The sequence below is a fragment of the Kribbella catacumbae DSM 19601 genome, assembly GCF_000372465.1.
GTDB classification, from domain to species: Bacteria; Actinomycetota; Actinomycetes; order Propionibacteriales; family Kribbellaceae; genus Kribbella; species Kribbella catacumbae.
Map to the genome: position 1 here is coordinate 1 of NZ_AQUZ01000061.1, position 50,214 is coordinate 50,214.

44 protein-coding genes, 1 pseudogene and 1 riboswitch are annotated in these 50,214 nt (G+C 68.6%); of the genes and pseudogenes, 34 read left to right on the top strand and 11 right to left on the bottom strand.

Annotated features, from left to right (window positions below; translation table 11 throughout):
- The 3 genes and pseudogenes from A3ES_RS49930 to A3ES_RS0138305 form a co-directional block, all read right to left on the bottom strand.
- Nucleotides 1-225, bottom strand: a pseudogene (locus A3ES_RS49930) (IS5/IS1182 family transposase); the annotation flags it as partial.
- Between the two features lie 228 nt (nucleotides 226-453).
- Nucleotides 454-1,260, bottom strand: coding sequence for an MBL fold metallo-hydrolase (locus tag A3ES_RS0138300; protein WP_020392137.1), 807 nt, complete (start codon nucleotides 1,258-1,260; stop codon nucleotides 454-456).
- Between the two features lie 10 nt (nucleotides 1,261-1,270).
- On the bottom strand, nucleotides 1,271-1,873 hold the full coding sequence (locus A3ES_RS0138305; RefSeq protein ID WP_020392138.1) for a LysE/ArgO family amino acid transporter: 603 nt from the start codon (nucleotides 1,871-1,873) through the stop codon (nucleotides 1,271-1,273).
- Between the two features lie 82 nt (nucleotides 1,874-1,955).
- Here A3ES_RS0138305 and A3ES_RS0138310 point away from each other — a divergent pair, with 82 nt between their 5' ends.
- From A3ES_RS0138310 to A3ES_RS0138320, 3 genes are all read left to right on the top strand, one after another.
- On the top strand, nucleotides 1,956-2,858 hold the full coding sequence (locus A3ES_RS0138310; RefSeq protein WP_020392139.1) for a LysR family transcriptional regulator ArgP: 903 nt from the start codon (nucleotides 1,956-1,958) through the stop codon (nucleotides 2,856-2,858).
- A 57-nt stretch (nucleotides 2,859-2,915) separates the two neighbouring features.
- The gene (locus A3ES_RS0138315; protein ID WP_026163591.1) at nucleotides 2,916-3,500 is read left to right on the top strand and encodes a TetR/AcrR family transcriptional regulator; all 585 of its coding nucleotides are present in this window, start codon (nucleotides 2,916-2,918) and stop codon (nucleotides 3,498-3,500) included.
- Between the two features lie 63 nt (nucleotides 3,501-3,563).
- Nucleotides 3,564-3,761: a hypothetical protein gene (locus A3ES_RS0138320; protein WP_020392141.1), complete on the top strand. Its 198-nt coding sequence runs from the start codon at nucleotides 3,564-3,566 to the stop codon at nucleotides 3,759-3,761.
- Here A3ES_RS0138320 and A3ES_RS0138325 read toward each other — a convergent pair.
- The 4 genes from A3ES_RS0138325 to A3ES_RS0138345 all read right to left on the bottom strand — a co-directional run bounded on the left by A3ES_RS0138325 (nucleotide 3,758) and on the right by A3ES_RS0138345 (nucleotide 9,090).
- Nucleotides 3,758-6,865, bottom strand: a complete 3,108-nt coding sequence (locus A3ES_RS0138325; RefSeq protein ID WP_020392142.1) for a family 78 glycoside hydrolase catalytic domain — start codon at nucleotides 6,863-6,865, stop codon at nucleotides 3,758-3,760. The two genes, A3ES_RS0138320 and A3ES_RS0138325, sit on opposite strands and share 4 nt — an antisense overlap.
- 150 nt (nucleotides 6,866-7,015) lie before the next feature.
- Nucleotides 7,016-7,270, bottom strand: a complete 255-nt coding sequence (locus A3ES_RS49935; RefSeq protein ID WP_020392143.1) for a hypothetical protein — start codon at nucleotides 7,268-7,270, stop codon at nucleotides 7,016-7,018.
- Nucleotides 7,271-7,611: 341 nt separating this feature from the next.
- The gene (locus tag A3ES_RS0138340; RefSeq protein WP_020392145.1) at nucleotides 7,612-8,553 is read right to left on the bottom strand and encodes an SCO6745 family protein; all 942 of its coding nucleotides are present in this window, start codon (nucleotides 8,551-8,553) and stop codon (nucleotides 7,612-7,614) included.
- Nucleotides 8,554-8,592: 39 nt separating this feature from the next.
- Nucleotides 8,593-9,090 carry a GNAT family N-acetyltransferase gene (locus tag A3ES_RS0138345; RefSeq protein WP_020392146.1) on the bottom strand — a complete coding sequence of 166 codons (498 nt, stop codon included), beginning with the start codon at nucleotides 9,088-9,090 and terminating at the stop codon, nucleotides 8,593-8,595.
- 95 nt (nucleotides 9,091-9,185) lie between these two features.
- On the opposite strand from A3ES_RS0138345, the gene A3ES_RS0138350 reads away from it, so the two are divergent.
- Nucleotides 9,186-10,346 carry a calcium:cation antiporter gene (locus tag A3ES_RS0138350; RefSeq protein ID WP_026163592.1) on the top strand — a complete coding sequence of 387 codons (1,161 nt, stop codon included), beginning with the start codon at nucleotides 9,186-9,188 and terminating at the stop codon, nucleotides 10,344-10,346.
- On the opposite strand, the gene A3ES_RS0138355 is transcribed toward A3ES_RS0138350, so the two are convergent.
- The gene (locus tag A3ES_RS0138355; RefSeq protein WP_020392148.1) at nucleotides 10,336-11,769 is read right to left on the bottom strand and encodes an ankyrin repeat domain-containing protein; all 1,434 of its coding nucleotides are present in this window, start codon (nucleotides 11,767-11,769) and stop codon (nucleotides 10,336-10,338) included. The genes A3ES_RS0138350 and A3ES_RS0138355 overlap by 11 nt on opposite strands.
- Nucleotides 11,770-11,914: 145 nt before the next feature.
- On the bottom strand, nucleotides 11,915-12,280 hold the full coding sequence (locus tag A3ES_RS0138360; protein WP_020392149.1) for a nuclear transport factor 2 family protein: 366 nt from the start codon (nucleotides 12,278-12,280) through the stop codon (nucleotides 11,915-11,917).
- A 50-nt stretch (nucleotides 12,281-12,330) separates the two neighbouring features.
- On the opposite strand from A3ES_RS0138360, the gene A3ES_RS0138365 reads away from it, so the two are divergent.
- The 4 genes from A3ES_RS0138365 to A3ES_RS0138380 all read left to right on the top strand — a co-directional run bounded on the left by A3ES_RS0138365 (nucleotide 12,331) and on the right by A3ES_RS0138380 (nucleotide 14,975).
- Nucleotides 12,331-13,371: an amidohydrolase family protein gene (locus tag A3ES_RS0138365; RefSeq protein WP_020392150.1), complete on the top strand. Its 1,041-nt coding sequence runs from the start codon at nucleotides 12,331-12,333 to the stop codon at nucleotides 13,369-13,371.
- Between the two features lie 103 nt (nucleotides 13,372-13,474).
- Complete coding sequence (locus tag A3ES_RS49940; RefSeq protein WP_020392151.1) at nucleotides 13,475-13,903, top strand: hypothetical protein; 429 nt, start codon at nucleotides 13,475-13,477, stop codon at nucleotides 13,901-13,903.
- Nucleotides 13,904-13,909: 6 nt separating this feature from the next.
- Nucleotides 13,910-14,332: a thiol-disulfide oxidoreductase DCC family protein gene (locus A3ES_RS49945; protein WP_020392152.1), complete on the top strand. Its 423-nt coding sequence runs from the start codon at nucleotides 13,910-13,912 to the stop codon at nucleotides 14,330-14,332.
- Nucleotides 14,304-14,975, top strand: a complete 672-nt coding sequence (locus tag A3ES_RS0138380) for a TetR family transcriptional regulator (protein ID WP_020392153.1) — start codon at nucleotides 14,304-14,306, stop codon at nucleotides 14,973-14,975. Before A3ES_RS49945 ends, A3ES_RS0138380 begins: the two co-directional genes overlap by 29 nt.
- Nucleotides 14,976-15,460: 485 nt before the next feature.
- Here the strand turns inward: A3ES_RS0138380 and A3ES_RS0138385 are convergent, their stop codons facing one another.
- Complete coding sequence (locus A3ES_RS0138385) at nucleotides 15,461-15,979, bottom strand: DinB family protein (protein ID WP_020392154.1); 519 nt, start codon at nucleotides 15,977-15,979, stop codon at nucleotides 15,461-15,463.
- Between the two features lie 190 nt (nucleotides 15,980-16,169).
- On the opposite strand from A3ES_RS0138385, the gene A3ES_RS0138390 reads away from it, so the two are divergent.
- The 3 genes from A3ES_RS0138390 to A3ES_RS0138400 all read left to right on the top strand — a co-directional run bounded on the left by A3ES_RS0138390 (nucleotide 16,170) and on the right by A3ES_RS0138400 (nucleotide 19,865).
- Nucleotides 16,170-17,945 carry a DEAD/DEAH box helicase gene (locus A3ES_RS0138390; RefSeq protein WP_237745173.1) on the top strand — a complete coding sequence of 592 codons (1,776 nt, stop codon included), beginning with the start codon at nucleotides 16,170-16,172 and terminating at the stop codon, nucleotides 17,943-17,945.
- Nucleotides 17,946-18,022: 77 nt separating this feature from the next.
- Complete coding sequence (locus tag A3ES_RS0138395; protein ID WP_020392156.1) at nucleotides 18,023-18,391, top strand: DUF1304 domain-containing protein; 369 nt, start codon at nucleotides 18,023-18,025, stop codon at nucleotides 18,389-18,391.
- Between the two features lie 85 nt (nucleotides 18,392-18,476).
- The gene (locus A3ES_RS0138400; RefSeq protein ID WP_020392157.1) at nucleotides 18,477-19,865 is read left to right on the top strand and encodes an MFS transporter; all 1,389 of its coding nucleotides are present in this window, start codon (nucleotides 18,477-18,479) and stop codon (nucleotides 19,863-19,865) included.
- A gap of 81 nt (nucleotides 19,866-19,946) precedes the next feature.
- Here the strand turns inward: A3ES_RS0138400 and A3ES_RS0138405 are convergent, their stop codons facing one another.
- Entirely contained in the window at nucleotides 19,947-20,585 is a 639-nt protein-coding gene (locus A3ES_RS0138405) for a LysE family translocator (protein ID WP_026163593.1), read from the bottom strand.
- Nucleotides 20,586-20,866: 281 nt separating this feature from the next.
- On the opposite strand from A3ES_RS0138405, the gene A3ES_RS0138410 reads away from it, so the two are divergent.
- From A3ES_RS0138410 to A3ES_RS0138520, 23 genes are all read left to right on the top strand, one after another.
- On the top strand, nucleotides 20,867-21,778 hold the full coding sequence (locus tag A3ES_RS0138410; protein WP_020392159.1) for an AfsR/SARP family transcriptional regulator: 912 nt from the start codon (nucleotides 20,867-20,869) through the stop codon (nucleotides 21,776-21,778).
- 240 nt (nucleotides 21,779-22,018) lie between these two features.
- The gene (locus tag A3ES_RS0138415; protein ID WP_020392160.1) at nucleotides 22,019-23,263 is read left to right on the top strand and encodes a hypothetical protein; all 1,245 of its coding nucleotides are present in this window, start codon (nucleotides 22,019-22,021) and stop codon (nucleotides 23,261-23,263) included.
- Nucleotides 23,260-24,930 (top strand): phage tail sheath subtilisin-like domain-containing protein, encoded by a 1,671-nt coding sequence (locus A3ES_RS0138420; RefSeq protein ID WP_020392161.1) that lies wholly within the window; start codon nucleotides 23,260-23,262, stop codon nucleotides 24,928-24,930. Before A3ES_RS0138415 ends, A3ES_RS0138420 begins: the two co-directional genes overlap by 4 nt.
- A 15-nt stretch (nucleotides 24,931-24,945) precedes the next feature.
- A complete protein-coding gene (locus tag A3ES_RS0138425) occupies nucleotides 24,946-25,500 on the top strand; it encodes a hypothetical protein (RefSeq protein WP_020392162.1) in 555 nt (184 codons plus the stop codon).
- A gap of 16 nt (nucleotides 25,501-25,516) precedes the next feature.
- On the top strand, nucleotides 25,517-25,960 hold the full coding sequence (locus A3ES_RS0138430) for a hypothetical protein (RefSeq protein WP_020392163.1): 444 nt from the start codon (nucleotides 25,517-25,519) through the stop codon (nucleotides 25,958-25,960).
- A 934-nt stretch (nucleotides 25,961-26,894) separates the two neighbouring features.
- A complete protein-coding gene (locus tag A3ES_RS54620; RefSeq protein ID WP_157630975.1) occupies nucleotides 26,895-27,245 on the top strand; it encodes a hypothetical protein in 351 nt (116 codons plus the stop codon).
- A 3-nt stretch (nucleotides 27,246-27,248) separates the two neighbouring features.
- Complete coding sequence (locus A3ES_RS0138440; protein ID WP_020392165.1) at nucleotides 27,249-27,788, top strand: hypothetical protein; 540 nt, start codon at nucleotides 27,249-27,251, stop codon at nucleotides 27,786-27,788.
- Between the two features lie 30 nt (nucleotides 27,789-27,818).
- On the top strand, nucleotides 27,819-28,235 hold the full coding sequence (locus tag A3ES_RS0138445; protein ID WP_020392166.1) for a hypothetical protein: 417 nt from the start codon (nucleotides 27,819-27,821) through the stop codon (nucleotides 28,233-28,235).
- 16 nt (nucleotides 28,236-28,251) lie between these two features.
- Nucleotides 28,252-32,325 carry a peptidoglycan-binding protein gene (locus A3ES_RS0138450; protein ID WP_169501841.1) on the top strand — a complete coding sequence of 1,358 codons (4,074 nt, stop codon included), beginning with the start codon at nucleotides 28,252-28,254 and terminating at the stop codon, nucleotides 32,323-32,325.
- Nucleotides 32,322-33,212 carry a hypothetical protein gene (locus A3ES_RS0138455; RefSeq protein WP_020392168.1) on the top strand — a complete coding sequence of 297 codons (891 nt, stop codon included), beginning with the start codon at nucleotides 32,322-32,324 and terminating at the stop codon, nucleotides 33,210-33,212. Before A3ES_RS0138450 ends, A3ES_RS0138455 begins: the two co-directional genes overlap by 4 nt.
- Nucleotides 33,213-33,214: 2 nt before the next feature.
- Nucleotides 33,215-34,234 carry a hypothetical protein gene (locus A3ES_RS0138460; RefSeq protein WP_020392169.1) on the top strand — a complete coding sequence of 340 codons (1,020 nt, stop codon included), beginning with the start codon at nucleotides 33,215-33,217 and terminating at the stop codon, nucleotides 34,232-34,234.
- Nucleotides 34,231-35,037, top strand: coding sequence for a phage baseplate assembly protein V (locus A3ES_RS0138465; RefSeq protein ID WP_020392170.1), 807 nt, complete (start codon nucleotides 34,231-34,233; stop codon nucleotides 35,035-35,037). Before A3ES_RS0138460 ends, A3ES_RS0138465 begins: the two co-directional genes overlap by 4 nt.
- Nucleotides 35,038-35,113: 76 nt before the next feature.
- Nucleotides 35,114-35,446: a hypothetical protein gene (locus A3ES_RS0138470; protein ID WP_020392171.1), complete on the top strand. Its 333-nt coding sequence runs from the start codon at nucleotides 35,114-35,116 to the stop codon at nucleotides 35,444-35,446.
- A 13-nt stretch (nucleotides 35,447-35,459) separates the two neighbouring features.
- The gene (locus tag A3ES_RS0138475; protein WP_020392172.1) at nucleotides 35,460-35,954 is read left to right on the top strand and encodes a GPW/gp25 family protein; all 495 of its coding nucleotides are present in this window, start codon (nucleotides 35,460-35,462) and stop codon (nucleotides 35,952-35,954) included.
- A complete protein-coding gene (locus A3ES_RS0138480) occupies nucleotides 35,951-37,531 on the top strand; it encodes a baseplate J/gp47 family protein (protein ID WP_020392173.1) in 1,581 nt (526 codons plus the stop codon). Before A3ES_RS0138475 ends, A3ES_RS0138480 begins: the two co-directional genes overlap by 4 nt.
- Nucleotides 37,524-41,876 carry a hypothetical protein gene (locus tag A3ES_RS0138485; RefSeq protein WP_020392174.1) on the top strand — a complete coding sequence of 1,451 codons (4,353 nt, stop codon included), beginning with the start codon at nucleotides 37,524-37,526 and terminating at the stop codon, nucleotides 41,874-41,876. The genes A3ES_RS0138480 and A3ES_RS0138485 overlap by 8 nt, the downstream gene beginning before the upstream one ends.
- Nucleotides 41,873-42,814 (top strand): hypothetical protein, encoded by a 942-nt coding sequence (locus A3ES_RS0138490; RefSeq protein WP_020392175.1) that lies wholly within the window; start codon nucleotides 41,873-41,875, stop codon nucleotides 42,812-42,814. The genes A3ES_RS0138485 and A3ES_RS0138490 overlap by 4 nt, the downstream gene beginning before the upstream one ends.
- Nucleotides 42,815-42,818: 4 nt before the next feature.
- The gene (locus tag A3ES_RS0138495) at nucleotides 42,819-46,757 is read left to right on the top strand and encodes a helix-hairpin-helix domain-containing protein (protein WP_020392176.1); all 3,939 of its coding nucleotides are present in this window, start codon (nucleotides 42,819-42,821) and stop codon (nucleotides 46,755-46,757) included.
- A 71-nt stretch (nucleotides 46,758-46,828) separates the two neighbouring features.
- A riboswitch (cobalamin riboswitch) is annotated at nucleotides 46,829-46,893 on the top strand.
- A 53-nt stretch (nucleotides 46,894-46,946) separates the two neighbouring features.
- The gene (locus A3ES_RS0138500; protein WP_020392177.1) at nucleotides 46,947-47,150 is read left to right on the top strand and encodes a CbtB domain-containing protein; all 204 of its coding nucleotides are present in this window, start codon (nucleotides 46,947-46,949) and stop codon (nucleotides 47,148-47,150) included.
- Between the two features lie 40 nt (nucleotides 47,151-47,190).
- The gene (locus A3ES_RS0138505) at nucleotides 47,191-47,958 is read left to right on the top strand and encodes a CbtA family protein (protein ID WP_020392178.1); all 768 of its coding nucleotides are present in this window, start codon (nucleotides 47,191-47,193) and stop codon (nucleotides 47,956-47,958) included.
- Complete coding sequence (locus A3ES_RS0138510; protein ID WP_020392179.1) at nucleotides 47,955-48,500, top strand: histidine phosphatase family protein; 546 nt, start codon at nucleotides 47,955-47,957, stop codon at nucleotides 48,498-48,500. Before A3ES_RS0138505 ends, A3ES_RS0138510 begins: the two co-directional genes overlap by 4 nt.
- Nucleotides 48,501-48,578: 78 nt before the next feature.
- The gene (locus A3ES_RS0138515) at nucleotides 48,579-49,688 is read left to right on the top strand and encodes an alpha/beta hydrolase (protein ID WP_020392180.1); all 1,110 of its coding nucleotides are present in this window, start codon (nucleotides 48,579-48,581) and stop codon (nucleotides 49,686-49,688) included.
- Entirely contained in the window at nucleotides 49,685-50,056 is a 372-nt protein-coding gene (locus tag A3ES_RS0138520; RefSeq protein ID WP_020392181.1) for a hypothetical protein, read from the top strand. Before A3ES_RS0138515 ends, A3ES_RS0138520 begins: the two co-directional genes overlap by 4 nt.
- Nucleotides 50,057-50,214: the final 158 nt, after the last annotated feature.

The following is a 50,214-nucleotide window of genomic DNA, read 5'->3' on the forward strand; positions in this document are numbered from 1 at the left end:
GGACAGATCGTGCAATGTCTGCAACACCAGCACCGACGCCGCGACCTCACCCGGCAGACTCGGCCGCCCGGTCGAGCTCGGGAACAGATCCTCGAACAACCCGGCCGGGAACACCTCACCACGATGCTCAGCCAAGAACCCGAACACGCTCCCGGCCGGCACCAGATGCCCGACCAACGCCCGAGCGTCCATCAACTCCTGATCAACCCCAGCTGAACCCTGCACCCCACAATCGTCCCAGCACGGTCACCACACGACCGGGCCAACACGCAGGTTATTCAGCAGGCTCCTAGTGCGCCGTGTCGGGAGTTCCGTTGCGCTACCGGCGCCCAGGCACGCACCTCGCGGCAGCGGAGAAACGACCACGATGGAAAACATCGAGGCCGCTCCTCCGCCACCACGAGGCACGCACCTGAACACCGCTATCGCTAACGCAACTCCCGGCACGGCGCACTAGAGCTTGTGAGGCGGGCAGACCCCACTGCCAGGACTCACAGCGGGCAGCGGCATTGCAGCACCAGTTAGAGCGGTGTGGGGATGCGCGGCAGCAATCGGTACGCCGGTAGCTGCCGCCAACGCCAGTACGTCGTGCCGCGAGGTCACCGCAACCGCGGGGTCCTGCTCGTAGACGTAGGTCAGCTCAGGCCACCGTGCCTGCGCCGGATGAACCAGTACGTCGCCGCCAAGCACCGCGCGCTCAGTCACCACGCACTGATGCCCGGGTGTATGCCCCGGCGTCGGCAGTAGCCGCAGCCCGCCGTCCAGCGTGGTCTCGCCATCCACAGCCCGCAGTTGCCCCGCATCAGCCAGAGGCTTGATCAACCGCTCGTACTTCGCCACGTCCCGCACGTGCTCCAACTCAGCCTGCTGCACCACATAGGTCGCATTGCAGAACCGCGGCAACTCCTCCGCCAGGTTCCAGCCGGTGTGATCAGTATGGATATGAGTCAGTACCACGGTGTCGATCTCATCAGCCCGTACGCCGGCCGTCTCCAGCAACCCAGGAAGCCGCCCCGCCGTCCCGAGCCACTCAGCCGCTTCACCGCCAGCCGGCCCGATCCCCGTATCAACCAGTACTGCGCCCGCCGCCGACGTCACCAGGTAGCTATGGAAATGCAGCCACCACCCACCGTCCGCGGCGACGTTGCCTGGCATCGCCAGCGACGTCCACCGCTGATGCTCGTCACCCCAGCCCGGGAGTGCGTCCTCAACAGCTTCCGGAAACACCGCCACCGCATCACACAGCACCGTGACATCCACGGACAGGACGTTAGTGCGCAGGCAGGATCATCCAGACGGCCAGGGTCGTCATGATCAGCGCGATGCCGCCGTCGAGGAACTGCCAGGCCCGGGGGCGGGCGAAGATCGGGCCCAGTTTGCGGGCGAAGAAGCCGAGGGTGAAGAACCAGCCGAAGCTTGCCGCGACCGAGCCGAGGCCGTAGATCCAGCGGCCGTCCGGGCCGCGCTGGTTCGCCAGGGAGCCGAGCAGCACGACCGTGTCCAGGTACACGTGGGGGTTGAGATACGTGAAGCCGAGGCAGGTCAGAACGACGCTGCGCAACGCGGTCGGCGCGTGATCGGCTGGGCTCAGGGCCGAGGGCTTCAGGGCTCGCCGGGCCGCGATCGCGGCGTACGTGAGGAGGAAGAGCGCGCCGCCGTAGCGCGCCAGGTTCAGCGCGAGTTCGCTGCTTGTCAGCAGGGCGCCGAGGCCGGCGATGCCGCTCGTGATGAGCAGCGCGTCGGACAGTGAGCAGATCAGGACCACCGGCAGCACGTGCTCGCGTCGCAGTCCCTGGCGCAGCACGAAGGCGTTCTGCGCGCCGATCGCGATGATCAGGGAGAGCGTGGTGGCGAAGCCGGCAAGGAGGGGCATGCTTCGACCGTAGGAGTTGACCAGGCAACAAACCAGCTAAAGTTCTTTCAGTACCATTAGCAACGCTTAAGCAAGGAATTGCATGCAACTCGACTCAGCTCAGCTGGACACCTTCGCGGCCGTGATCGACGAAGGCAGCTTCGACGCGGCGGCTCGCAGGTTGCAGATCACTCCGTCGGCCGTCAGTCAGCGGATCAAGGCGATGGAGAGCCGCCTCGGCCACGTACTGGTGCAGCGGACCAAACCAGCCCTGGCGACCGAAGCAGGCGAGGCCGTACTGCGCCTCGCGCGGCAGGTCTCGTTGCTGGAGGTCGAGGCGATCGCCGCGGTCAAGGGAAAGCTGGAAGGCCTGCGACTCCCGATCGCGGTGAACGCGGACTCGCTGAACAACTGGTTCCTGCCGGTGCTCTTCGCCGTACCGCCGGAGCTGGTCACCGCGTTCGACCTGCGCCAGGAGGATCAGGACCACTCGGCTGAGCTACTGCGCAACGGTACGGTGCTGGCCGCGGTCACCGGCGATCCACGACCGGTGCAGGGCTGCCGGGTGCAGCCGCTCGGCAAGATGCGGTACCTGTCGGTTGCGACGCCGGAGTTCGCCGATCGCTGGCTGACCGGGCGGCCGTTGCCGGAGGCGCTCGCGGCAGCGCCGATGATCGTCTTCAACACCAAGGACATGCTGCAGCACCGGTTGCTCCGCAAGGTCACCCGGCGCCGGCTCGATCCGCCCACCCACTCGATTCCCGCGCCGGGGCCGTTCGTCCGGGCGATCCGGCTCGGCCTCGGCTGGGGGATGATCGAGGAGGAGATGGTGGAGGACGAGCTGGCCGACGGCCGGCTGGTGGAAGTTGCCAAGGGCAAGTACGTCGACGTACCGCTGTACTGGCAGCACTGGAAGCTCGACTCCGCCGTCCTGGACGCCCTCACGGCCGCCGTACTCCAGGCTGCCGCAACCGGCCTCCGGACCAGTCGAGCCCACCCGCGCTGACGCCGGGCGCGGCAAACTGCACGATGTCTAAGACGGATGTGCAAGTACCATCGGTGGATGGGAAACCGTGAAGCGCTGATCGAGGGTGCCAAGAGTTGCCTGATGCAGAAGGGCTACAGCCGGACCACTGCGCGCGATATCGCGACGACGGCCGGGGTGAGCCTGGCCGCGATCGGCTATCACTTCGGTTCCAAGGAAGCGCTGATGAACGAGGCGATGCGCCAGGCGCTCGACGAGTGGGGCGCGGACGTCGGCAAGACGATGGCCAGCGGGCTGAGTCCGGACGTCGACGGCCGGGAGCGGTTCGTGGCGACGTGGGGTCAGGCGGTGAAGACCCTGTCGTCACCGGCCAGCCGCGCGCTGTGGGTCACGCAGTACGAGGTGCTGAGTCTGGGGGCGCATCTACCGGAGCTGCTCGAGGAGTTGTCCAAGCTGCAGGGCGAGGCGCGGGCAGGTCTGGCGACAATGTTCGGCGCCGCGGACGAGGACACCGACCCGGAGACCGTCCAGCAGGTCGGCACCTTCTACCAGGCGCTGCTGCTCGGCGTCATCGCGCTCTGGCTGTTCGACCCGTCCAAGGCCCCCAAAGGCGAAGACCTGGCCAAGGCAATCCAGCTAGTAGCGAAACAGTTAGCGCCCTGAGTCGGACGTTCGTGCGCCGGAGCTGAAGCACGAACGTCCGACTCAGGGCGCTAGGCTCCTGAGATGAAGAAAGCCATTCCGCTTGCCCTGGGTCTGCTGCTGACTGTGCTCGGTGTGGTGTGGGCGCTGCAGGGCCTTGGCTACATCAGCGGGAGCTCGATGTCGGGCAAGAGCATCTGGGCGATCCTCGGGCCGGTCGTGGCGGCGTTCGGGGTTTCCTTGCTCTACGTCACTCTCCGGGGTCCGCAGAAGAAGCGCTAGCTGGGGCTGTCGAAGCGGTACTGCCCGGAGCCGACAGTGTGGCGCATGCCGTTGGGGAGGACGATGTCGGCGACGGTGTTGACCGGCACGGTGACGTTGAGCGTGACCCGGCTGGCGTGACGGCGCCAGCTTGCGTGGACTCGGCCTCGGACGGTGTCGAGGTCGAGCGAGGCACCAGGCAGGTGCGCAGTGACGCGCGGCTCGACCTTGAAGCGGGCCCAGCCTGGCTCAAGTGGCTCCAGGCCGACTGCTCGTTCGATCAGCCATTGGACGGGCGCGCTGAGGGTCGGGTCGTTGTGGGCCCGCGAGTGGTCCTCCCAGGATTCCCAGAAGGTGGTCGCGCCGAGCCGACGGAGGTGCCCGTACGACGGATACGTGGTCTGGGCGAGCACTGCTACGGCCAGGTCGGGTCGGCCATGGTCGGAGAGTGCATAGGCGAGTGCACTGGTGCCCATGGATCCTGTGTTCAGGTGCTGGCGGCGGGCCTCCACGTCGGCCGCCAGCCGGTTGACGACGCGGCGTACGTTGCCGGACGGTACGAGGTCGAACGCCAGCGGCAGGGCATTACTGGTCTGCCTGTACTCCGTGGTCTCGGCGGTTCGGTAGATCGAGCCGTCGAAGAACGCCTCGTTGAACCGCTCGACCAGGCGCTTCAGTTCTGCGTTCCACGCTTCCCGGGGGCGGCCGAGCAGATCGGCGATCGCGATTCCTTCCCGCAGGCTGGCGATCACGAACGCGGTGCCGACCAGTTGGCCACCTTCGGGTCCTCGGGGATGCTGGCCGAGCTCGATGCCAGGCGGGTACCAGTCGCCGAAGACGTCGTCGGCGAGACCGGCCTTCAGTTGGCTGACGGTCCAGTCGATTGCCCGGCGCACGGAGTCGAAATGCCGGGCGGGAACGGTGCGGTCGCGGTACATGATCCAGTGTCGGTGGACGAGGTAGGAGTAAAGGCCGCTGTAGACCGGCGATAACAGGAAGCCGGCCGGCAGTGGGCCGAGCGGTGCGATCAGAGGGATCTCACCACTGCTGCCCTGGGCCGCCTGGATGTCGCTCAGCCAGTGCTCCAGCAGCCGGGCCGCGCCGAACTGGTACGCCATCGGCCCGACCGCGTTGCGGGCAGGGCCGAGCCAGCCGACCTTGCTGAAGGGAGAGGCATCCGGATAACCGTGCAGCCCGTTGAGCGCCGTCCGGCGGAAGGCAGTCACGATCCACTGCAGCTCACGCTGCTCCAGCTTGATCTGCAGGGTGTTCGTGAGATCGCTGCTCACCGGAACCGCGACGAGGTCGATGGGCCGCGTCGTACCGGTCACCTCGATGTAGCGGAAACCCTTGTAGCTGTACGCCGCCTCCCAAGTCACCCGGCCGCGCCCAGAGTCGGATGCCGCCGTGTACTCATCGATCTGGAAGCGTCCGTCCAGTGCGGGGTTCTCCACACCACCAGGGGTTCCGGGCCGGATACGCCCGCCGGCCGCGAGCTTCTCGTGGTACAGCAGCCGCACGGTGGTTCCCGGAGCCAGGTCGGCGGTGAGGCGTGCCCAGCCGGCCACCACCACGCCGAAGTCGTACTGCCAGACGCCGGGCGCGGGTGAGGTGACAGCAACGGGCCGGATCGGCTTCTCGGTGCGGATGTGTTCACCGGGGTAGGCCTCCAGCACTCCTCCCGGGGCCGAGACGATCCTCGCCGCCCGCCAGGACGAGTCGTCGTACTGCGGACGATCCCAGCCGTCGAGGGCGGCGGCCCGGCGGGCGTCGTACGACTCACCGGCGAATACGCCCTCGGAGGTGGTCGGTCCCTCGGTGAGATGCCAGGTCTGGTCTGAAGCGAGCTTGAGCTTTCGACCGTCGACGAGCTTGATCTCCAGCTGCGCGATGAGCTGTGGTTCGGCGATCCAGCGGGCGAGGTTCGTGCCGTCGCTGTCCGGTGCTCTGGTCGAGTAGTGGCCACGACCAAGCGCCACCCCGAGGACGTTGCGGCCCTTGGTGAGCAGGTTCGTGACGTCATGGATCGTGTAGAGGAGTCGCCGGTCGTAGTCCGTGGCGATCGGTGAGAGGACAAAATCGCCGATGCGCTTGCCGTTGACTGAGGCAACCGCCCGGCCGAGCCCGCAGAGGTACAGCCTCGCTTCGGCGATCGGTCCGGGGACCGTGAACTCCTTGCGCACCAACGGATTCGCCGGCGGCGCGGGTGGCAGACAGCACAGCCAGCGGTCATCCAGCGTGAGGGACCTCCCGTCGGCGAAGGCGGTTCCGCCGGGGTACGGGCTGTCGTCGGTGGAGCTGTCGTCGTCCGGGCGACCTGTGGCCGACAACCAGCTGAGCTTCCCCTCTGCCTCGGAGATCTCCAGGTAGTACTTGCCGGCTGGGGCGTCGAGGTCGAGGCGTGCCAGGGCGCTGCCGAACTGGTCGCCGGTCAGCTTGAGGTGCTCTTGCGCAACGACCTCGCCACCGATCCCTCCGCGGTACAGCGCCACCTTGCAGTTCGCGGTACCGGCTGGTGTGAGGTCGAGCAGCACCGCGACCGCGGTGAACGAGTCGTCGGACGTGAAGCTCTGCCCCAACGTGTGTCCGGGCAGCAGCTCAGCGGGTTGGAACTGCCCGGGCGGGAGCGTGCGGACCGGCGGGGGAATGCGGATCCCACTGCCGATCCACTCGGCGGTCCACTCAGCTCGATCGAGGTAGGCGGTCTCAAACGTCGCCTCAGCCGGCCGCCCGACCTGGCCCGCCTCGTCGCGTACCTGGACCGTCCACTGATACCGCGTCCGCGACCTCAGCGGCGGCCCGCCGTACTCGCGGCCGGTCTGTTCCAGCGACACCACCCAGCCCGAGTCCCACACCTCCGTCCCGGCCGGCCCAGCGACGGTGATCCTGTACGCCGACTGCGCCCGCCCGCGGCCGTCTGCCTCAAGTTTCCAGGCGAATCGCGGTCGGGCGGCTCCGATCCCCAACACGTCACGAAGGTGATCGGTCGTCAGACCAACCGGCCGGAGCGGATTGCCTCCGAGTTGGGCGTACGGCGGGTCGGCGCTGGCGGGGATCGCAACGGCGCCGGCGGCAGTTCCACCCGCCAAGGCACCGAGGATGGTTCGACGACGCGGCACAGGCATCGAAGTCTCCTTCCCAGGGTTGACTGATACCCATACTGTCCGCCAACCCCGCCCGCCCGCGTCGGCCAGCGGGAGACACCACCAGTACTGCGCCCGTCGTACCCGCCGCAGTAGCCGATCGGATGATTTGTGACTGCTATGAATGGCTCCTCAGGCGGCCAGCTGGAACACCGGCAGGTCTTCCAGGCCGTCGTGACGACCGCTCACGCGGGTCAGGTACTGGGTGGCTTGCAGACTGACAGACAGTTCGGCCAACTGGTGGCAGCCTGCGGTGATCGCTTCTTGCAGCGTCGGCCACTGGTCGACGCACCAGTATGGGTCGTCGGGCTGGCGGTCGTGGTCGTCGTCGATGTCGGCGCACCAGCCGCCGGCGTACGCGTGGTGGATGTGCAGTCTGAGGTTCATGGTCGTTGCTTCGTCGAGGGGCTCAGTGTCGAGGGGATCAGTGTCGAGGTGGGATCAGTACGGGAGCGGCCGGCCGGACGGGGTCCGGAGGTCGAGGGGCGGTGGGGTCCTGCTGGTCAGTGTCCGCAGCGGCCTGCGACGGATCTGGATCTGGGTCTTGCGCATCGTCTTCCTCCTGCCTGAGTTGCGGTGAGGCCGTCGTACTGTCGTCGACTACCTGGTATGAACAACTTCCCAGGTCGAAAGTTCGGGCGCATGCGGGGAATTGCCCATTTCGGTACCTACCTGGCCCTTAGATGGTTCCGGGGGATCCCTACGGAACCATCGGGGGCGGGTAAGGGTCACTGGTCGCGCTCAGCGGACGGTGAGCCGGACGACGGCGTATTCGCCCCGAGGTCCGCAGAAGAAGCAGAAGTAGAGGTAGGCAGGTCGGCGGCGTCCCAGCGCATGGCCATCGGGTTGTCGTCGGGGACCAGGCCGGCGGCCATGATGCCGCCGGTGATCGGGCGGATCAGGCGGTCGAGTTCCGCCGCGTTCTCGTCGCCGAAGGCGGCCCAGCCCTGCTCGGCCAGCCGGTCGGTGGTGTCCTCGACCTCCTGACGCAGCGTGTGCCCAGCATCAGTCAGTACGCCGTCCGCCGTCAGCAACCCGCGTACCCGAAGGTCCTCCGACCCGGCGGCCCACTCCTCGTCGCTCCAACGCCTGTTGAGCTGGAAGACCTGCTTGGACGGGCCACCGGCGGCGGAGATGGTGATGCAGGCTTGGCATGGCGACAGACCTGCACCGACCAGTGCGGCGACATGCCCGTCACCGCGAGACTCTCTGAGGATCGTGGTGGCCTGCCACAGCACCAGGTGCGGCTCATCCGGCCAGTCGAGTGCCGCGTTGGCCGCAGCGATCGGCCTGCCCGCTGTGGGCGCCAACTCCGCTGCTTGACGGGCTAGCTCGGCCGCGCGGCGTATCGGCGTACTGGAGTCAGGGAACCGGCGTACTGCGCTGTCGACCGCCTGCAGGCGTGCGGCGAGGAGCTGTGCTGGTGTGGCGAAGTCCCACGCGTCCGGGATGGCTCTGGCGACCATGGACGGGTGGAAGTTGTAGAACACGGCTGTGACGAGCTCCGGGCCCACTGCGCCCAGTGGGGCGGCTCGGCAGGCGAAGTAGCTCATCCAGCCGCCACGCAGACCTAGTGCGTCCGTGGCCTTCCTGGTGTCGGGCGCGAAGTAGGTGATCGCGTGGAACGGCTCCAGCACTTTCCACAGCCGGCGGGCGCGGGACTCGGTCATATCGCCGATCCAACCAGATTCTCTGGCAATGAGAAGCGGTCAGAGTGGGCGATGCATCACGTGTAGGCCGACGTACCCGTGGGACGGGCTGAGGAAGGCCTCGGGCACGGTGCCGATGATGTCGAAGCCGAGTGACTGCCAGAGTTTGACCGCGGTGGTGTTGGACTCGACCACCGCGTTGAACTGGATCGAGCGGAAGCCGGTTCGGGCGGCCCAGTCGATCATGTCCTGGCAGAGCGCCCGGCCGGCGCCCTGGCCGCGAGCTGCCGCGTCGACCATGAAGCTCGCGCTGGCTACATGGGCGCCAGGGCCGGGACGGTTCGGGTACATGTTGGCGCTGCCCAGGACCTTGCCCTCGGCAGCGATCGCGACGGTGGTCCGGGCCAGCGGCGACGAGGACGGTGACATCCACATCGCTTCCGCCTGCTCGAAGGTCAGCGACGGATCGTAGGCATAGGTCTCGCGCGCGGTGATGATCTCCTGGAAGAACGGCCAGATCGCGGCCCAGTCGTCCGCGACGGCTTCTCTGATCTCCACAACTGCCCTTCCGCTGGATCTGCAGTGCGAAAAGCATCACTCACCCAGCGGACGATGCCAACTGCATTCCGCCGCACCGGATAAACTCATAGAGGATGACAAACACTGTTTTCCATGGGTTGCCGCGCTGGAGTCTGGCCGTGCCCCCGCTCGCGCTCGTCGTCCTGGTGGTGTCCTGGGGCCGGAACCCCGGCGCGGTGCTGCTCATCCTCGTCTGTGCCGCTCTGGGCGCCGCGGTGATCGCCGCCGTCCACCACGCCGAAGTCGTCGCGCATCGCGTCGGCGAACCGTTCGGCACCCTGATCCTCGCCCTCGCGGTGACCGTGATCGAGGTCGCGCTGATCGTCACGCTGATGGCGTCCGGCGGTGACAAGGCCGCCTCGCTGGCGCGCGACACCGTCTTCGCCGCGGTGATGATCACCTGCAACGGCATCCTCGGTCTCGCGCTGGTGGTCGGTTCGCTGCGGCACAACACGCAGGAGTTCCGGGTGCACGCGTCCGGCAGCTTGCTCGCTGTGATGACTGCGCTGGTCACTCTCAGCCTGGTCCTGCCGACCTTCACGACCAGTACTCCGGGCGCCACCTTCAGCACGGCACAGCTCGCCTTCGCGGGCGTCGCGTCGCTGGTGATGTACGGCGTCTTCGTTTTCGTGCAGACCATCCGGCACCGCGACTACTTCCTCCCCGTGGCCGACCCGGCAGCCGAGGCAGCGCCCGCAGTCGAGGCCGACCCGGTAGTCGAGGCCGAGGCCGGGGCCGACGATGAGGACCAGGAGGAGGCCCACGCGGCAGCGCCCAGCGGCAAGGTCGCGTTGCTGAGCCTGGGACTCCTGTTCGGCTGCCTGATCGCCGTCGTCGGTCTGGCGAAGACGGTCTCGCCGAAGCTGGAGTCCGCGGTCGAGTCGGCCGGCGCGCCGCTCGCGGTCGTCGGCGTGGTGATCGCGTTGCTGGTGCTGCTGCCGGAGACGGTTGCCGCAGTACGGGCCGCACTGCGGAACCGTCTTCAGACCAGCCTGAACCTCGCGCTCGGCTCGGCCCTGGCCAGTATCGGACTGACGATACCGGCGATCGCCGTCGCGTCGATCTGGCTCAGTGGGCCGCTAGTTCTCGGCTTGGGCGGCAAGGAGATGGTGCTGTTCGCGCTGACGGTGGTGGTCAGCATGCTCACCCTGGCGACCGGCCGGGCCACCCTGCTGCAGGGTGCGGTCCACCTGATGATCTTCAGCTCCTTCCTCTTCCTCGCCGTCAGCCCTTGAGGCTGTCGAGGTAGTCGACGACCTCCTGCTGGTGACTGTGCTCAGCCCAGCCACGCGGCGTGCTGTGATAGCTGGGGTCCTCGACCGTCGGGTCGGCGCCGAGTTCGATCAGCTTCTTGACGGTGTCGAGGTGACCCAGGAGCGCCGCCTGGTGCAGCGGTGTCCTCATCGCCAGGATGTTCAGGTCGAACCCCAGTTCCTTCAACTGTTGCATCGCCTCCGTCCGCCCAAGCTCCGCGGCACGGATCGGCACGAACGGGTTTCGCCGTACTGCGCGCGCAGCCAACTCAGGATCGGCATCCACCGACTCCCCCCGTACCGCGGCCGCATACAACTCATGAACGTCGTCCAGCGGTGCCGCGCCCGCAGCCAGGAGCAACGCGGCGATCTCGGTGTGACCCGAAACCGAGGCCAGCTCGTACGCGCGATGGCCGCAGAAGACCGGATGCTCGGTACCGCGACCATCGGGATCAATGCCTTGGGCAAGCATCAGCTCGACCCGATGCGGCAGCCCTGCTGAGGAAGCGAAAACGAGCTCATCCTCAAGCAACTGCCGAGGCGTTTGATGCGAGGTCGTCATCCGCTCGTGCCAAGGACCACCGTCGCCCTTCCCCAGACCGAACTCGAGCAGCAGCTCCAAATGGTCATCGTCGTACAGCGGTGGGCAGCCCGGTCCGCAGTTGTACATCGTCTGACTGTCGTTGGCATCGGCACCGGCTTCGAGCAGTATCCGGGCCAGTTCCAGCCGGTTCTGGTGCGGGGGTTGATCGCCCTCACCTCGACCGAAAGCGCCTGTCAGTGCGGTGAAAGGCGATGGCATGCCCTGCCACAAGTAGCCGGCATTCGGATCGGCGCCGTTGGCAAGCAACAGTCGAGCGATCTCCAGTGGCGCCTGATCGGAGACTGCAAGGCGCGAATAGCTCAAGTACAGCAGGGGTTCCCAGCGGAACGGTCCGCCCTCACGGCGGGCGAGCGAGGGATCCGCGGCCAGCGTCGCACGGACGGCCTCCACTTCGCCGGCCACCACCTGGGTATAGATGTTGCTCAGAGCAACTTCATCGAGCAGTGTGCGGGCCGCGGTCTGCCGGGCGGGATCATCCTGTCCGTAGTGCAGTACTGCGAGTCGCAGGAACTCGTCGATGCGCTGACCACGAGTGTGGAGTGGCCCGCCGATCTCCTGGCGGTGCGGGTAGCGGCTGTAGCGCTCGACGATCTCCAAGTGATGCACGAGTCGCGGCCAGCTGGCGAAGCCGTAGCTCCGGGCGATCACCACCTGCGCGTCGGCCAGGGTAGCCACCGGATGGAACTCGGCGGCCAGCGCGACGGCTTCGGGGTCCTCGGCGCGGACCTGCTTGAGCAGGCTCTTGGCCTGCTTCTTCAGGTGGTCAAGGCTCGGCGGATTGGGAAGATTCCGGGTCGGCATAGCGACCTCCTCTCTGCGTGCCTGCTGTCCGCGTCGTCAGGCGAGAAAGGAGGTGGGCCGTACGAACTCAACCTCGAGATCAGGTGGGCTAAGCCCTTCCCGCGGACCGGTGGCACCCTGAGTGCCTAGACCCGATCGTACGGCGTCACGGCTTTTCCATCCACCATTCGGTGAATTCGTGCGCGCGCCCGTCGCGGTCCAGGCGGATCACCCACAGGTTGCTGAACTCGCCGGGTGGATCGGTCCGGTACGTCGTCCAGCCGCGGACGAAGCCGACGCCGTCGCCGAACCCGAGCACCTGGTACTCGAACAGCGTCTCGCCCGGCGCGTCGGCGACCTCGAGCCAGGCGTTCACGATCGCGTCCCGGCCGAGTACGGGCTCCTCGTCGGGACGACGGTAGAACGCGGCGTCCTCGGTCCACAACGCCGCGATGTGCTCGGGATCGTTCGACTCCCACGCCTTCCGGTACGCCGTCACCCAGCGATCCAGGTGCTTCTCCTTCAGCGCCATAGCCGGCATTCTGCCGCGCGATGAACTGATCGGCGGGGAGGATGCGAGGTATGGCGACTTGGGTGTTCGACGGAATCGGCCTGCCGGCCGGGGAACAGGTTCATCTCGAGGCCGGATCGGGTGACCCGCAGCCGTTGCCGGGCCGGTTCGCGCTGCCGGGGCTGGTGGACTCGCACTGCCATCTGACCATCGGCGTCGGCGTCGGCGAGCGCAGTCTGGTCCTGCAGGGCGAGGACGCCGCCAGCGCGATGCTCGACGACCTCGCGCAGGCCGGAGTCGGCGCGCTGCGGGACGTCGGTGGGGATCGCTCCATCACGCTGAAGCTCGCGTCCAGCCCCGAGGACGGCCGGCCCGTGGTCCTCGCCGCCGGGCGGTTCGTCGCACCGAAGGGCGGCTACTTCCCCGGGCTGCACGAACCGGTACCGGCTGAGGAGTTGGTCGCCGCGATCGAGGCCGAGCTGGACGCCGGCGCCACCTGGATCAAGCTGGTCGGAGACTTCCCCGAGGTCGGACCGGACGGCCCGATCCCCGGCAGCACGATGACGCCGAACTACGAGCTCGACGCCGTTGCCGAGATGGTCGCCGCGGTCCATGCCCGGGGCGCGCGGGTCGCGGTGCACACCACCACCGACGTGGTCAGCGACCTGATCCGGGTAGGCATCGACTCGGTCGAGCACGGCACGACCATCACGGCCGAAGACCTCGAAACGCTAGGGGCCCGCGGTGGCGCCTGGACCCCCACGCTGTCCGCCATCATGCATGGCTCCCCGGACGACAGCCCGGAGCTGATCGAGCGGCGCCGGATCCGTTCGGAGTACATGGCCTCGATGCTGCCGCTCGCCCGCCAGTACGGCGTACGGGTGCTGGCTGGGTCTGATGTCTTCGGGACCGTCGCCAGCGAGGTGGACCAGCTGGTCAAGCACGGGCTGTCCGTCACCGAGGCGTTGGAGGCGGCAAGCACGTCGGCGCAGGACTTCCTCGGGCTGACCGGTCAGGGTGACCTCGTCACCTACGACGCCGACCCGCGGGACCATCCCGAAGTACTGGCCACGCCGGCGGCCGTCGTACTGCGAGGCCGGCGCATCCGCTGAGACCCAGCTCACCATGGCTGGTTCTTGAACATGTTCAAAAGATCGGCCTACTCTCGTCATGTCAACGAATTGAACGTGTTCAAAAAGTGAGGACGTGGTGAGAATGACGGTGGTCACCTACCTGATCTACCTGCTGATCGCGGTACCGCTGACGATCTGGGTGGCGCGGACGCTGAGCCGGAACGGGCGGATCTTCCTGGTCGACGTGTTCCACGGCAACGAGGACTTCGCCGACGCGGTGAACAGGCTGCTGGTGGTCGGCTTCTATCTGGTCAACCTCGGCTTCGTGACGCTGTTCCTGCGGACCGGCAGTACCGTGATCGACGCCCGCGGGGTGATCGAGCAGCTCAGCGTGAAGGTCGGCATCGTGATGGTCGTGCTCGGCGTCCTGCACCTGCTGAACGTGTGGGTCTTCAACGCCTTCCGCCGCCGTAGCCGGCTGGAGCAGATGACCACGCCCCCGGTGCCGCCGAACGGCTTCCTCGGCGGCCACCTGACCGGGACCGAGCAGCCGATGCCCGCGGGCTACTGACAGACCATGCAGCGGTTGGTGGTGCTGTACGACGCGCACTGTGGGCTCTGCCGGCGCTTCAAGGAGTGGCTGGCGGCGCAGAAGCCGGCGGGGGACGGCATGGGTGGAGTTGTCCGGCTCGGATTCGTCGCGGCGGGGTCGACGGAAGCGAGACGGCTCTACCCGGCGCTGGATCACGCGGCCACACTGCGCGACGTGACAGTGGTCGCCGACGACGGATCGGTGTACGTCGGCGACCGGGCCTGGATCGTGTGCCTCTGGGCGACCGGGGAGCACCGGGCTACCGCAGTACGGCTGTCGGCTCCTGCGATGCGGCCGGTGGCGCGGGCGATCGTCCAGGCGGCGGCAGGGCTGCGGAGCTGGAATCGGGAGTGGACTGGGGGTGACTACGCTGACGGATGTGACGGACAGTGCGACCGCCAAGGGTGAGCAGACTCGGGAGCTGATCCTTTCGACGGCTCTGCGGTTGTTCCGCGAGCAGGGCTACGGCAAGACGACCATGCGAGCCATCGCGGCCGAAGCCGGCGTCTCGGTCGGCAACGCGTACTACTACTACAGCTCCAAAGAGCACCTGATGCAGGCGTACTACGACCACCTGCAGGAGCAGCATCGCGAAGCGACCGTGGCGATCCTGGCCGGCGAGAAGTCGTTCCCCAAACGGCTCACCGGCGTACTGCGGAGCTGGCTGGAGGTGTCGGAGCCGTACCACGAGTTCGCCGGGACGTTCTTCAAGTCGGCCGCGGAGCCGAAGAGCCCGCTGTCGCCGTTCAGCGAGCAGTCCAGGCCGGCCCGGGAAGCGAGTGTCGAGACCTTCCGCCAGGTGGTGGAGGGCTCGGACCTCAAGCTCCCGGCCGACCTGCGAGCGGAACTGCCGGAACTGCTCTGGCTGATGCAGATGGGGATCGTGCTCTTCTGGGTCCACGACGACAGCAAAGGCCTACGCCGCACACACCTGCTGATCACAAGCACGGTGCCACTGGTCGACCGCCTGCTCCGGCTGACCCGCATCCCCGGCGTCCGGGGCGTGGTGACGGACTTGGTCGGCGTGATCCGCTCAATCAAGACTGCTTGAGCCCTCTGAGCTGACGCAAGCAAGCGTCTCTGGTGTGTCGGCATGCGGCCAGAGCTCACGGCGTACCAGCTCGATGTCTTCTAGGTAGGCGATCGCCTTGGAGATCGAGGCGGGGCGGATCTTGCGCCGGTTCGGGGGCAACTTCCTCCCCGCTCGGCGAGGGGTGATCGACTTTGGTTACGGGCTGGGCGTCGTTCGGCGGGTTGGGTGCCTGGCCGGTGCACAAGGTGGCTGGGGTGGGCAAAGGGGGCGAATGATCAGGTGCTGTTGGGCTGGGCTGGGCTGGCGGGGGCGGGATGGCAGGGGCGAGACCTCGTGCACCACTTTGCTGGACGCCACGGCATGCGGCCAGTCGGCCAGCCAGTCGATTGGCGTCGCCTGTTCGTCACCTCGCCTTTGTGGCAGCGGACGAGCGACGGAGGAGCGAGGTAGCTGGGGGTAGGGAGCGGCGACGCAGGAGCCGCGTGGGCGTCCGCCGTACGGAGCTACTCGCCGGTGAGGCCGTCGAGGCGTTGGCGGAACAGGTCGGCGTGGCCGTTGTGGCGGGCGTACTCCTGGATCATGTGGAAATAGAGGTAGCGCACGGAGTGGTCGGGTTCCATCTTCGGCCGGCGGAAGATGTCGTCGAGCGAGTGGCCGGCGACGATCTGGTCGGAGAGCTTGATCGTCTCGCGGTAGTCGGCCAGGTCCGCCTCGGCGTGCGCCGGGTCGACCAGGTCGAAGTCGCCGTCGGGGTATTCCTGGCTCCACGTCTTCAGGATGTCGAGCGGGCGGCCGTCCAGGCAGCACTGGAACCAGTACCGCTCGACCTCGCACGCGTGCCGGATCAGCCCGAGCAGCGTCATCGTGGACGGCTCGAGCCTGGTTTCGACGAGTTGCTCGCCGGTCAGGCCGGCGGTCTTCCACAGCAACGTGCCGCGATGGAAGTCGAGGAACCCCTGCAGGAGTTCACGCTCGCTGGCTACTTTCGGCGGATCTACCCGGAACTGCTCGGCGGCGGTCACCGCCAGAAGATACCCAGATCAGGTAACTCTCTGCCAGTGGTCCCGGCGTGCCGTACACTGATTGTGACGGCCCGCCCAGTTCTGCCTCGGGCCGATTGAGTGCACACGCTGCGCTAGCAGTCGACCACCACGCGCCGCGGCCCAAAGGCTGCGCCGGGCAGGACGACCCCCCGATCTTTTGGAGTACTTCATGGCGGCACGCCGCCCCAGCACCACCACGCCCAATTCCGTTTCTACCGCGGGACCCGCGCGCGCCCAGGGTGAGGCCCCGGCGCGCCCCCGTCGCCGCCGCCGTACCGGTGCCCCTGGCAACAATCCCGGTACTGACGGTGCGCGACTGCTTGCTGACAGCAAGCAAGCCGAAAGCTCCGTCGAGGTCGCCCCCGCGGTGATCGACGACAACATCACCTTCGACCAGCTCGGCGTTCCGGCCGGCCTGGTCAAGGCGCTGGCCACGGCCGGCATCCTCAAGCCGTTCCCGATCCAGGCGGCGACGCTGCCGGACTCGCTGGCCGGCAAGGACGTGCTCGGTCGCGGCCGGACCGGTTCCGGCAAGACCTACGCGTTCGTCCTGCCCGTGCTCGCGCGGCTCACCACCAGCACCTCCAAGCGCCGGCCGAACCAGCCGCGCGCGCTGATCCTGGCGCCGACGCGTGAGCTCGCGACCCAGATCCAGGCATCGATCACGCCGCTGACCGACGCGCTCGACCTGCGCACGATGACGGTCTTCGGTGGCGTCGGGCACGGCCCGCAGATCACCGCGCTGCGTCGCGGCGTCGACATCGTGATCGCCTGCCCGGGCCGGCTCGAGGACCACGTCAAGGCCGGCCACGCCCGGCTCGACGCGGTCGAGATCACCGTGCTGGACGAGGCCGACCACATGGCCGACCTCGGCTTCCTGCCCGCCGTACGGCGGATCCTCGAGGCGACTCCGTCGACCACGCAGCGGCTGCTCTTCTCGGCCACGCTGGACGCCGGCGTCGACGTCCTGGTCAAGCGGTTCATGAAGTCGCCGGTGACCCACAGCGTCGACTCGGCCCAGTCGCCGGTCGCGAAGATGACCCACCACGTGCTGCACGTTCAGGCCGACTCCCGGCTGCCGGTGCTCGTCGACCTGACGGCGGCACCGGGCCGCACACTCGTCTTCACCAGGACGAAGTACGGCGCCAAGTCGCTCACGAAGAAGCTCATCGCGCAGGGTGTCCCTGCCGTCGAGCTGCACGGCAACCTGTCTCAGGGTGCCCGCACGCGAAACCTGGAGGCCTTCTCCGACGGCTCCGCGAAGACGCTGGTCGCGACCGACATCGCGGCCCGGGGTATCCACGTCGACGACGTCACGCTGGTGATCCACGCGGATCCGCCGATCGAGCACAAGGCCTACCTGCACAGGTCCGGCCGTACTGCGCGCGCCGGGGCCGAGGGCACCGTCGTCACGCTGATGACCGACGACCAGGTCCGCGACGTCCGGGACCTGACCCGCAAGGCCGGTATCGCCGCGACGGTGACCAAGCTCCGCGTCGGCGACCCGCTGCTCGCCAAGCTGGCTCCGGGCGAGCGCACCTTCGTTGAGCCGACCCTGAAGCCCGTCACCGAGGAAGACTCGGTACGCCGCGGTGCCGGCAGTGGCGGCGGTCGTGGTCGCGGCGCCCGTCGTGGCGCCGGCGCTGGATCCGCACAGGGCTCTGGTCGTGGTGCTCGCTCTGCGGGCGGCCGTGGCTCTGCCGCTGGTGGCGGCTCCGGTAGCGGCCGTGGTGCGAGCGGCGGCGGCCGGGGCGCTGGCTCCGGTGGACAGGGCGGACGGGCGTCTGGCGGAGGCCAGACGACCAAGACCCGGTCTCAGGGGCGCGGTGGCTCGGCAGCGCCGAAGACCTACAGCACCACCACACCCGGCGCGAGCACTCGCCCCGCAGGCGCAGCGGCCTTCTCGGCCGGCACCCGCGCCGGCGGCACCCGACGCGGTCGCTGACAAGCGCTAATAGTTGGCTAATCGAGGACCCGGTCAGACATCGTCTGACCGGGTCCTTCTCGCGGTACGGTTCGCGAGTGAACACGATCGCTCAGATCTTCGTCGTCCTGGCCGGTGTCTTCCACCTTGCCGTCTTCGCCATGGAGAGCCTGGTCTTCATGAAGCCGAGCACCTACAAGCGCTTCGGGATCCCGACCGAGGCCGAGGCGACGATCTCCAAGCCGTGGGCCTTCAACCAGGGCTTCTACAACCTGTTCCTCGCGCTCGGTGCGCTCGGCGGACTCGTTGCCGGGGGCGACAAAGGGCACGCGATCTCGTTGTTCGCGTGTGCCTGCATGGCCGGCGCCGGGGTCGTGCTGGTCGCGTCGAACCGCCGGATGGCGCAGTCGGCCGCCCTGCAAGCAGGTCCGCCGATCATCGCGCTGGTGCTCGCCGCCGTCCTCTGAAAGATGCTGCGTCCCCTGAAAGATCAAGGGCACTTGAGATCAATAGATTGACTTCAAGTGCACTTGAAGCCAGAGGCTGCTCCGCATGACGACTACCGCCGACCTCCCGGCCGACACCGCGAAAGCACCGAAACCATCCGGCGTGCTCGCGCCGCAGTACCGGGCGCTGACGATCGGGATGGTCGCGCTGATCACCCTGATCGCGTTCGAGTCCCTGGCCGTCACCACGGCGATGCCGACCGTCGCGCAGGCGCTCAACGGGCTGCCGCTGTACGCGCTGGCCTTCGGTGGACCGCTCGCGTCGAGCGTGGTCGCGATGGTCGTCTCGGGGACCTGGAGTGACCTGAAAGGACCGGCCCGGCCGCTTTGGTACGGCACCGCCTGGTTCCTGTTCGGCCTGATCCTGGCCGGCTCCGCGCCGACGATGGAGCTGCTCGTCGCCGGCCGCATCATCCAGGGGTTCGGCGGCGGCCTCGTCACCGTCGCCCTGTACGTCGTCGTCGGTCACCTCTACCCGCCGGAGCTCCGGCCACGGATCTTCGCCGCGTTCGCGACCGGCTGGGTCGTCCCGTCGATGGTCGGCCCCGCGATCGCCGGGCTGATCGTCGAGCACACGAGCTGGCGGATCGTGTTTCTCGCAGTACCGGCGCTGGCCATTCCGGCGGCACTGGTGATGCGGCCCGGGCTGGCTCGGGCGAACTCCGAGACTGTTGAGCGGTCGGGGTCGCTGTGGGATCGGCGGGCGTTGTGGGCAGTCGCGGCGGCTGTTGGCGTTGGCCTGCTCAGCTTCGGCGGGCAGCAGCGCGGGCTACTTCAACTGACCTTGCTGGCGTTCGGCCTGGCCGGGATCGCTGTCTTCGCGCCGAAGCTGCTGCCCAGAGGGACATTCCGGATCGGCTCGGGACTGCCCGCGGTCATCGCGTTGCGCGGTCTGGTCGCGGCGGCGGGATTCGGCGCCGAGGTGTTCCTCCCGCTGATGCTGACCCGCGAGCGTGGGCTGTCGCCGTCGTTCGCCGGGCTGGTGCTGACGGTCAGCGCGCTCTCCTGGACGACGGCCTCGTGGTACCGGGGCCGGCCGAAGCAGCCGTTCTCGCACTCGGTGTTCCTGCAGGCCGGGATGATCTTGATCGTGCTCGGCATCGTGACCGCGACGCTGACGCTCAACCCGCACGTCCCCGTCATCGTCGGCATCCTCGGCTGGGGACTCACCGGGCTCGGGATGGGGACCGTGTTCCCGACGGTCTCGGTGCTGGTGCTCGAGTACTCCAGCCGCGAGGAGCAGGGCACGAACAGCTCAGCCCTGCAGCTCAGCGACGCGCTGGCCACGGCAACTGTGCTGGCGGTGGGCGGCTCGCTGTTCGCCGCGATCGAGCCGCACTCGGCGACCACGGCGTACCTGACCGCATTCGGGCTGCCGGCGCTGCTCGCTCTGATCGGCGTTGTGGCGGGTCGCCGGACCGCCCCCACTCAGTAAGCTCCCAAATCACCTGCTGCTCCGGCCATGCTGAGCGTGGCCGGAGCCTGCGCAGCCGGCTTTGTGAGTGCTGGCGGTCCGCTACTCCTTGGCGCCGGTGACGGCGATGCTGGCGCCGAGGCCGATGATCATCAGGCCGCCGGTGCCGCCGACCAGTTCGAGCCGGCGCGGTGAGCGGGCGAACCACTCGCGAGCCGTGCCGGCCACCAGCGCCCAGAGGCTGTCCGAGCACAGCGCGATCAGGATGAAGACCAGGCCGAGCAACAGGATCTGCAGCGAGGCCGGACCCGCGTTCTTGTCCACGAACTGCGGAAGCACGGCCGCGAAGAACACTGCCGTCTTGGCGTTCGTCAGACCGACCAGGAAGCCCTGCCGGAGCGCCCGGCGGGTGCCGCCCGGCTTCACGCCGCTCGCCATCGCCTCGGCCAGCGACTTGCGGGTGCGGAAGGCGTGCACCCCGAGATAGACCAGGTACGCCGCGCCCACGAGCTTCACGATCGTGAGAGCGATCGCGCTGGCGGCGATCAGCGCACCGAGCCCGAGCGCGACGGCGATCAGCATCACCGCCGCACCGGCGGTGTTGCCGAGCATCGTCAGTACCGCCTCGCGACGGCCGACGGCCAGGGCGCGGCCGACGATGAACAGCACGCTGGGCCCGGGCACGATGATGATGACCAGGGCGGTGATCGCGAACGCGACCAGATGATGGGTGGACGGCATCTGTTCAGAGTAGGTGAGCCCGGTGCCGCGCGCCGGTGAATTCCGCGGTTCGAACGGTCGCTTCAAGCGGGTAGAGGCCGACAGCCCTGCGAATCGAGGGGAATCGCGCCACCGCTGCGACCTTGCCGAGAGCGACCGAGTGAGCGCATCCTGAGAGAACACCACTCACACGTACCGCTCGGGGGGCCGGGACGCTGCGTGCCGGCGGTGTTCGGCCGGCGGGGGGACCGGGGTCGCAGAGGCGCCTGGGTCGCTGGTCGCGTTGGGGGGAGGTTTCTGCTGTGCTCGAGCTTCGTGTCCACCTGTTCGGGCCGTTCCAGATCGTGTCGGCCGACCGCGAAGTCGCCGGTTCGATCCTGCGGAAGGCCCAGGAACTCCTGGCACTGGTGCTGCTCGCACCACAACGCAACGTACGACGGGAGCTGGCCGCCGAGGTCGTCTGGCCGGATGCCGGACCGGAGGCGTCCCGGAAGGCGATCCGGCAGGCGCTCTGGCAGATTCACCAGGTGACCGACACTGGCGGACCGGCCTGCCAGCGGCTCGTCCTGACCGACGGCGATCTGCTGCGGGTCAATCCGGACCGGCCGCTCTGGACGGACGTCGACGTCTTCGCCGAGCGGGCCCGGGTCGCTCAGCTGACTCAGGTCGAGGACCTCACCGACGCGGACCTGGCCGCGATGGACCAGGCCAGCGCTCTGTACCGCGGGCCGCTGCTGACCAGTTGCTACGAAGAGTGGTGTCTGGCTGAGCGTGCCCAGCTGGAGGATCTGCACATCACCTTGCTGGACAAGCTCAGCCGCGGCTGCGAACGGCACGGCCGGCTGGAAGCGGCGATCCAGTGGGCGCAGAAGCTGCTGGAGATCGAGCCGGCGCACGAGCGGAGCCATCGCCGGCTGATGCGGCTCTATTACCTGACCGACGATCGGACCCGCGCGCTCCGCCAGTTCCGGCGGTGCCAGAAGGTGCTCGCCGACGAACTCGGCGTACGGCCGCAGACCAGAACCGCAGCGCTGGCGGCGGAGATCGGCGCGGACACCGGGGAACGAGCCGTCCTCGCATCACCTGCGCCGGCGCCACCACTTGCCGCGGCGATCGGCCCGCCCAGCACGCTCGACAGCTTCCGAGCTGAGCTGGCCGCGCTTCGCGCGAGTGTGGACGCCATCAGCCACCAGCTCCGCAACACCCCAGCCTGAAGCTCAACCCCGGACGGGCCCGTCAGCCGCATCCGAGGACTGAGCCAGATTCCGGTTGGGAGACGACCGGCCCGACCCCTTCGCGGGGCGCGGGCCGGTTTGTCGTGTGGGGGCTGAGGCGTTCGGGAGACGGTGGCGAGACGGGGCGGAGACCGAGGGCCGGTGGAGTGGGGAGGCGGAAGGGCTCGCGGGTGGGCTCGCGAAGGGGGATCGCGGTCCGATGAAGCGGCAGCAGGCAGTGTGAACGCCGACGGCAGTGGGGGAAGCGGTGGACCGGTCAGCTCGATCGACGACGGCGAGATGTCGGCGCGCTCGTTCGTGGTCAAGGCCTGGTTCGAGGTGCCCACGGGCGAATCCCCGCAGAGCCGATTGGCCGGCTGGTACGGCTACGTCCACGACACCCGCACCGGAGGGCAGGTGCTCTGGCGAAGGCCTGCCCACATCACAGAGTTCATCGAGAGGCAGTTGTCCAGTGCCCCGGCGGTCGTGGGTGCCGAAGGTCGTACGAGTGGGCGGCGGTTGCTGATGGCTGGTCCTACTCTGACCGAAGTGGTGGCCGACATGCTGGCCGTGCTCGGAGCCCGGTTGCCCGCGGCGCTGCCCGCGTTGCCGGAGCCCAACGTGACCCTGGAGAGGGTCACCGAGAAGCTGGCCGGCCTGGGAAATCAGACCGGCACGGAATCCGCGGCTCTCGGCGTCCGGACCTTGCGGGCCGGCCGGCTGGATGCCCGGGTCCGATTTCAGCTGTGGGCAGGGTCGGCGCCCTCGGTCGACTCCGCGGTACTGACGCTGCACTCGGACCTGCTGGACGACCGGGAGGAGTTGCGGTCCGCGGGCTTCCTGCGGTTCAACGTCGCCGACACCCCGCCCGCCGAGGAGTTCGACTCCTTCAGCGCCTGGCGCAAGACCACCAGCTTCGACCTGCTCTACGAGTACCGGTACGACGACGGCGACGACGCGGACAGCCTGATCGCCCGGATCGAGATGACGACCGATCAGGAGCAGGCGCCGAGTCCCGCGCGCGAGCAGGAGACCATCACCGACGACCTGGTTCGCTGGGATGACGAGGAGACGCCTGACTTCGTCCTGACCGGTCCCGCGACGATCCGCCGGATCAGCGCCCTCGTGTTCCAGCCCGGCCCGCCCCTCGGCGGCGCGGTGACGGTACGGCGTACTGACGCCGCCGGGACGCCGCCGGTCGTCCAGCCGGACCTCGCGAACTTCCTGGTCGCCACCGGACCGGCGGAAGTGACGCTGTCGCCCGGAGTGCTGTTCGCGAGCATCGGCCCCGCCGGTACGTCGCTGACGCTCGGCGACTGGAACGTCGACACGGTGCCGGACGAGTACGCCCGGTTCGACCGGGTGCTGGACCCGCCGATCGAGCTGCTGGCGAGGACCGACCGGCTCAGCATCACCTACTCGGGGCCTGGCCTCGACCAGACCGCCGTGGTCTACCTACGGCTCACGGAGAAGAGGGAGACATGACCGAAGCAGTTCTGCCCGGCGTACTGATCGAGGTGCGACCAGAGGCGCTCATCGTCCCCGGTGCCATCACCGTGGGAAACCTGGGAGTCATCGGCACGGCAGCCAAGGGCCCGGTCGGCGTACCGCAGGTGCTTGGCAGCTATTCCGATGCGCTCGCCAGGTACGGCAACTATGACCGCTGGGTGGACGGCGCCGCCGGTGAACTCACGCTGACCCGGGCGCTCGAACAGGCCTACAAGTACGGCGCCACCACGGTCTGGGCAGTCCGGATCGCTGACAACAACGCCGCGCCCGCGGTCGTGGACCTGGCATCAGCTAGTGGCCCCTGCGTCCAGCTGACGGCGAAGTCGCCCGGTAGCTGGGGCAACGATCTCACCGTCACCGTGTCGACCGCGGATGCCAACGCTCAGGTCCGCAGCGAGGAGGTCGCCGGTACTCCGCCAACACTCGGCCATGTACCCGTGATCCAGAGCGCGACCACCAGGATCGTCGTACGGCCCGCCGGTGGCGGTGCTGACCAGGTGCCGGGCATCGTCTACAACGTCGCGCCCAACCCGACCCAGGTAGGCGTCGACACCACGACCGGCCAGCTCACCTTCGGTACTGCGCCCGGTGCGGGAGACGTCGTTCTCGCCACCTACACAGTGGCCAAGTCGGCTGCCCGCAAGGTGACAGTGAAGCTCGGCATCCAGGCGGAAGAGACCTACAACGTCGTCTCGGGCCACGACCTCATCTCGGACCTGGCGAGCTCCGCGCTCGTGACGGGATCGGTGCCGGCCTCACCGCCCGCTCCAGCGGCGTACCACCCGGATGAGGTCCCAGATGACGTCGCTGCGACTCCGCTGGTGGGCGGGGCGAACGGTGCCACCGGTGCCGATCCCCAGACAGGCCTGGATGCTCTGCTCGGAGTAGACGCGCACATCATCGTGGCAGCCGGGCAGGACCAGAGCTTCGGCGATGACCTCGCTGCACACTGCGCAGCGGCGTCCGGCGACGAGATCAAGCGAGAGCGGATCGCAGTGGTCGGTACTGCGGCTGCTGCCGACCGGCCGACCTTCCTGTCGGACACGTCGGCGCACAGCCTCAACAGTGACCGCCTGCTGTTCGTCGGGCCGGGCATTGGCACGACAGACCGATCGCAGAGCCCGCCGGTGCCCGTAGTACTGCCTGGGACGTACGCCGCTGCCGCGGTGGCCGGCCTGCTGTCATCGCAGCCCGCGCACATCAGCCTGACCAACAAGGTGCTCGCGGTCGACAAGCTGGAGCACGACTTCAGCAGTGCCGAACTCAAGCAGCTCGTGCTGAGCCGGGTGCTCACGCTGGAACACCGGCAAGGCTTCCGGGTCGTGAAGGGCATCACCACCTCGACGAACACCGCGTGGACGCAGATCACCACCCGGCGGATCGTCGACTACGCCAAACTCGGCGTCCGGTCCGCGGCGACGCCGTACATCGGGCTGCTGAACAACGAACGCGTCCGCGGGGCGCTGCGGGCGACCATCAACGGCTTCCTGGCGTCGATGGTGACCAGCGAGATGCTGGTCAGCTACCAGCTCGACGTGCACGCCAGCCGGGACGACGAGATCCGCGGCCGCGCGCTGGTCGACCTCGTCATCCTGCCGACCTTCAGCATCGACTTCATCGTCGTCACCATCTTCCTCGGCTAACGGTAAAGGACAGTCATGGCACTCACAGAGGTGTTCACGGGTGCGCACGGCACCCTCACACTGGCCAGCGAGGACACGCCGGAAGGCGCGGACGCGAAGGCCGTCGTCGACACGTTCGCGATCCAGACCGTCGGCCGGCTGAGCGACGTCAAGGTCCGCGTCGACACCGCGCTGAAGGAGTTCTACGAGGTCGGCCGCCGGCATCCGGTTTCGCTCAGTCCCGGCGACATCGGTATCTCCGGCACGGTCGGGCGGGCCTACGTGAACGGCGCGCTGCTGTTCCTGCTGCTCGGCCGGGGTGCGACGCCGACCGCGACACCGGAGCCCTATGTGCAGCCGACCTTCAGCATCACGCTGCGGCTGGCCGACCCGGCCAGGCCGGCCAACTCGCTCAGCCTGGAACTGGGCGGGGTGAAGTTCGCCAACTGGAGCTGGTCGCTGCCCGAGGACGAGTTCGTGATGGAGAACCTGTGCTTCAAGGCGCTGACCGTCCGGGTGGTCGACCGCGACGGTTCCGGCAGCGACGCGGGTGGCGGCGAGGCGCCGCCGACCAACGTCGCCTTTGCCTGAGGGTGGGGACCGATCCATGCTCACCGCCGACGACCTGCTGGCCGGCAGCGCGCTCACCCACGAGGTCGAGCTGCCGCCCGGCTCGCCGACCGGTGCCGTCACGATCCGGCCGCTGACCGTCCGGGACGTGCAGCGGATCGCGCACGCTGCCCGGGACGACCGCGAACTCGCGGCCGGGCTGATGATCCAGCAGGCGCTGGTCGAACCGTCCCTGACGGTGGACCAGGCCGGGCGGTTGCCGGCCGGCCTGGCGCGATTCCTGGTCGACCGGATCAACGAGCTGAGCGGTATCGACACCCCGCGCGACCGGCTCGGCGAACTCGTCCAGACGCCACTGGCCAAAGCCTGCTTCGTGCTGGCGGACGAGTTCGGCTGGACACCGGAGGAGGTCAGCGCGATGACCGTCGGCCAGATCCTGATGTACGTGGAGATGGCCGGGCGCAGCTCGGAGGTCGCCTGAGATGACCAACCTGCCCGCCTGGCCGGCCGCCGCCTCTGTAGTTGCCTGGCGCAACGATTTGGCGCGCGCGACGGGCCGGCTGGATCAGACCGGCCCGGCCACGCGAGCGCTCTGTGCGGCCGCGTTCCCGCTCCCGTCCATCCTGGCTGCACCGTTGCTGGCTGGGGTTCAGTCGATCCAGGCAGCCGAAACTCCTTGCCCTGTTGAGGAAAGCGAGCCTCGCAGGTCAGCTCGACGCAGGCGCGGCGGCGAATCTGCTCCGGAGATCGGCCCTCCGGCCGGCTCGACGGTGGAAGAACCTCGGAGCCGGCCCCGCCCTGAGCCGATGTCCGGGTGTGAGCCGCCGCTGGCGCGGGTCGCGGCCGGTGACGTGGCCGGATTGCTTCGGGAGGCGGTCAGCTGCCGGATCGGGGCTGAACCTGACGGGCTTCTCGACGTACTGCGCCAGCCGCCACGCGTCGGTCGGCAAGCGCCGGCCGGACTGCTCGACCGCGTTCGTGAGCGCGAGCAGAGGCGGTCTGCAGGCGAGTCAGGGCGGCAGATGGAGGCGGATCTTGCGAAGGGGGCGGCGGCGCAGACGCGAGGTGCGGATGAGCGTGCCGTGCCGGCTGAGCGACCTAAAAGGCCTGGGCGGTGGCGCGGGGCTGAGGGGCAGGAAGAGGGGCGGAGGCGACTCGGCGCAGCTCAGCCTGGCGACGGTGGGTGGAGATCGTCGGCCGACGACGCATCCAGCCTGCCGGGCGATAGCGGGCCGGGGCAGGCGGGCGGTTCTCGGTCGGGCGGTGACCAGTCGGGCGATGGCCAGTCGGGCGATCGCCGGTCGGGCTGGCCGAGCAGAGGGTCTGGGCGGCCAGGCGACGAATGGTTGGAGCGGTCGGCGCAGCAGAGGCAGCCGGATGATGACCGCCGGCCCGTCGGCAGCAGGCCACGGCCGTTGGTCCGTGCTGGGTTGGCGCAGTCGGGTGGTGAAGGGCTAGGGCGGTTCGACAGCTCGGCGCTGCCGGTTGATGGCGGGCGAGCCCGTGGCCGCGGTACAGAGCCTGCCGCGGGAGCGGGCGCCCGGAGTGCGGAGCCTGCTGCGGAGGGCGATGAGCGGGCGGCGTACGGGCACGGTGCGGATGCGGGGTCTCGCGTTGAGGGGCCGGATGTGTTGCCGGGGGCGTGGGCTGACGACTCGCCGATGGTGGAGCGGCCGGTAGCAGCTGGATGGGACGACGTGGAGGTCGAGCGCGTGCTGGAGCGGGTGCTGGGGGATGCGGCGCGGCGGCATGGGATCGAGGTGTGAGGGATGCGGCCGATGCTGGCGGGGACCGAATTGCCGCAGGTGCAGGAGATCGGGACGAGCGATCGACGCGCGCTGGCCGAGCACAAGCCGGTGGGCAAGGACGGCAGCTTGTTGCAGAACCTCGGACGGGCGCCGACGACCGTCACCGTCACCGGGGTCGCGACCGATCCGGCGGCACTGGAGCTCGTCGAGACATTGAAGAAGGAGCTGCGGACCGGGGTGGCCGTGCCGTTCGTCGCGGACATCACCACCGACTGTGCGATCGATGCGGTGCTGATCGACGACCTCCAGGTCCGGCAGCTGGCCGGGAAGCCGGGGCGGTTCGGCTATGTGCTGACGTTGCACGAGTTCATCGAGCCGGTCGAGCCGGCCGGGGTGGATCCGCTCGACGCGGACATTCTCGGTGACGCGGTCGACCAGCTGGGCGGAGTACTGGACGGGCTCGATCTCGCGGTGCCGTTCGCGACCGGGCTGGAGCGGTTCGTCGATCCGCTGACCGAGCTGCTGGGGCGGCTGACCAAGTTCAAGGCAGACCTGCCGTAACCGAAACAAACCCAGGGGGAGACGAGGACCATGGCTGAGGAGAACCTGTTCGAGCAGCTCAAGGCGGTGCTGGCGGACTTCAAGAGCTTCCTGGACGCCAACGTGCCGACGATCAAACCGGCGATCCAGGCGATCGCGTCGCTGGTTCCACAAGTGAACGATCTGCTCGATCTGCTGGTCGAATTGTTGAACAAGCTGAAGACCGAGCTGGAGAACCTGGACGTCAGCACGATCCCGGGGCTGGCCGAGGTGGCGGCGTTCACCGGCAAGATCCCGGCCCTGCTGGACGCGGCGAAGAAGCTGCTGCCGAACGAGACCGCGAGCATCGAGTCGATCGCCGATGTCGCCGACGTGGTCACCGGGCTGCCGAGCGTCGATGCCGTGAAGGCCGAGATCCTGACCCTGATCGCCGGCATCGTCGCGCACCTGAACAGCCTGAAGGCCTGACGACGTGGTCCGGCCGATGCTGGGAGACCTCGAGCTGGAACAGGTCCAGCTGGTCGAGACCGGTGAGGACCAGGTGGTCACCCGCCACCCGGTCCCCGGGCTCGAGGGGGACTTCCTGCAGGACCTCGGCCGGCGTGCCGCCCGGGTCAGGCTGACCGGAATGCTGACGGCGGCCGAGACGCTGCCGCACCTGGCCGAGCTGCGCAAGGCGTTCCACGCGGGCGAGCCGGTCGCGTTCGTCTCCGACATCACCTCGGCGACGGTCGTCGACCGGGTGCTGATCGAACGGATGGATGTCCGCGAGGCGGCCGGGCGGCCGAACGCTTTCGAGTACCGCTTCGCGCTCCGGGAGTTCCTGCCGGCCGAGAAGATCGACACCGAAGACGTGATCATCCCGCCGCCGCCCCCGCCCGACGTGGAGACCGGCAAGCTGTCGGTGACGGTGGTCGTGGAAGGCGATCCGGCCTTCGACATGGACCGGGTGAAAGTGACGGTGCACGGCCTCGAGGCCGAGTCGGCCAAGGACCTGAACCGCGTACTGACCAACCGGATCCGGCCGGACGTGTGGTTCGAAGACCCGTTTCCGGCCGGGCAGTACACCGCCGACGCACTGGTCGACGACACCGCGACCCCGACCGGCCAGCGCGAGGTACTGACCGGTTCGGCGACGGTCCGGGTGCAGGACGGGCAGGTCGCCGCGGTGACGATCGTGCTGCGTCGCGGCGCGAAGGTCGGCACGGTGTTCGCGATCCACTTCCGCTTCGACAAGGCTTTCGTCGAGCCGTGCATGCGACACGTGCTGCAGGCAACCGCGGCGTACTCCGACCGGCATCCTGACGAGCTGCTGGTGATCTCCGGACACACGGATCTGGTCGGCTCACCGGCGTACAACCAGGCCTTGTCGGAGCGGCGTGGGCGGGCGACGTACGCGATGCTCACGTTCGGCAGCGATCCACAGAAGTCGATCGCCGAGTGGAACGAGTTGCGCAAGGAGCGGCCGAGCGGCACGATCACCACCGTCCGGGACAGCTGGGGGACGCGCGAGATCCAGCACATGTTGCAGGACCTCGGCCGGTACCTCGGCAATGTCGGCAAGACGTCCGGCGAGGACGCGACCCTCACCGACGCGGCGATCCGGAAGTTTCAACGCGACCACGGGCTCGCCGACGACGGGATCGTCGGCGACGGCACCTGGCCGGTGCTCATCGAGGCCTACCTCGGGCACGAACCGCTCAACCTGCCTGCGGCCCGGCTGATGGCGAACAAGAACACCGCAGGGTGCGACTCCGGCCCGCTGCGCTGGGTCGGCTGCAACGAACAGGACCCGGTATTCGTCACGGAGAACGCCTGGCGGCCGAACCGGCGTACCGAGCTGATGTTCGTCCACGAGCCGGTGATGCCGTGCCAGGTGCCGAAACCAGTCACGCTCGACCTCGTCCCGGACGGCGCCGGCGGCGGTGGCTGGTGCCTCGACGACGGTACTGCGACCGCTGTCGACTGCTTCGTCGTCCCCTGGGACGAGGCTTGCCCGACCGGTGCGCCGGACCCCAAGCGCCCCTGGTGCCGCAAGCCGGCCGAGCAGGGCTCCTTCGTTGTCCAAGGCAAGATCCGCTTCGAGGACGGCACGCCCTTCCTCGGCAAGTACATCCTCACCGCGGCCGACGGCGAGTACATGGACAACGAGGCCCCGAAGACCGCGGGCGCCACCCCCGCCGGTACGCCGAACCAAGGCCGGACCAAGGACGACGGAACCTTCAAGTACAACCAGCAGAAGGGCCCAGGCACCTTCAGCATCGAGGTAGACGGGCCCTTCGTGGTCAGCGCCGGGACCCAGTCCCTCGATGACGTCAAGGGCAACGCTGTCTGCTTCCGCTTGGACGGTTCCGCCGACGCCGACATCATCGTGGTCGACCGCGCCGTCGCGTTCGTCCAGCCCAGCATCGTGCTGGATGCTCCGGTGAATCCACCGGCGCCACCGCCACCGACGCCGACGGTGACCTCCCCGGACGTCGTGGTGGTGAAGAAGCCACAGACCAGTCCAGCACGCCGGCCGGTCGTACTGAAGTCGTCCACGGCGTTCACCGGTAGCGGCAAGCTGACCATCTCCAAGGCAGGCCCGATCGAGTACTTCGACGCAGTCACCGCAGGCAACCGAGTGGTGGACGGCGCGGTGTTCACGAGTGCGCAACTGCAGGCCGGGGTGACGATCTTCGCCGCGGGTGCAAAGGCGAGCGACAAGCTGGGCGACGTCGTGCTGACGTTGAGCCTCACCGTCGACGGTAAGAAGGGCCTGTCAGCGAAGAAGGCGATGACGGCCGTCGAGTTGACTCTCGACCTGCATGCGAGCCGGACCGCGAAGACGAAGGATCCGGCGGCGCTGACCGCGGCCGTGAAGATGAACCCGGGCCGGTTCGTCCATCTGCAGGACGGTGGGTTCCATCACGGCCGGGCAATGCTCACGGTCCGTCCACCCAAGCCGGCCGGCTTCACCGGAACCCTTGTACTCCGCGCGCTCGACTCCGCGGACCCCACTCCACGGGAGAGGTTGTTCGCGGCAGCTGACGAAGTCGCCGCGGCCGGTCAGGCCTCCCTGGGCACCTCGACCAAGCTGGCCAGCCCGTTCCCGGCCGCGGGAACGAAGTTCTGGGTGGAAGGCGCCCGGGTCAGCGCGGGTCTGCGCGACTGCGGGTTCCAGCTCGGCATCGACGGGCTGGAGCCGGACGGCGACCGCGTCGCTCTCACCGTCGTCCAGTTCAGCAACCTGCGGGCCACGGTCCCGGCCACCCAGCCACGGACGGCCAGGCTGGCCAACGGCCCGGCGGCGGACCACCCCTTCACGGTCGCCGCCGCGCAGACCTTCGAGGAGGATCCGACCCTCAACGTGCCGCTGCCTTTGCTGGAGAACTCGGTCCTGGCCGCCGCCCCGGTGCAGCTGAGCGTCGACGTCGCACCCGCTGGTACGCCGGTCAGCTGGGGTGCCCAACGCGCGAGTGGCATCGCAGCGGCCAGTGGCGGCGACGACGCGGCGGCGATCGTCAACCTGCACCCGAAGGGGTCCGCTCCCACCGTCACGGTTGCTGTAGGCAACGATCGGCGCGCGACCCTGCTGGCGAACAACACCGGGACCTTCCACGTCCGGCCGTTCGTCGACGGCAACGGCAACGGCAGGTTCGAGCACACAATCGATCGCGAACCGAACATCGTGCTGAACCTGGTGCTCGGCCGCGCCACCCTGTTCAAGGATGACTCGGTGGCGACCGCGGCGAACTTCACCGCCACCCCAGTAGCCGGCAGCGGTATCAACGTCCGGTCCGGGATCTTCGACGTGACCAGCCCCGGCACCGCGGCGATCCACATGATCGCCCAGGTCGACCTCGTCACCGGCGGTTCGGCCGGTCGCCGGGTGTCCAACCAGTTCTTCGGCGGCTGGATCAACAACATGACCGGCCCGACCACCTTCTCCCCGACCTACACCGATGCCTCGGTGGTGCCCAACGTCGTCCATCCGTCGCCGTCGGTCTTCTGCTCCAACCGCACCGACGCGACTGGTGCGGCCACCACCTTCCTGCCCGGCGACCCGGCACCGGTGATCGTCGCACCGCCGATCCTGGACTCAGGCCGCGGCTCGGTGGGCACAGGTGGCGACTCGGCCGCCCTCGGGCAGAGCAGGATCCGCCTGCCCCGGACCGCACTCGCCGTCGGCGAGCGCTGGATCGTCGAGGCCGTGGACAGTCCCGGCTCCTCGGCGCGCGGCACCCATCCGCTGCCCGCGAGCGGGCAGCTGACCGCGTTCGTGTTCCAGATCCGCTTCAACTGCAACCTGTCGCTGTGGACCAACCTGAGTGCGGCGAGCACGCCCACCGTGCACCCGGCGAACCGCCTGTACAGCGTGCTGCACCGCCTGGTGTGGCAGATGGACGGACGATGGACCATCAACCCAGGGACGGGCGCGATCACCGTGGCGACCGCGCCGTCGACCAGGATCACCGCGCGGACCAAGACCTCGCCGGCCGTCGCGGCGGTCTCGACCACGGTCGAAGTACGGCCTCCGAGCGCGGTACCACTGCTGGCAAGGGACGGACGAGCATGAGCCAGACACCGGTCATCTCCGAGATCGCGGCCGCCGGCCTGATCGTGTACGTCCGGGTCGAGTCCCGGCAGTTCGGGTCATGGCAGCCCGGCGCCGACGGCTTGCTGGAGCGGACGGGCACGCTCGACTTACGACTGCTCGAGGTGCTCCAGGGGAGGTTGACCGACCCGGTCGGGGAGGTTGTGCAGATCGCCGTGGCCGAGCGGGGTGGGGAAGACACGGTTCTCGACTACTACGGCCTCTGGTCGCAGGTGAGCACGGAGGCCGGGTCGGAGCTGGCCGGTCTGTGCGACGGGAGTACGCAGGATCTGGCCAGCCAGCTCACAGAGGAGCACTGCAGCAGCCTTCAGCCCGCGGCGTCGGTGCTGCCTGACCTGCGGCTCGCGCTCGAGTTGCGCGCCCGCCACCTCACAGCCGACCAGATCCTCGCGGAGGCGGGGCGGTTGCGGGCCGAGGGTGGTGCCCGGTTCGCACGGTTCGTCTGGGTGCAAGTGCGGGAGGCGGTCGTCAGCGCACCGGACCGGTTCGACGTCCTGATGCGGATCGCCGAGGATCCCGCCACCCGGACCGATGCTCAGGACGCCTATCTCCGGGCGGCCTACGAAGACGACAGCGTCACGGAGTCGCTCGATACCGGGCAACGCGCGCGGCTGGCCAGAGCCATGTTCCGGACCGCGCTCGACCCAGCTCAGCGGGAGCTCCGGGAGCATCTGCTGACCACGTTCCTGCCGAACCTGGTCGAGGCGCCCCAACCGCTGTCCAGTACCGAGGTGTTCGACGAGCGGCCCGAGCTGGCCGAGCAGGTCCGTACGGATGAGGCCGACGAGAGCACTTCTGCGTACGGCGAGCGGCTGAGCCGGTGGCTGTCGACCGAAGAAGGTGTCTGATCGTGTTGCGGCCGGCGTACCGGATCGTTGTCGGGGACAAGGTTGTCGATACGACGGTCGAGGCGAAGGCCAGTACTGCGATCGAGGTGATCGTGCGACTGGATCTCGATACGCCGGCCGACTCGGTGACGTTGCGGCAGGGGCAGGTCGGGGGATTGCGGGCGCAGCCGGGTGATGACCTGTCGATCGATCTCGGGTACGCCGATGAGGATCAGCTCGTCCGGGTGCTGACCGGGAGTGTGGTCGCCGTCGAGCCCGGGTTGGAGACGAAGCGGATCACCGGGCACTCGGGTGGCGACAAACTACTCAGAGCCTTTGTGGACAAGACCTTCGAGGACACCACAGCCGGCGACATCGTGCGGGCGCTGGCCGCCGAGGCGGGTCTGGAGGTGGACACGGTCGAGGACGGGCCACCGTTCCCGGCGTACGTGATCGATGGGCGGCGGCCGGTGGCACGGCATCTGCGCGATCTCGCCTATCTGGCGGGGTTCGACAGCTATCTGACCGCCGACGGCAAGTTGGTCTTCGAGGGGTTCACGGGGAATCGGACCGTGCACAAGCTGAAGTACGGCGAACACGTGTTGCACGCCGAGCTGCGGCGGATCCGGCCGCGGGCAGGGACCGTGCAGGTGTGGGGCGACAGTCCTGGCTCGGGAGGCGACGAGTCGTGGGCCTGGCTGACCAAGGACTTCGGCCCACGACACGGGTCGGCCGGTACCACGAAGCCGATGCTGCTGATCCAGCGACCGGCCGTCCGGACCAGCAAGCTCGCTGCCGCGGTCGCGGCTTCGGCCGTCGAGACCTTGACGGAGCAGGCCTTGCACGGGCGGGTCCGGATCCAAGGGCGGCCGCAGTTGTTCCTCGGCGATCTGATCCGGCTGGAAGGCTTTCCGGCCAAGGCTGGAGTCGACGAGCTGGAAGGGACGTACCAGGTCCGCGGCGTCAGGCATCACCTGACCAAGGCCGCAGGGCTGATCACCGACGTCGAGTTCCGCAGTCTTCAGGGGGTGGCAGCACCGTGAGCACCATCGTCGACACCATCGCGGCGATCGTCCGCGACGAACTGAACGGGCACCGGACCACTGAGCTCGGCGTGGTCACCGCGGTCTATCCGCACACCGGCAAGGACGACGACGACAACTACGGCGTCGACGTCAAGCTGCGCGGCAGCGGGCTGGAGCTGAAACGCGTTCCGGTCGGGACCGGGCACGTCGGCAGCGTCGCGATCCCGAACGTGAACGACCTGGTCCTGCTCGCCTTCGACCACGGTGACGTGAACGCGCCGATCGTCATCGCCCGCCTGTACGACGATGTCGACCGCCCGCCGCTGTCGACGACCGACGAGCTCGTCTTCCGGCTGCCGCTCGCCGAGGCGGACGACAAGTCGGTACTGGGCGCGATCCGCAACCATCCTGACCAGAACCCACCGCGCGAACTCGTGATCGAGATGCCGCCGAAGATCACGGTGCGGATCGTCGACGGGACCGTCACCGCGACCGCGGGCAAGACGGAGCTGAAGCTGGACCAGTCCGGCTCCAGCGGAGGAACGGTCAAGGTGACTGCCGGACGCACGACGATCACCCTCAACCAGGACGGCGACGTAGTACTGGACTCGGCCGGCTCGGTGTCCTTCAAGGCGGCTCAGGACCTGACGCTCGAAGCGAACGGAAGTATCAAGCTGAAGGCCGGCCTGAACGCGTCGATGGAAGCGAGCTCGCGCGCCACGGTCAAGGGCGACCTGCAGGCAACCCTTCAGGGCGGTATCGGCGCGACGGTCAAGGGCACCAGCGTCACCGTCCAGGGCACTACCTCCTTCAGCCCCTGAAGACACCGCAGAGACATGGACGAGACCGCTGGTGCGTAGGAAAGGGAGGGGCAGGTTGTGAGTGGGGGAGGTTGGTATGCCGGGATTGCCGGTGTCGGTGGGGGCGTCGGTGATGGTGACGCCTGGCGCGGCCGGGGCGCCCGACAGCGGGACGATCATGGTCGTGCTGCCGCCGTTCATCACGGCCGGTGGGATGCCGCTGGCAACCAGTGGCTCGATCTGCTTGATGGTGAACTCCTTCACCGGCGTGCCCTATCCGCTGGTGATCGGTCCGCTCGGCAGCTCCGGCGTCAAGGTCGGTGGCAAGGCACTCGTCCGGGTCGGCGACCGGATTCCCTCGCCACCCGGCGTACTGGTCGTGCTCGGCCCACCCGCGGCGACCTACGTGACGGACGGCTGGCCGCCGTGACAAGGAGGCTCTGATGGACTTCGACGCGTTGTTCGGCGCGGATATCCGGCTGCTGGGCGATCTGGAGTTCGCCGAGCAGCGGGAGCGCGGCACCGATCTGCTGACGGCGAACCGGCCGGTCTCGTCGAAGGTCGACCTGCAGAGGCTGACCGGCGTCGAGGATCTCCAGCAGGCGTTGCTGTTGCGGTTCCTCACCCAGGTCGGCGAGCTGGCCCACCTGGGCCACCCGGAGTACGGCAGCCGGCTGCACGAACTGGTCGGTGAACCGAACACCCAGACCATCCGCAACCGGGCCAAACTCTTCGCCTTGCAAGCCCTGCAGGCCGAACCACGGATCGCCGCGGTCCAGTCGGTGACAGTGACCACGGGGCGCGGACCGCGTCGGGCCGGACGGGTCGACCTCAGCCACGAGACCTGGCTGGAGATCAAGGCCGTCGTAGTGACCATCGGCGAGCCCACCGCATTGAACCTGGTGATACCAGTCAACCTCGGCGGGAGCGTGGCATGAACGGTGACACCGCAACGCTGATCCACCGCCCGTACGGCGACCTGGTCGACGACATCCTCACCTCGGTCGTCGGCGGCGTCGTGAACGAGCCGATCCGGTTCGACCTGAAGGTGCTGACCTACCCGCTGGCCGAGCCCGCGGGCGGCGTCCGCGGGATCACCGGTACCACTGAGGACGACCAGCCGCGGACCTTCGTGCTCGACATCGACTTCACCTTCAGCGCCGCGACCAATGTGGTGATCTGGCTCGAGGACGGCACGTTGCCGAAGGACGACACCACCTTCTACGTCGACTACTTCCGGGTCGAGAGCCGCTCGCCGCTGAGCGACATCAACGTCGGCAGCGTGACCCGGACGCTGTCCGAGGCGGTCGGGCGGGAGATCGCGACGGTGTACGAGCAGATCAACCTGGCTTATGAGTCCGCGTTCGTCGACACCGCGTCGGGCAAGTCGCTGGACTATGTGGTGTCGATCCTGGGCGTCGTCCGCAAGTCGGCCGAGTTCGCCGAAGGGCTGATCACCTTCTTCCGGGCCACGGCCTTCGACGGCAACATCACCATCCCGGTCGGGACCAGGCTGGCCGGTGGCGGAGTCGTCTTCACCTCGACCCAGCAGCGGACGTTGCAGCGTGGCCAGGTGCGGATCGACGTACCGGTCCGGGCCGACACCGGGTTTGCCGGGGACGCCGGACTGGTGGAAGCCGGCGTGATCAACGAGATGACCCAGCAGGTGGGTGGGATCGAGCGCGTCACCAACCTCGACCCGACCATCCGCGCGGCCGCCGACGAGACGGACGACGAACTGCGCGACCGGGCCCGGGCGGCGTTGGCTGCCTTGGGCAAAGCCACGCTGCTGGCGCTTGACCGGGTGATCCGGGAGGGGCGCGGTACGCCGGTCGAGTTCTTCGATCCGAACAGCCCGCTCGCGAACCGGTCGGACCCAGGCACGGTCACCGTGGTGGTCGACGCCGAACCAGAACGTCTGCCCAGTCTCACGGCCGCTGTGCACCAGACCCGGGCGGCCGGAGTACTGGCGACGCTGGTCGCGCGGTACGTCTTCATCACCCCGCGGATCACGGCGACGATCACCCCTGGCATCTCTGCGGCCGGGCAGGTCCAGATCGCCGCGGACGTCGTGGCCGCGCTGCAAGCGGTCGTCGACGGGCTATCCGCTGGCAACGCCGCGGACGGCGCGGCCATGCTCGCTGCGGTCAAGGGCGTCGACGACATCACCGACGCCACCATCGTCGATGTCGTCGTCGCCCGCTCCGACCTGTCTGGCGACACCGGCGACGGCACGTTGATCGACGCGTTGCTCACCGCTGTCGCCACCGCTCCCTCCGATGGTCTGCGCGCCGCTCTGACCGCTGCGGTCGAGGCGACTGGCTCGCAAGCTCCTACCGGTGCGCGGATCCCCGATCGGTCGCTGCTCGTCGGTCCGACCGGTCAACCGGCCACCGACGACGAGATCGAGGCGGGCACCTTCAGCGTCTCGGCGACGGTCGATGGCGAGCAGTGGTGGATCGCGCTCGACATGACTGCCTCGGACGTCGACTGCCAGGAGGCTCCGAGTGCCTAAGGCCGACCGCATTCTCGCGAACCTGCCGCCGACGTACCGGATGCTGGGTGATCCGTCTGCGCTGCGGGCGCTGGCGGACGCGTACGGCGGCGAACTGCAGGCGGCCGAGAACAGTCTGGTCGCCGTGATGCGCTCCCACTGGCTCGACTTCGCCGACGCGGGTGAGCCGGTGATCCAGGACCTCGCGCTGTTCGCTGCGCTCTATGGCCTGGCACCGCGGCCGGACGAGTCCGTCGAGGAGTTCCGGGAGCATCTGAAGCGCTACGTGAAGACCTTCCTCGAGGGCACGGTCACCGTGCAGGGCATCCTGCGGATCACCGCCGAGACACTCGGCCTGCACATCGAGGATGACGCTCTCGACACCTGGTGGACGCCGGGGCGCGAACCGGTGCTCGTCACCTCGTTCCCGTCCGGCGCTGACGCGGCGACTCTCGTCTTCGGGCAGCCAGCTGTCGACCGGTACGGCGCCGACGCGGCGCGGGCAACCCTCGTCGGTGAGGTCGATCTGCGCGGCGGTGTCGACCTGAGCACGAGAGGCACACTGTGGATCGCGCTCGATGGTGGTGGGCCGCAGTCGGTCGAGCTGACGACGGGTGCGGCTGATCCCGCCAAGGTGACTCCGGAGGAGATCGTCGCCGCGATCCACGACCAGCTTGGCGTGGAGGGGATCGCGAGCCTTTCCATTGGGCGGTTGCGACTGACCTCGCTGACGGCTGGTACGGCCGGGCTCATCACTGTCGACGATGGGCCGGGGGACGCAGCGGATCTTGTCCTTGGTTTGCGGCCGAGGACCTATCGTGGCGAGGATCCCACCCATGCCGCCGTGACCGGCACCGTGGATCTCAGCACCGCGGTCGATCTGACCGGACCGCGCTATCTGCGGATCGTTGTTGATGGCAATCAACTGGCCGAGATCGACTGTGCGGGCGCCGCGGCCGATCCGGCCGCGGTCGACATCGGCGAGATTGTTGCCGCGATCAACAGCGGACTGGGGCTGCCGGTCGCCACGGATGACGGACGGTTCCTCACGCTGACCTCGCCGACTCCGGGCGCGGCCGGGCACATCGCCTTCCAGACTCCGGCTGCCCAGGACGCGACGGCGCGGCTGTTCGGCGCGGTCGCGCCGGTGACCGTGGGTGCGGCTGCCCGGAGCGCGCGAGTGGCCGGCGACCGGGATCTCGGGCCCGGGGTGGATCTCCAGGACCGATCGAGTCTCCGCCTGGCCGTGGATGCGGAGCCACCGATCACGCTCGACCTGGCCGGCGCGGATCCGGCGGCCACCACGCCCGCGGAGATCGTTGCCGCGATCAACGAAGGCCTGGGGGACGCGGTCGCCAGCCACGACGGCAGCAAGCTCACCCTGACGTCGTCGAGCCCTGGGCCCACGGGTCGCCTGCGCGTCGAAGAGGTCGCCGGGGACGTCGCAGAAGACCTCCTCGGCCTGCGCCCTCGCAGTAACCAGGGCAAGCCACCCGTCACCGCATCCTTCACCAGTACTGCGGACCTGTCGGCCAAGGTCGACCTGTCCGCCCGCCACACGCTGTCGATCGCCGTCGACGGCGCCGAGCCGGTGGAGGTCGACCTTCGCGGGGGAGTCGCCGATATCACCCAGGCATCCGTCGATGAGCTCGCGAACGCCATCAACACCGCCCTCGGTCGGGAGATCGCCAGCGACGACGGCGCTCACCTGATCCTGGTCTCACCGACTGACGGAGTCGGTGGAAGCCTGCGGGTCGCACCGCTGCGTAGTACCGATCGCAGGCGGTTCGTGACGCGGGCCAGGGTCACTGACGATGCCGCGGCGAGCGTCCTGGGCTTCACGGCGCGCAAAGCCACCGGCACCGCGGGCGAGGAGGCGGTGCTCCGCGGTACGAACGACCTGAGCGGCGGCGCAGACCTGACCACCAACCGCTACCTCCGAATCCACCTCACCGAGGCAACCCCGCAAGGCCCTCCTATTCAGGGCGGTGTGGTGGAGGTCGACTGCGCCGGGCCTCGCAGCCGGGCGACTACGCCTGCCGAGATCGTCGCGAAGATTAACGCCGCGGCCGGCGCGGCTGTTCCGGATCTTGCCTCTACCGATGGCAAGACGCTGACGCTTCGCTCGGCCGCCGCGACCGGCGGGCGGGTGCCTTCGATTGTGTTGGAGGCGCCTCGGCAGCGGGATGCGCTTGAGAAGGTACTGAATGTCGAGCCGGGGCTGACGCGTGGTGCCGCGCCTGGTGGGGTCCGGTTCACGGGAACGGTCGACCTGACTGCCGGGATCACCCTGCCCGCCGATGCAACGATCCGGCTTGCTGTCGACGGTGGGGCGCCGGTTGAGATCGTGCTCGGAGACCCCGCCGGGCCGTCGCCTCGCAGCCTCAGCCAACTGGTCGCAGCCATCAACGTCGCGCTGGTGGCGCAGGTAGCTGCCCACGACGGCATTCACTTGCTCCTCACCTCACCTTCCATCGGCGCCGGCAGCCGGCTGGAGCTGTCGCCACCGAGCACCGGCGCGGACGTCACCCCAGAAGTCCTGGGTATCGCCGCGCCGCGCACCTACCAGGGCGCTGCGGCCACGTCGGCAGAGGTGATCGGCCGGGTCGACCTCACCGCGCCCGCGGAGCTACCCATCGCCAACCAGTTGACGATCGCGGTCGATGGCGGACCCGCCGTCGTCGTGGATCTCACCACTGCGGCCGCCGATCCGGAGTCGGTGACGATCTCCGAGCTGGCCACCGCGATCAACGCGGCAACAACCGCCAACGCATCGTCCGTAGCGATCCCGGGCGGTCTGGCATTGCGGATCTCCTCGCCCACCAGCGGCTTCTCCAGTCGCATCGAGCTCAGCCGCACCGGTACCGGCAACGCCGCTCCTGTCCTCTTCGGCGCAACCTCAGCCACCGGCGAAGCCCCCGGACCAGCCGTCATCGACGGCACGGTCGACCTCCTCGCCCCAACCGACCTCTCGAAGCGATCCGTACTGCGCCTCGCGGTCGACGGCGGGCCGTCACTCGACGTGGACGTCGCCGGCGCAACCCCGTCGACCACCGTCGCCGGCGAGATCGTTGCTGCAATCAACGAGATCGCTCCCGGCCTCGCCTCGCTCACGCCGGAGGACAAACTGCGCCTCACCTCGCCGACTGACGGTGCGGACAGCACGGTCGAGGTGATCCCGCTGCGCTTTCTCGAGGTCGCCGAGTACCCGCCACAACCCGCCTGGGCCTCCGGCCCTGTTGCCCATGGCACCGTCCTGCGACTCCGCAACGCCGGTGCCGCCGACGTCATCGGCCGGGTGTCGCTGACCACGCCGGCGGGGGTGTCCGCGCCCCGGATCGCCGACCCGGTCGCCGGCTGGTCGATCCGGATCCGCGAGGCGGTCGGTGCCGGCGGCGCGCTGACGATCGAGTCCACGGATGGCGAGACGGTGCGCGCGGTCATCACCGAGAACGAAAGGAGCCGGCCCGCGGCGCACGTGGAGCACACCGGCACCGGACTCCTCGGCGTACGGCGTGGCCTGAATGCGTGGAGCTTCTCCGAGTGCCGCGCCGCCCGGTTCGATGCCGCGTACTTCGATGCCGACCACTTCGCCGGTGGCGCCGGGAGTGAGGAAGCCGTCTTCGATCTGAGCTACTTCGGCCCGCAGGACCCGCACCCCGATGCCGTTTTCGCCGCCTCCTCGGTCCGCCGGCCGACCGCGGAGATTCGGGTGGACTGGGACTCACATCAAGCCGGCGCGTTCTCGGTCAACCTTCCGGCAGAACTCGACGAGCGTTTCGGTGTGGCTTTCGGCGCGGGCGGAGTCGGGGCGACAGCCTCGGGCAACGCCCGATTCGGCGCGGCCGAGCCCGAGAAGCACACCGGTGTGGTCACCGAGCCGCCGACCGACGATCAGTTCCTGGTCGATCGGCTCAACGACCTGCAGACCGGCTCGAAGCTGGTGATCGCCAAGCTGGCCGACCTCGTGCCGATCGGCTGGCGGGCAGTCCCGCTGCCGTTCCGGGATCCGGTCCGGCTCAGCGGTGGCCGACCGGGCGTGCCGGCCCGGATGTTCCTGTCCGAGCCCGGGCTGGCTCCGCGCTTCATCGAACTGTCCGCCGCCGAAGAAGGGGCCTGGGGCAACGAGATCCGGGTGACCGGCCGGGCGTCCGGACCGGCGATCTACGACCTCGAAGTGGCCTTTCCCGGTGGCCGGTTCGAATCCGCCCGGCAGACCGTGTTCGGGCCGCCGCTGCCGTCGCTCGCGGGCGACCTGTTGCGGCCCGGGCCGATCGGCATCGGCCTGGCCAAGGCGGCCGGCATCCATGCAGACGTGACCAGGGACCGGGTGGCCGGGCCCGAACAGACGGAGGAAAACCCATGACCGAGACCACGCCGTACGTGCAACGAGCACCCGGTGACCTGCTCACCGCGGAGGACTGGAACACCGTCCAGCAAAAGATCTACGCCGACATCCGGACCACCTCGCAGGCCGCCGCCGACGGCGTGACGCACGTCGCCAGCGCGGATGACGCGGATCACCTGGAGGGCAAGGACCTGAACGCGCTGACCGAGGAGGTCACCCGCCGGGTGCTCGACCAGGTTCGCGGCCGGACGGGGTACCAGCAGCTCTTCAAGATGATGAAGAAGGACGACATCACCGAGCTGGTGCACAACCTCGGCAGCTGCCCGCTGGTGGACGTCTACGAGCTGGACTACTTCAAGGTGGTCTGCCGCGAGGACGACGAGACCAGGCTGGCCTATGCGACCTTCTATCTGCACCACCGCAGCGAACGCCGGGTCCGAGTCCGCGACGGGGCGGCCCAGGTCGCGGTCGACATCCAGCCGAAGGACTTCCCGGAGCTGGGCATTCTGTTCTCCGACCTGCTCACCCGGTACAAGGTGCCGTACACGGACAGCTCCTCCCTGGACGACCTGGAGACCGAGTTCTGGAAGGCGTTCTTCAAGGATCCCAACGACCAGTTCGGCGACGACACCTACTGTCACTCGCCCTGGTTCGAGCGCTGCTGTAAGCAGAACACCACCGTCGAGGAGCTGAAAGCCAGCGGCGACTGGAACGACCTGCTGTTCCAGTTCAGGCCGCGCAAGACGGTCAACTTCCCGGCCGGCCCCGCCGTCGGCAACCAGGTCCGCATCCCGGCCCCGGCGAACGTGCTGGTCCAGCACCTCGACCTGAACCGGACCGCGGTGTGGTTCCCCGGCGACGCGCTGCACGGCGGACCGGAGGTCGGCCAGGTCGCCGACTACCTGCAAGGCGAGTACGGCGACGAGCTCGCGGTCATGATCCTGCTCAAGGTCTGACCCGATGAGGATCCGGACCAGGTACACGGGCCGGTCGGCGCCGTTCGAGCGGCTCCGCCGGCTGGTACTGCGCCGTCTCCCGGCCGGTGCGGTGATCAGCCGCGCCGTGCTGACGGTGACGCCGCACAGCGTGGACCCGGGCCGGCGATTCCTGGAGACGATCGAGTTCCGCGGGCCGATCGGCGACTGGGGTGCCAACAAGGCGCTGCCGGCCGGTGCGGTCGAGATCGACCTGCATGCGCGCCGGAAACTCGCCGCGCTCACCGGGACCAGCCTGAACAGCACGCAACCTGATGGCGTACTGCTGGTCGATCTCGGTGGTGGCTTCCTTGGAGTGAACGACTCGGGTGGTCTCGGCGCCGGTCCGGCGCTGAAGTTGAGCGACTCGATGGACCTGCCAGGGCTGACAGTGACAGGCCTGCGCATCGCCAAGCCCAGCGCCGACATCTCCGCGCTGAAGGTGGTGTCACCACCGACCGACATCACCCTTGCCGTGGAAGGCGGACCGGTCTTCTACAACCGCACCGGCGATCTCGTCCAACCGGTCACGACCCCGGACTTCTCCGCCCTGCTGCAAGGCATGCTGCTCGAACTCCCGGTGGAGAACGGTTGTCACGTGGTGCCTTTCATCGTCACCTCCAACTCGATCTCGCGACTCGACCTCGACCTGGAGGTCGACTACACGGTCGCCGTCTCCGCGACCCCCGACGACCTCACCACGATCCAGTCGAGCTACCAGTACGCCGGTACGCCGACCGCCGTGGCTGCTCTCAGCATCGCGATGGCGCCGGGCCTGATCGCAGTACCGGGTGGGACGGCCGGGCGGGTGCAGGGTGGGTTCGAGGCGAGCACGGTTGTCTTCGGGGCGTTGACGCCTGCGACGACCGAGCATGTGGAGGTCTCTGCCGCGGGACCGCTGGCGCAGCCCTTCACCCTCATCGCCGCGGAGGTGGCGAGCTCGATCGATCTCCTGGTCACGTCGGTGACGGCGGAGGCGAAGCTGGCGATCGACGTGGTGAACGACCTGGACGGCAAGCCGGGCAGGGTGTCGTCGTTGAGCAAACCGGCTGAACTCACGCTGACGCGTGACACGGCCGGATCGCCGACCTGGCTGAATGTGGTCTTGCCGGCCGAGCTGGAGTTGCCCGGCGGAGTACGGCATTGGCTGGTCGTGCAGGCGAAGGAAGGCGTCGCGACCTGGGGAGCTGCAGCTGCAGCTGCAGCAGACGGCGCGCCGGCTCGGGCTTTGCAGAAGACGACCGACGGTGGGCTGTCCTGGCGGGTGGTCGGCAGTGGGGTTGAGGCGCACTTGAGGTTGCGGCAGGTGACCAGCACCTTCCAGATGCCGCTGGAGCTGCGTGTTGCCGCAGGCACCGAAGAAGTTGCCGTGTCGCTGCAACGATTCGCCGCGCAGGGGTCGATCGATCTCGACCTGAGCCTCCCGGAGGTGGCGGGTGCGGTCAACACGGCCGTTGCCGGGCAGAGCCAAGCGCAGGTGACTGCCGAACATGTTGCCAATGGCACCTTTGCGGACTGGTACCGCGTCGGCACCGAGATCGGTGGGCCGCTGGCGCTCGGTGGCGCGAACCAGCGGCAGTCGCTCGGCCGGGCCGCGGCCTTCCTGCCCGACAGCGGCACCGTGCTGCTCGGTGCGCAGGGTGCCGCCGGCGCGAGGCTTCAGTCTTATGACGTCTTCACGCGACTGCCAGGGTTCAACTCGGCTCTCGGTTCGGCGGGATTCCCGGTCGCGATGGCGGTCGACCCCTCTGGCGCACAGGTCGTCGTTGCCTTGACCGAGGACAGTGGGCGCGTTCCGGGAGCCTTCCTGCAGTTGGCGTCGACGGCGAACGGACAGCCGATCGGCCCTGCGATCGCAGTACCGGAGCAGGTGCTGGACGTGGTGCGGGTGGCTGACGGATCCGGTGTTCTGCTGCTCTGCCGAGACGACTCGAACGAAGCCGTGGTGCGCTTCGTCAGCTGGGTGGACCTACGAGCGGGCACACCGAACTGGTCCGAGCTGCCGTCCGACCGGATGATCGGCATCCCGAGAGCACTCGCGACCGGTGCCGACGGTGCGATCTACCTGTTGCTCCGCGGCGACGGCAAGGCGACCGTGGTCCGCTATCCCGACCGGTCAGGGCTACTGGCCCGCAACGCGCAATCGGTCGAATTGATCGACGGCGGCATCGACTTGGCGGTCGTGTCGTCGAGGAGCCAGGTGATCTTCCTCGGCCAGCAGACCGTGCAGTTCCTGCGAGCGAACGACCTGACCATGGTCAGCAAGTTCGACCTGCCGGCCGGCTCGAGCCCGCAGTGCCTGGGCGTCGATCCTGCCGACGAGTTGGGTCTGGTGATCCAGGACGGCGCTGTGCTGGCGATCGACGTCCGCCGGCGGGCGCTGATCGTCCAGCCCGGCGCGGTCATGGACAACACCTCGGACGGCGCCGAGATCGTGGTCAGCCCGGCCGGGACGCACGCGGTGGTGACGTTGGAGGACGGTTCCTCGGCGCAGTTGCTGACCCTGGGTAATGCCCAGCCGGTGGACTGGGAGCTGACCGCGGGCGACGTCCGGCCATTCGCTTTCCCGGCGACCGGTGAGGTGTTCGCGCTGCTCGGCGATCTGAACCGTCGCGAGAGCAAGGTGCCGCGGCCGGCTGCGATCTCGCAGGCCGTCGGGGTGCTCGCCGATACGCGGTACCGGTTCGCCTTCGACGGGATCAGTCAGGACGAGGACGCAGTCGCCCAGTTGATCTGGCGCGGCTCGGCGTGTTCTCGCGGACGGACCGACCGGGTGCCCATCACTTCGTTCAACGCCGATCGGGAGACGGCCCTGGACCACATCCCGCGGCACGAAGTCGTGGTGACCTCGCCACCCGGCGCCAGCCAGGTGGAGATCAGGATCTTCACCCCGGGCGGCCTGACCGCCGTGGACCGGATCACGCTGGCCGGTACTGCGGACGCCGTGTCCACGTTGCCGTCGTCCTGGACTCCTTCTGGTGCCGTGGTCGCGCCGTCAGGAGGTACGGGGATCACCATGACGAACTCCGGCGCGACCGACGCCCTCGTGACTCAGCTGGTGCCGGTGGATCAGGCTGACGTCTTCGACCTGCGACTGACTGCCCGGGTCGATGGCCCCGCCGCGGCGATGGAGCTGACCTTCGGCGACGAGACCGAGGCGCCGATCGGTGCTGCGCTGACGCTGCCGCTTGATCCGCTGGACTTCGAGGACCGCGCGATGAACGGGACCGTGCCTGCGGGGTCAGCGGTCGCCCGCCTGCGGTTCGTAGTACCGGCTGGTGGTGCTGTGGAGCTGTCGGCGCTCACGCTGACCTGCGGCACTGCGCAACAGGTCGCCCTGCAGTTTGTCTCTCAGGCCCCTGGCGACCTGACGATGACTGGAGTGTCGGTGCAGTTGGACGAGGGCTTGCCAGTCGCTTCGCCGCTGCCTGCTGATGGCCTCTGCCCGTCGACGCCAGTCGGCGACGGGCCTGACGGTGAGCAGTGCTACTGCTCGACCTGCGGCGAAGACCGGCCCGTACGCCGTCCGGTCGCCGTCCTGACCCCTGCAGGCCGACCGGCGTCTCTCACCTCCTGCCCGACCTGCGGTACCGACCGGCTGCGCCTCGGCGGGCAGTTGAGGATGGCGCCGGAGATTCACCTGCCACGCTTCCGGATCCCGGACCGGCAGGCGCTGACCACCGGTCCCGCGGTCGTGTCGCGGGTCCGGACGGATCTGCCGGTCACTGCGGTTCGTGGGATCGGGGCCGCCCGGGCGGTCGAACTCTCTGCGGTGGGAGTTCCGGATCTGGTCGCGTTGAGCAGCGCCAGCCCGCAGATCGTCGCCAGGCTGCGGGGCGTCTCGGACCAGCTGGCCCGGCGACTGATCGTCGAAGCAGGCCAGTTAGTGCGGGCGCACGGAGTACGGGTGATCTTTCCCACCTGAGCCGTCCCAGTGCGTTGACCCCGGCCGAACGGGGCCGCTACCTTTCGAGGGACAACCTGCGGTGCCATGAGGGAAACCGGTGAGAGACCGGTACGGCCGCGCCACTGTGAGCGAGCTTGCTCGTGAGTCAGGACGCTCGGGCACCAGCAGCCTTTCGAAGGGGACGCGCACTTCCCCAGGAGGTACCTGATGTCTGCATCCACGCCTGCCCGCTCGGTCGCCGTACCGGCAGCTTCGCCGCGGCTTCTCGCCCTTGCCCTGCTGACCGTCGGCCTGCTGCTGACGCTGGCCTACCTGGTGGCTTTCGACCAGGGCGGCCTGTCCCAGTCCGGCATGTACCTGCACGAACTCATGCACGACGGGCGGCACCTGCTCGGCGTCCCCTGCCACTGAGTCCTGCCGCAGTACCACCTCTCCGAACGACAGGACCACTATGCGCACCTTCGGATCTCTCCTGGTGCGCGGACTGATCGTCGGCCTCTTCGCCGGCCTGCTGGCCGGAACCTTCGCGTATGTGACGGGCGAACCGCACATCGACTCCGCGATCGCGATCGAAGAGGCGGCCGGCACCGCGCACACCCACGACGCCAACGGGAAAGCCGTCCCCGCCGAGGCCGAGGAAGAACCACTTGTCAGCCGCGACGGGCAGCGGTTCGGCCTGTTCCTCGCGACCTCCCTGTACGGCGTTGCGCTGGGTGGCATCTTCGCGGTCGGGTTCGCCTTGCTGCGCCGCCGCCTGCGCACCCCCAGCGACTCGTACGCCGCCCTCGGGCTGGCCGCCGCCGGGTACGTCGGGATCGTGCTCGTGCCGTTCCTCAAGTACCCGCCGAATCCGCCGGCCGTCGGCGATCCCGAGACGATCACCAAGCGCACTGTGACATATCTGCTGACGATCGTGATCGGCCTGCTCGCGGTCTGGGCCGGCGTCGCGGCGTCCCGTTGGTCGGCTCGCTTCGGGTCGGAGCCGTGGATCCGTCTAGTTGCCGGCGCAGCGGCGTTCGTCGTGACCGTGGTCGCCGCGTACCTGATCCTGCCCACGATCAGCGAGGTTCCGGGGTCGTTCCCCGCTACGCTGCTCTGGGAGTTCCGGCTGGCCTCGCTGGGCACGCAGACCACGCTCTGGCTGCTGCTCGGACTGGGCTACGCGGCGGCGATCGACCGTCGTACGGCGAAGGCAGAACCTGAGGTGGTTGTCGCTTGACGTCTCTGACGCTGGTCGCGCACGCGCTGACGCCCGCCTTGCGCGGACTCGTTCTCGGCGGTGATGCCGAGCCTGATCCGGCCGGCGTCGAGGCTGCCCGGGAGCTGAAGATCGCTGCCGACTTCGTGTACTCCGGGCCCGAGGTGGCTGCCCTGCGGACCGCCTCAGCGCTCGGGTTGGACCCCGTCGTGGCGCCGGCGTTGCGGGATCGGGAGTACGGCGAGTGGAGCGGGCGCGAGCTGGAGGAGTTGCTCGAGGCATCACCGGGCGCGGTGGCGACCTGGCTCGAGCGGCCGCATACGGCGCCGCCTGGTGGCGAGACCGAGAACGATGTGATCACGCGGGTGGCTGATTGGCTCGGCGATCTGGGCCACTCCGGCAACGGCACGGTAGCTGCTGTGGTGCATCCGGCGGTGGTTCGGGCGGCGGTGCTTTATGTGCTCGACGCGCCTGCGGAGTCGTTGCGGCATGTCGACGTACGGCCGCTGTCGGTGGTGCGGCTCTCGGCTCACGCCGGCAGCTGGTCGCTCACTTTCGGCTGAGTCAGCTCTTCCCGTCAGGGGTTGCCGGATGCCACACTGCGTGGGACTTGGGTGACTGAGTGCTGACGGGGAGTCGCGATGGATCTCGAGGCACGGTTCCGCGCTAACCACCTGCTGTTGGTTTCCGCGCGCGACCGGCTGCAGGCTGCGGTCGACGCCGGTACTGCGAACAAGCAGGAACTCACGCGGCTGGACACCGTCCGCGAGTTGCTCGCACCTGTCTCGACCGCAGAACTGGATGCCTCGGGCAATGTCATCGAGGTGCAACGGTACCGTCGGTTCTGGTCGGTCGATCCATTGGGTCAGGGTAGGGCGGTCGAGGTACTGGGCGACCTCTCGCAGGCGGACAACCTCGCAGTACTGGTGCCTGGGATGGGCAACTCGCTGGAGAGTTTCAGCGGCCAGGCGGATCGTGGCGAGGCGATCAGGCACGAGGCCGGGCCTGGTACCGCTGTCCTTGTCTGGCTCGACTATGACTCGCCGCAAGGGATCCGCGAAGCGATGAGCAAGGACGCCGCACTCGGCGCTGGGCCTCGGTTGGCATCCTTCCTATCCTCGCTGGACGACGTGAAGTTGCCGGAGGCAAAGGTCACGCTGGTCGGCCACAGCTACGGAACCGACGTCGTCGGCCAGGCCCTGCTGAACGGCGCGCACCCCGACCGCGTCGTACTGACCGGCAGCCCTGGCATCGACAAACATGTCGACCAGGCTTCGGATCTGGTCGCGCCACCCACCCGGTTGTATGTGGAGCGGGCGCCCGGCGACTACGTCTCCTACACCCAATGGCACGGCCCCGACCCGGCCGGCTTCCCGGACGCGATCCGGATGGCGACGAACGACCCGCTGGCTCGTGACACAGCGATCTCGGTGCACTGGCACAACGAGTACTACCGAACGAACAGCGAGTCCTTGCGCAACATCGGCCGCGTCGTCCGTGGCGACCTCTCCCGCATCACCCGGACCGACACCAGCCCGGCGCAAGAAACCAAGCTGGCCTGGGGCCCCGGCCTCCGAATGCTCTCGGGAGCCGCCTCGAAGGTGTATGACGGAATGGTGGCCGTCACCAAACCCTCCCGCGAAACAGCGGCCCGGCACGCGGCTGGGCCGGGCGGCTCGCGGATACCGTCCCGGCCGCCCGGGCCGTCGCGGCTGCCAGGATCAAAGCAGTCGAGAGGAGCACAGCGATGACCGACGCGAGAGAACTCTTGCGCGAGGAACTCCTGGCGGTCGCAGCAATCGTCGTACCAGGCCAGCGCGGCGTCGTAACGCACGACCCCGGCCCGGTAAACCCCGGCGCCCTCTTCGACGGCCGCGGCCCGGCGACCGTATCGAGCGTGACGGTAGAAACGGGCGATCCAAAGTCCGCAGACCCTGCCTCCGCGGTCGCCTCCGCGGCCGCCGCCCTCGAAGCGCGAGGATGGGCAACCGAAATAGCCCCAGAGGAAGACGGCCACCACCGAGTACTTGCCCACCGCAACGGCTTCGACATAGCAGTCCACGCCTGGTCCACCGACTGGCGAATCACCTTCACCGGCCAAACCCCATCCACCGCGTAGCTCGAGGTTGTCCCGGTCTTCGTGGAACTTGAGGTGGCGGTCCCCCACCTGAGGCCTGCCTGGTGGTAGGTCTCGGGTGAACGACCAAGAACACCCGAAGGAAGGGGACCGCCATGAAGACCGTACCTACTCTGCACGCGGCCGCGCAGGCCGACACC

Coding starts and splice junctions, on each gene's coding strand:
- A3ES_RS0138305 (WP_020392138.1), bottom strand. CDS start 1,873: ATGCCCCTCCTTGCCGGCTTCGCCACCACGCTCTCCCTGATCATCGCG.
- A3ES_RS0138310 (WP_020392139.1), top strand. CDS start 1,956: ATGCAACTCGACTCAGCTCAGCTGGACACCTTCGCGGCCGTGATCGAC.
- A3ES_RS0138315 (WP_026163591.1), top strand. CDS start 2,916: ATGGGAAACCGTGAAGCGCTGATCGAGGGTGCCAAGAGTTGCCTGATG.
- A3ES_RS0138320 (WP_020392141.1), top strand. CDS start 3,564: ATGAAGAAAGCCATTCCGCTTGCCCTGGGTCTGCTGCTGACTGTGCTC.
- A3ES_RS0138325 (WP_020392142.1), bottom strand. CDS start 6,865: ATGCCTGTGCCGCGTCGTCGAACCATCCTCGGTGCCTTGGCGGGTGGA.
- A3ES_RS49935 (WP_020392143.1), bottom strand. CDS start 7,270: ATGAACCTCAGACTGCACATCCACCACGCGTACGCCGGCGGCTGGTGC.
- A3ES_RS0138340 (WP_020392145.1), bottom strand. CDS start 8,553: ATGACCGAGTCCCGCGCCCGCCGGCTGTGGAAAGTGCTGGAGCCGTTC.
- A3ES_RS0138350 (WP_026163592.1), top strand. CDS start 9,186: ATGACAAACACTGTTTTCCATGGGTTGCCGCGCTGGAGTCTGGCCGTG.
- A3ES_RS0138355 (WP_020392148.1), bottom strand. CDS start 11,769: ATGCCGACCCGGAATCTTCCCAATCCGCCGAGCCTTGACCACCTGAAG.
- A3ES_RS0138360 (WP_020392149.1), bottom strand. CDS start 12,280: ATGGCGCTGAAGGAGAAGCACCTGGATCGCTGGGTGACGGCGTACCGG.
- A3ES_RS0138365 (WP_020392150.1), top strand. CDS start 12,331: ATGGCGACTTGGGTGTTCGACGGAATCGGCCTGCCGGCCGGGGAACAG.
- A3ES_RS49940 (WP_020392151.1), top strand. CDS start 13,475: ATGACGGTGGTCACCTACCTGATCTACCTGCTGATCGCGGTACCGCTG.
- A3ES_RS49945 (WP_020392152.1), top strand. CDS start 13,910: ATGCAGCGGTTGGTGGTGCTGTACGACGCGCACTGTGGGCTCTGCCGG.
- A3ES_RS0138390 (WP_237745173.1), top strand. CDS start 16,170: ATGGCGGCACGCCGCCCCAGCACCACCACGCCCAATTCCGTTTCTACC.
- A3ES_RS0138400 (WP_020392157.1), top strand. CDS start 18,477: ATGACGACTACCGCCGACCTCCCGGCCGACACCGCGAAAGCACCGAAA.
- A3ES_RS0138405 (WP_026163593.1), bottom strand. CDS start 20,585: ATGCCGTCCACCCATCATCTGGTCGCGTTCGCGATCACCGCCCTGGTC.
- A3ES_RS0138420 (WP_020392161.1), top strand. CDS start 23,260: ATGACCGAAGCAGTTCTGCCCGGCGTACTGATCGAGGTGCGACCAGAG.
- A3ES_RS0138425 (WP_020392162.1), top strand. CDS start 24,946: ATGGCACTCACAGAGGTGTTCACGGGTGCGCACGGCACCCTCACACTG.
- A3ES_RS0138430 (WP_020392163.1), top strand. CDS start 25,517: ATGCTCACCGCCGACGACCTGCTGGCCGGCAGCGCGCTCACCCACGAG.
- A3ES_RS0138440 (WP_020392165.1), top strand. CDS start 27,249: ATGCGGCCGATGCTGGCGGGGACCGAATTGCCGCAGGTGCAGGAGATC.
- A3ES_RS0138445 (WP_020392166.1), top strand. CDS start 27,819: ATGGCTGAGGAGAACCTGTTCGAGCAGCTCAAGGCGGTGCTGGCGGAC.
- A3ES_RS0138450 (WP_169501841.1), top strand. CDS start 28,252: ATGCTGGGAGACCTCGAGCTGGAACAGGTCCAGCTGGTCGAGACCGGT.
- A3ES_RS0138455 (WP_020392168.1), top strand. CDS start 32,322: ATGAGCCAGACACCGGTCATCTCCGAGATCGCGGCCGCCGGCCTGATC.
- A3ES_RS0138470 (WP_020392171.1), top strand. CDS start 35,114: ATGCCGGGATTGCCGGTGTCGGTGGGGGCGTCGGTGATGGTGACGCCT.
- A3ES_RS0138475 (WP_020392172.1), top strand. CDS start 35,460: ATGGACTTCGACGCGTTGTTCGGCGCGGATATCCGGCTGCTGGGCGAT.
- A3ES_RS0138480 (WP_020392173.1), top strand. CDS start 35,951: ATGAACGGTGACACCGCAACGCTGATCCACCGCCCGTACGGCGACCTG.
- A3ES_RS0138490 (WP_020392175.1), top strand. CDS start 41,873: ATGACCGAGACCACGCCGTACGTGCAACGAGCACCCGGTGACCTGCTC.
- A3ES_RS0138495 (WP_020392176.1), top strand. CDS start 42,819: ATGAGGATCCGGACCAGGTACACGGGCCGGTCGGCGCCGTTCGAGCGG.
- A3ES_RS0138500 (WP_020392177.1), top strand. CDS start 46,947: ATGTCTGCATCCACGCCTGCCCGCTCGGTCGCCGTACCGGCAGCTTCG.
- A3ES_RS0138505 (WP_020392178.1), top strand. CDS start 47,191: ATGCGCACCTTCGGATCTCTCCTGGTGCGCGGACTGATCGTCGGCCTC.
- A3ES_RS0138515 (WP_020392180.1), top strand. CDS start 48,579: ATGGATCTCGAGGCACGGTTCCGCGCTAACCACCTGCTGTTGGTTTCC.
- A3ES_RS0138520 (WP_020392181.1), top strand. CDS start 49,685: ATGACCGACGCGAGAGAACTCTTGCGCGAGGAACTCCTGGCGGTCGCA.